Raw genomic sequence first — 57,671 nt, forward strand, 5'->3', positions numbered from 1 at the left:
CCGGCGGGCAGGTCGATGACGGCGGTGACCGGGGTGGGGGTGTCGAACGTCTGCATGCGGTGCTCCTGGGCTCGTCGTCGCTGTTTCCGATAGACTAAAAGCTACGTTGCATTCACGGAGTCGGCAACATATTTATTGCGCCGACAGCTCATCAATGCAGCTAGATACAGGGATTTCATTGCAACGACTCGGAGAGCAACGCAACGTCGGGGCGGACGCTCATTGCAATGGACTGCTGGTGAACGCTATGCCCCCGACGCACCGACCACCGGCGGCGCCCCGCCGTACCCCCACGGGTCATCCGCCCGCGCTCCGGCCGCCGTTGCCCGCGTTGTCCGCGAACTCCCCCGGATTTGTCCTTGATCCGTAACGGACGCATCCCGCAGCCGCTGTTCCTCGTCTTGCCAGGTGGCCACGGGGTGACCGGGGAATCGACGAGCAACTGCACGGAAGCGGGGCGGACATGGCACGGCACGGCGGGCGGGGCTGGAACGGCAAGGTACTCGGGGCGGCGCTCGGGGTGACGATGCTTGCCGCCGGTGCCTCCGTGTGGACCGCACAGGCCGGCGCCGTAGGCGGCACGTCGCCCAAGACGGGCACGTCGGCCGCTCAGGGCAGTGCCGTGAAAGCGGTCGACGTGACCATCGCGCACGCCTCGGACAAGGGGGCGCGTGGCGTCAACATCACCATCGACGACGGACCCGACCCCGTATGGACTCCCCAAGTCCTCGACGTGCTGCGGGAGTACGGGGTCAAGGCCACGTTCTGCATGGTGGGGACGCAGGCACAGGCCCACCCGGATCTGGTGAAGCGGGTGGTCGCCGCCGGGCACCGGCTGTGCGACCACTCGGTGTCCCACGACACCACCATGGACAAGAAGTCCGAGGCCTACCAGTCGCAGCAGATCCTCGATGCCGAACGCATGATCACCCAGGCGTCCGGAGGCGTACGGCCGATGTACTACCGCGCCCCCGGCGGCGCCTTCACGCCCTTCAGTCGCAAGCTCGCGGCATCCCGGGGCATGCGCCCGCTGGGTTGGAACGTGGACTCCAAGGACTTCGAACGACCGGGTACGGCAGCCATCGTCGCGACGGTCGAACAAGAGCTGCCGGGCGGCCCGACCGTCCTCTTCCACGACGCGGGCGGCGACCGTTCCCAGACCGTCGCGGCCCTGCGTGAGATCCTGCCCCGACTCAAGGAGCAGGGCTACTCGTTCGGCTTCCCCGTGCGCTGAGTCGGTGGTCGCGGGCGGTCCATGGGGCTCAGGGTCAGGGCTGCGCACCCGCCCCCGGCTCGACGTCGGCGACCCCCTGCCCCTACTTCAGGAAGTCCGGTTCCCAGGGCAGGACCCGGAAGTCGCCCGTGCCGTTCTTCACCTTCTCGAACGGCGCCGTACTGACGCACTTGGGCAGGTCCTTGGTCTCGATCGGGTTGCCCACCGACGCCCAGCTATAGCCGAGACGGTCGTGCCTGCCCATGTCGTGCACGGTGAAGCCGACCCGGTTGCCCTTCGCTCCCGGCAGGTCGGTGCGGGTGATGACCCCGCTGGCGACCGCGACCTTCCCGCCGGTCAACAGGCAGTCGATCCTCCCCTCGGCCCAGGCGCCCTGGCCGTCGAGGTAGTGGCTGAAGCGGAACGTTCCCGTGGCCTTCGCCGGGTCCATCCGGTGCTTGGCGGCGAGATGCGCGTCGAAGGTGAAGGTGATGTCGTCCCCGAGCGGCCGGTAGAGCTTGGCGGACCCCGTCAGGGCTGCGGCCTCCTTCGGTGTGTGCGGGGACTTGGTCCCCGCGGAGCGGTCCAGGGCCGTGGCGGAGGCGGTGCACGCGACGGTGATCAGGACGGCGGCGCCTGCGGCGACACGGATGCGGGTGGAGGCTGACACACTGCGACTCATCGCTGGTCCTTCCTCGTGGTGGGCGCCCGTTCTCCGCGGGCGCCCACCCAGAGTCCCGTGGACTGACGATGTCTCACATCGCCCCCCGAGTTGACGTGTTGCTCCGCCGCCCGGGGCACACGTGTGATCGCCGTGAGCCCGCAGAGGTACGCCCGCCTGCGTCCCAGGTCTTATGCGGAGGGGCAGGTGGAGGGGACGCTTTCCCGCGGCCCGACGGTGCCCGTGGAGTCCGTCATCCCTCCGCGGTGAGTTCCGTTTCCCAGCGCAGAAGGTCGCCCGGCTGGCACTCCAGTACCTCGCAGAGGGAGGCGAGCGTCGCGAAACGTACGGCCTTGGCGCGGCCGTTCTTGAGAACCGCCAGGTTGGCGGGTGTGATCCCCACGCGCTCCGCGAGTTCCCCCACGGACATCTTCCGCTTGGCCAGCATCACGTCGATGTCGACGGCGATCGGCATCAGATCACCTCGGCCAACTCGGCCTGCATCTGGGCTGCTTCGGCGTCACGCGCGACGGCCTGGGTGAGCAGCATCCGCAGCACGTACACGATGAGCGCGACTCCCAGGATGGCCACGCCGATCCCGGCCATGATGACGGTGACGCCCGGGTCCTCCCGTTGGCCCGGCGCGTTGACGGCGGTGACCGCGAACCACACGAGGGCGGCCGCCGCGATCGCGCCGATCACACCGTCCACGTACCGGAAGGCGGCGTGGGAGAACACGGTTCCGCGTCGCACCATCGAGACCAGCCGGCCCACGCAGACCACGGCGACCTGCACCGACACCATGCCGAGGACCGTGATCACACGCAGCGAGGTCAGAGGGAGGGATCCGTCCTCGGGATCCTTTCCGCTGACCAAGGCCCACACCATCAGCGCCTGTACGAACAGGGTGCCGGTGAACACCCCCACGAGCACCGCACGCAGTGCGTTGACAGCCAACTTGCCCATGACTCACCTCTCCATCGATTCGCGATGGAAACCTATCGAATATCGATAGGCGAAGCAAGAGGGGTGCGCCTCTCGGTCGGTAGTCGCAGTCGCGGCCGCTGAGGCTCGGCGTGGCGGCTGAGGGTCGGGCGTGGCGGCTGAGGCGCCCCGGCCGCAGGGTCGCAGTAGTTCCCGCAGCCTCAGTCGGCTTCCCGCTCTGCGGTGAGGCGCCGGAGCAGGTCGAGCAGGGTGGCGCGGTCGGCCTCCGGCAGGGGGGAGAAGCAGTCGGCGAGCACCCCGTCGGCCACCTTGTGTCCGGCCGCCAGCACCTGTTCGCCGGTGGGTGTGAGGTGGTGTTCGATGCGCCGTCCGTGTCCTGGTCGGCGTTCCACGAGGCTCTGGGCGGTGAGGCGGCCGGCGAGCGTGCCGAAGGCCTGCTCGGTCTGGAAGGTCGCCGCGGCCAGCTCGCGTGCGGACGCTCCGGGGGAGCGGCCGATCGCACGCAGCGCGTCCCACTGGGCCAGTGTCGTGCCGACCGTCTGGAGGGCGCTGTCGAGGGCCCTGTGCTGTCGGTACTGGGCCTGTTTGACCGCTCTGCCGAGTTCTTGCAGCTCGCCGTGCATGAGTCGAGTCTACGTCATAACCAAGCTAGCTTATATAAGCATCTTTAGTTAGGGTGATGGCATGTCCACAGACGCAGCGGCCGCAGCAGCCGCACATGCCGACCTGCCCCTCACCCTGTCCGAGGCCGGAAAGGGGAGGCCGGTCCTCGTCCTGCACGGTGGCGGAGGCCCGGCCACCGTCGCCGGCCTGGCCCAGCACCTCTCCCGCACCGCCCACACGATCACGCCCGTGCACCCCGGCTGGGAGGGCACCCACCGCCCGGCATCGCTCACCGGCATCGACGACCTCGCCGACACCTACCTGCACCTCCTGCGTGAACGCCGACTGAGCGACGTACTCGTCATCGGCTCCTCCCTCGGGGGCTGGACGGCCGCGGAGATGGCTCGGCGCGACACCGGGGGAACCATCACCGGTCTCGTCCTGATCGACGCCGTGGGCGTGCACGTCGAGACGGAACCGATCACCGACTTCTTCGCCCTGGACGCCCGCGGAGTCGCGGAACACTCCTGGCACGATCCCGACCGCTTCTACCTGGACCCGGCCGACATCCCCGCGGACGAACTCGTGCGCAGGCAGGCCAACATGGCCACCATGCGCATCCTCGCCGGCGACCCGTACATGCACAGCCCCACGCTGCTGTCGGAGCTCGGACGGATCAAGGTGCCCGCCCTGCTGCTCTGGGGGGAGAGCGACCGCATCGTCACTCCTGCCTACGGCGCCGCGTACGCCGAGGCGTTCGGAGACGGCCGACTCGAGGTCATCCCCGGGGCCGGCCACCTCCCGCAGATCGAACAGCCGGAGGCCACCTTCGCCCTGATCGAGGAGCACCTGCACCGGACGAGCAGTCGTCACCAGCGTCGGCGTTGAGGGATGTCGGACCTGGCCAAGGCGACCGGCGATCCCGCTTGTACGTCAGCCCTGGCGCCGGGGGTTCAGCGGCAGCCCGCGTCAGTCATCCCTGAGCCGAGCCGCCGGGACAGCAACCACCGGACCCTCGGCCGCCCAGCATGTGTCGTCGTGTCACTGCTCATCGAGGGGTTTTTTCCGGGCGAGGAACTCCTCGAACACCGCCTTCTGCTTCGGGTCCATGGAGCACCGCGCCTCCACGAGCGACCGCAATGCGGCCCCCACGCGACGATGGAACAGGGTGAACGGTCCGAACTCCTCCGGGTGGGCCGGCTTCGGCCCTTCCGCTTCCGCCCGGCTCTGCGGCCTGGCGGCACGCGCCGGGTAGGCGGCAGGGGCACAGTGTTCCCAGAGCGCGAGGGTGGCCGCGGGCACCAGCACGGCGTGCTCCGACTGGTCACGCCCCTCTCGCCTGAACGTGACATCGACGGGCTCGCCGACCGCCTCGGCCAGCCCGAGCACCCCTTCCATCTCATCGTCGACGGGACCACCGACCACCACGTCCATCTGAATCCCCATGCCGCCCGAGGCTACTTGCCGCCTCTGACGGGGGAGTTCGAACGCCATGCCCGGAAAAACCGTTGGACCGGCCGACGGGGGCCCGTCATATGGTTCGGGGCGCGGAGACGCATCAGGTCGGCGGGGGAATGGTGGATGGCGGAACTGTACGAGATCTGGCAGCAGGCGGAGGTGTCGCGCCGGCTCGACGTGCTGTCGGGGTTCATCGCCATGTGCGTTGCGGCTGACGACGGCTCGAAACGCCGTCTCGCCCGTCTGGTCGCCGAGGCGGACGCGGCCCTTTCCGCCTCGCCTCCGGATGTCGTGACCGCCGGGGAGTGTCTGGACGAGCTTGTCCAGTGGGCCGACACGGAGTGGGCCGATCACCCCTACCGTCCTGTGGAGGCCCGTCCTGACGAGGCCGATCGGCAGACGCGTGACTACGCCAAGGACTTGCGGCACACCGCGCTCCCGATCGTCGTCCGGGACGAGATGGGCCGCATCGAACTCAGTCTTGAAGTGGGGTTCCTGTCGTTGTGCCAGCAACCGGGGCTCGACTGCATGACCCGCCAGGACATCTTCTACGTCGCCGGCCGCGCGGCGATGGCACTCGATCTCGGCTACCTGGACGTGGCGGAGCAGGAAATCCAGCGCATGGAACAGGTGGGTTCAGTGGACCCACAGGAGAGCCGCTGACGCTGACCCAGACCCGCTGAGGTGCAGGTGTCAGTCCGTCCCACCCGACGACCCCCGCCCCATCCGTACGAACAGGCAGAACGGGTGTCCCGCCGGGTCCCGCAGGACTCTTACGTCGTCCTGCGGCTGGTAGTCCGCCATGACCGCCCCCAGGGCGAGCGCGCGATCGACGGCCGATGACAGGTCGTTCACCTCGATGTCCAGGTGCATCATCATCTGCTGTCCGGACTCGGGGGTGGGCCACCGCGGGGGTTGGAAGCGCGGTTCCGTCTGGAAGGACAGCGCGGCCGTGCCGTCGGGCGATGTGATCTCGACCCAGTCCGGTTCCTCCTTACGTGTCCGCCATCCGAGCAGGCCGCGGTAGAACCGCGCGAGCTCACCGGCGTCCGGTGCGTCGAGGGTGGTCGCGGCCAGGGTGAAACGCGGTTGAGGGTCCATGCGGTAGTGCTGCCCCGTGTCGCCGCTGTCAGCCCGGGAAAACAGGTTCCGGCGTTCTCGCCGCACTGACGATGGCTGTTCCAATTGAACGTTTCAATTCCCCGAATCGGCGGATCACTCACGGGGGATTGCGTGGGCGCAATGCAAGGGTGTGGTCGAAGTGTTGGCTCTGACCTGCATGTTCACGTGCCATCCGCGTCTCCTCTCCCTCAATACATGTGAGAAGTCTTGACGTTGGCGATGTCCGAGCTTAGCGTCTGCGCCTGCGTCGTAAAACGATTCAATCCGCGCTGTCCCGAAGAAGGGGGCCCGCACGTTGCCCGTCCCGCATGTCTTCGCCGCTCTGTCCCGCCGTCAGGTACTCATCACCGCCACGGCGGCCGCCACCGCACTCGGCCACCCCGCCGCGGCACACGCGGCCGAACCGACCCCCCGTCCGGCGAGCGACCCCAACGCCCCCGCACCCGTTCCCGCCTTCGCTCCCGCCGCCACCCCACCCCTTGCCGAGTTCGACCTCCGCGACGTCCGCCTGCTGGAGAGCCCCTTCCTCGACAACATGCGCCGCACCTGCGCATATCTCCTCTTCGTGGACCTCGACAGGCTCCTGCACACCTTCCGGCTGAACGTCGGTCTGCCCTCCAGCGCTCAGCCCTGCGGCGGCTGGGAGGCGCCGAACATCCAACTGCGCGGCCACACCACGGGACATCTGCTCAGCGCCCTGGCCCAGGCCCACGCAAACACCGGTGATCCGGCCTACGCCGACAAGGGCCGTGCCCTCGTCTCCGCCCTCGCGGAGTGCCAACGGGCGGCTCCCGCAGCCGGGTTCACGCCCGGGTACCTGTCCGCCTTCCCGGAGTCGGTCTTCGCTCAACTGGAGGCGGGCGGCAAGCCCTGGGCGCCGTACTACACGCTGCACAAGATCATGGCGGGCCTACTGGACCAGTACCGGCTCAGCTCCAACCGTGAAGCCCTGGACGTGCTGCGGGAGATGGCCGCCTGGACCGAGGCCCGTACCGCGCCGCTGACCTACGAGCGGATGCAGAACCTGCTCAAGGTGGAGTTCGGCGGCATGAACGACGTGCTGATGCGACTCCACCTGGAGACGGGTGACCCGGTCCACCTGCGCACCGCGCGCCGGTTCGACCACGAGGAGCTGTACGGCCCGCTCGCCGCCGGCCGTGACGAGCTCGCCGGGCGGCACGCCAACACCGAGATCGCCAAGATCGTCGGGACGGTGCCGTCGTACGAGGCGACGGGGGAGAGCCGCTACCTCGACATCGCGGACACGTTCTGGACGACCGTCGTACGGCACCACTCCTACGCCATCGGCGGCAACTCCAACCAGGAGCTCTTCGGGCCGCCTGACGAGATCGTCAGCAGGCTCTCGGAGGTTACCTGCGAGAACTGCAACAGCTACAACATGCTCAAGCTGGGCCGCCACCTCTTCCTGCACCGCCCCGAACGGGCCGCGTACATGGACCACTACGAGTGGACGCTCCACAACCAGATGCTGGGGGAGCAGGACCCCGACTCGGCGCACGGGTTCGTCACCTACTACACCGGCCTGTGGGCGGGTTCCCGGCGTGAGCCCAAGGGGGGACTCGGCTCGGCGCCGGGCAGCTACAGCGGCGACTACGACAACTTCTCCTGCGACCACGGAAGCGGTCTGGAGACCCATACCAAGTTCGCCGACTCCGTCTACTTCCGTTCCCGTGACCGGCGCCATCCGGCCCTCTGGGTCAATCTCCTCATCCCGTCCGAAGTCCGTTGGCGGGAACAGGGGGTGACGATACGTCAGGAGACGCGTCATCCTGCCGAGGCGCACACCCGGCTCACCGTCACCGAAGGCCGTGGGCGCTTCGCACTGCACATCAGGATCCCGGGATGGGTCGCGGACACCGCGCGCGACGCCGTACTGAAGGTCAACGGCCGCACCCTCGACACCCGCCTCAAGCCGGGCACATACGCGAAGATCGACCGGTCCTGGCGCCCCGGCGACACCGTGGACCTCAGCCTGCCCCGCCGCCCGGTGTGGACCCCGGCCCCCGACAACCCGCAGATGACAACGCTGTCCTACGGCCCCCTCGTGCTCGCGGGCGAGTACGGCGACACCGACCTCGCCACGGTCCCGACGATCCTGCCGAGGTCCCTGCGACCGGTCCCCGGCACCACCACCCGCTTCACCGCGCTCGCGGACGGATCCCCGGTCTCCCTGCGGCCCTTCCACGAGATCCAGCACCAGCGTTACAACGTCTACTGGGCGGTGACCCCTCGTCGTGGTCGCGAACAAGACGTCGCGCACTACCCGTTGAACGGTTCAGCGGCCGACGCCACCGGCACCTTCGCCGACGCCACCCTGGCCGGCGGCGCGGTCTGGGACGACGACGGCACGGGCCCTGCCGTGCTGCTCAATGGCAGCGGTGGCCATCTGGCGCTTCCGCCCGGGCTGTTGAGCGGGCTGGACGAGGTGACGATCAGTGTGCGCGTACGCGTCGACGCCCTCGCCTCCTCGGCCCGCGTCTTCGACTTCGGCTATCACAAGGACACCTACCTCTTCCTCGCCGCCACCACCGGAGCCGGCCGTGCCCGCGCCGCGCTGAAGATCGCCGGCATGGAACGGGAGGACTTCATCGACGCCGGCGGACCTCTGCCGGTGGGCCGGTGGACCCATGTGGCGCTCACCCTCGCCGGGGGCGTCGGCGTGCTCCACGTCGACGGTGTCGAGGCAGGCCGCAACCCGGCCATGGTGGCGAGCCCGCTGCTGCTCGGCGTGACCACCCGTTCCTACCTCGGCCGGTCCCAGAACAGCACCCATCCCTACCTCAAGGGCGCCGTACGCGATCTGCGCGTCCACAACCGGGCCCTCACGGCGGCCGAGGTCGCCGACCTCGCCGCGGGCTGAGCCCCGCCTCCGTACCGCTCACTCTTCGCAACAGCCCTTATTCACATGGCACTTCGCAGGAGCTTCCGCATGCCCGACTCCACGCCCGACACCCCTCTGTCCAGACGCGGCTTCGTCGCCGCCGCCGGCGTAGGCACCGCCCTCGCCACCGGACTCCCCGGCCTCGGCCTCGCCGTTCCCGCCGCCTCCGCCGCGCCCGGCACCCCGGCACCCGGCAGCGCGCCCGCCGCCTTCACCGCCGGCCGTTTCACCGACCCGCCCAAGGACAGCCGCCCCACCGTCTACTGGTACTGGAACGGCCCCGTCACCCCCGAACTCGTCGACCGGCAGATGGCCGACCTGCGCGACAAGGGCATGTACGAGGTCATCCTGTTCTCCTTCGACAACGACGCCATGCGGCCGGTCTTCTTCAGCGAGGAATGGTTCGACATCGTCGGGCATGTGCTGAGCACGGCCGAGCGCACCGGTATGCGGGTGTGGCTCTTCAACGACGACCACTTCCCCAGCGGCCGGGCCGGCGAGTACGTCGTCAAGGGCGGCACGGTCGGCTCCCGCACCTACCAGCCGCGCCCCGACCTGCGGCTGAAGGCGCTCTGGCGTTCCACCACCGTGGTGCAGGGGCCCGCCCGCGTCGACCTGCGACGCAGCACCGGACTCGGCGTGGAGGCCGGCCACCTTGTCGCCGACGCCGCCGTGCTGGCCGGAGCGAGCGTGCTGCGCGGCGGCGAGGACTGGACCGACCTGACCGTCACCGCGAGCGCCAAGGCCGACCACACCGCGGCCGGGCTGGTGGTGCGCGCCTCCGCCGACGGTCTCGACGGTTACGCCGTCACCTTCGACCAGACCGGCGTGGTCACCGTGCTCCGCCTGACGCGCGACGCCGACCCCGTGCAACTGCTGCGCAGCACCCGCACCGACGGCTTCAACAAGACGAAGTACCACACCCTCACGGTCGCCGTGAGCGGTGCCACCCTCACGGTCACACTCGACGGACGGGCCAAGGGCACCGTCACCGACGACCGTTTCGCCTCCGGCGGCGTCGGGGTGCGCGCGGTCGGCGACGAACGCGGACTGTTCGACACGCTCGCCGTCACCGCGCCCGACGGCACGACCCTGTACACCACCGCTTTCGACGACGCCGCCGACGCGGGAGACTTCCCCGACCGGCCCACGCTCCCCGTGCAGGCCGCCGCCGCTGCCGCCCGCCCCGAGGGCTCCACGGACGCGACCGACGTCACGGACCTCACGGGTCAGTTGACCGGGGCACACAACTGGCAGGTCCCCGAGGGGCGTTGGCAGATCGACCTGTTCGGCGGCACACCCCTCGTCGACGACACCCAGGGATACAGCCGCAGTTACGTCGACCTCCTCGACGACGAGCCGGTCGACCTCTTCCTCGACATCGTGCCGGGGGAGTACCACCGCCGCTTCAAGAGGTACTTCGGCACCGTCGTGCCCGGCTTCTGGGACGACGAGCCGTTCTTCGCGTCCGCCGAGGCCCACTTCAAGCGGCTGCCCTGGTCGCCCACGCTCGACGCGGCCCTGCGCGCGGTGGACGTCGAGCCGGGTGTGGCCTACGCCGGCGCCTTCGACGACCTCGGCCGTACCGGCCGTATAGCCCGCGGCCTGTACTGGCAGGCCGTCTCCAACCGGTTCGCGCGGTACTTCCGCTCCCAGGCCCGTTGGTGCGAGGAGCGCGGAGTCGCCCTCATCACCAACCCGCTCTACGACGAGACGGCACCCTCCAAGCGCGTCCCCACCACCGGCGACCTGCACAAGGTCAACCAGTGGGCCCAGGTGCCCGGCGGGGACATCATCACCGCCGAGTACGTGGCCGGACAGCAGACCATGCTGCCCCGCAACCCGGTCTCGGTCGCCCACCAGATGGGCCGGGAACGGGCGTTGATGGAGATGTTCGGCAACATGGGCTGGCAGGTCACGCCCGGTTTCGTGCACGCGACCGTCGGCGCCCAGGCCGCCCGCGGCGTCAACCTGACCGTCCTGCACGCCCTGTGGACCGACGAGGCCGTCGTCTACTTCCCGCCGCCCTTCGGCCCGCGCGCCCCCTGGTGGTGGTCGATGCGGTCCCTCGCCGAGTGGATCGGCCGGGTCATGGAGGCCGCCCGCGGCACCTCCGCCGCCCGCACCGCACTGCTCCAGCCGCAACGCGCCGCCGAGCAGTGGTCCGGCACCACCCGGCAGGGCGAGGTCGACGGCGCCCTCAGCGACGCCGCCTACGCGCTGGAGCGCGCCCAGGTCGACTTCGACCTCCTCCACGAAGGCGCCCTGACCGGCGACCCCGACCTGCTGGCCCACGCCCGGGTGCGCGCCGGGCGGCTCGACGTGGGAGAGGCCCGCTACGACCTCGTCGTCCTGCCGGTGACACCGACCCTGGACACCGCAGCCGTCCGCGCCCTCGCCGCCTTCGCCCGCGCCGGCGGCACGGTCGTCGCCGTCGGCACCCTGCCCGCCGACGAGGCCGACGGCAACGACCGCTCCCTCAGCCGCGCCCTCGCCGACCTGTTCGGCGACACCGTCCCCGGAACTCGCCCGGTCGGCCGCGGCCGCGCGGTGCGCGTCGCCGACGTCACCGCCCTGGGCGCCGCCGCACACGAGGCCGGAGCCGCGGCCGCCGTCCTCGAACCGGCGAGCGAGTCCGTCCGCGTCCTGCGCGTGACCCGGGGCGCCGACACCGCGTTCGTGCTCAACAACGAGAGCGGCACGGCCGTGACGACCACCGCGGTCCTTCCCGCCACCGGAGTCCCCGAACTGTGGGACCCCGCCACCGGCGGGACCGGGGCCGCGCCGGTGTACCGCGAGAGCAGGCGCGGCCTGCACGTACCGCTCACCCTCGCACCGTACGAGACCCGGATCGTCCTCGTGCGCGCCCACGGCCCGGTCCGGCCGCACCTCACCGACGCCCCGGTCGACGTCCTGGCCGTCGAACGGGACGGGCGGGTCCTGCGCGCGACCGCCGAGGTGACGGAGCCCGGCCGGTACCCGCTCACCGGCACCGACGCCGGCCGCACCTACCGCGGCACGCTCCGGGTCGACGACCCGCTCACGCCGGTCCCCGTCACCGGCGACTGGACGCTCACCCTGGAACGTGACGGGGACACCCCCGTCACGGGACCGCTCGGAAGCTGGACCACCCGCGCCCCGCTGTACTCCGGCACCGGCACCTACACCAAGGACCTCGACGTGGACCGGGACGTCCTCGACGGGCGGCGGGTCCTGCTCGACCTCGGAGACGTGCGGGACGTGGCCGGAGTGACCGTCAACGGCACGGACCTGGACCCCCTGTTGTGGGCGCCGTTCGTCACCGACGTCACCGGGCTGCTCGTGCCCGGCCGCAACCGGATCGCCGTACGCGTCTCCAACACCCTCTCCAACGAACGCAACAAGCCCCTGCCGTCCGGCCTGCTCGGCCCGGTCACCCTGCGCTTCAAGCGGCGCGCGACCGTCGAGCTGGACCGCGTGTGACGACCCCCTCCTCCCGAAGGACCACGATGCCCCGATCCGGACCCCGCACCGCACGGCCACGCCTAGCCGCCGTGCTGCCCGCGGCCCTGACCGCACTGCTCACCGCCGTGTCCGTCACCGTCCCGGCCGCCGCCGCGACCACCGGCACGCCGATCCCGGTGCACCTGCGCACCCAGCACCTCGACGAGGCCCTCGGCATCGACGACACCACCCCCGTGCTGAGCTGGCAGACCACCGCACGCACCATGAACACCCTCCAGAGCGCCTACCGCGTCCAGGCCGCCACCAGCCTCGAGCGCCTGCGCTCCGGCAAGCCCGACCTGTGGGACTCCGGCAAGGTCGCGACCGCCGTACCGGAGACGACGTACGCGGGCCGCGCGCTCGGCTCCCGCACCCGCGTCCACTGGCGCGTGCAGCTCTGGTCCGGCGGCCACCGCGACTCCGGCTGGAGCGCCCCTGCCGTCTTCGAGACCGGCCTCACCAAGCCCGCCGACTGGCAGGCCCGGTGGATCACGCACCCCGAATGGCGGCTCAGCGAACGGCAGATCGAGCCGGTGACGGTCAAACTGCCCCGCACCACGGCCCGTTACCTGCGCCTCGACGTCACCCGCCTCGGACTGCCCCTCAAGGAGAGCGTCGACGCCGACACCTGGCGGCTCCAGCTCGGCGAGATCGACGTACGCGACTCCGCGACCTCGGCGACCGGCCTGGCCAAGGGCGCCGCGGTCACCGCCTCCGAGACCTACACCGTCCGCAAGACCTACGAACCCGCCCTCGCCGTCGACGGCCTGAACAACAGCGCCCTGCAGACGTCCGCCGGCTACTCCAGCGCGGCCCACACCTCCGCCGACGTCTCGGCCGCCCCCCTCACCCTCACCCTCGACCTCAAGTCGGCCAAGACCTTCGACGAAGTGGCGCTCTACCCGCGCGCCGACGTCCTCACCGAGGACGGCCAGGTCCCGAACTTCCCCACGGACTACGCCCTCTCGACGGCCGACGCGGCCACCGGACCGTACGCGACCCTCGCGCAAGTGACCGGCGGACGGGCGCCGAAGCCCTATCTGCCGGCCGGACTCCCGCTGCTCGCCGACGACTTCACCCTCCCGCGCGGCATCCGCAGCGCCCGCCTCCACATCGCCGGACTCGGCATCTACGACGCCACCCTCAACGGCGAACCCGTCGGCGACGCGGTGCTGGAGCCCGCCAACACCGACTACCGCGACCGCGTCCAGTACGCCACCTACGACGTCACCGACCGCCTGCGCACCGGCGCCAACACCCTCGGCGTGGCCCTCGGCAACGGCATGTCCAACGTCGTCAGCACCGCCGACCGCTACCGCAAGCTGTACGGCAACATCAGCGACCCCAAGCTCATCGCCCAACTCGAGATCACCCTGGCCGACGGCACCCGCCGTGTCGTGACCAGCGGCGACGACTGGCGCACCACGCTCGGTCCCACCACCTCCAGCAACTGGTACGGCGGCGAGGACTACGACGCCCGGCGCGAGATCCCGCACTGGGACGAGCCGAAGGGCGACCACAGCACCTGGGAGCACGCCGTGACGGTGTCCGCCCCCGGCACCGCCGACGCGCCCGCCGCGCTCAGCGCCCGCGAGACCGAACCGATCAGGGTGGTGGAGACCCTCAACGGCAAGGAGGTCGACGGGGCCGACGGCAGCCGGGTCTTCGACCTCGGCCGCAACATCGCCGGCTGGCCCGAGCTCACCGTCAGCGCTCCCGCCGGGACGCAGATCCGCGCCTACCCGGCCGAGAGCCTCAAGGACGGGCACGCCTTCCAGTCCATCAGCAACGTCGGCGCACCCCTGTGGGACAGCTACACCACCCGCGACAGCCGCACCGCCACCTGGCATCCGACGTTCAGCTACCACGGCTTCCGCTATCTGGAGATCAAGGGGCTGCCCGAGGGCGCGCAGGTGTCGGTGCGCGGCAAGGTCCTGCGCACCGAGAACGCCTCCGCCGGGGACTTCACCAGCTCCGACCCGCTGGTCAACGGCATCCACGGCATCATCCGGCGGGCCATGGAGGGCAACATGATGAGTGTCCTCACCGACTGCCCGAGCCGGGAGAAGCTGGGCTGGCTGGAACAGGACCAGCTCGTCTTCCCCGCACTCGCCGCGAACTTCGACATGCAGGCGCAGATGCGGAAGATCGTGCGGGACATGGCGGACGCCCAGACCACCGAGGGCCTGATCCCCAGCACGGTCCCCGAGTACACGAACCTGCCGGGCGCCTACCGCAACGACGCCAACTGGGGCGGCGCCTTCGTCCTCGTGCCCTGGCAGCTCTACACCACCTACGGCGACCAGGACACCCTGCGCACCTACTACCCGCGGATGCGCCAGTACGCGGCCTTCCTGAGGACCCAGGTCTCCGCGGGCATCCTCGACTACGGCCTCGGGGACTGGTTCACCCCGGACCGCACCTTCCCCCGCGCGGTCGCCGGCACCTACGGCTACTGGCGCGTGGTCGACGCCCTGTCCCGGATCGCCGGCGTGCTGGGTGACGACCGGGCCGCCGCGGACTACCGCGCCGAGGCCGACACGTCATCGCGGGCCCTCGCGGCGAAGTACTACGACGCCTCGGCCGGCACGTTCGCCGGCGGCGGCCAGGGGGCGGAGGCCCTCGCGCTGGACATGGGCGCCTACCCGGCGGGGGAGCGGGACCGGCTGCTGGCCCACTTCGTGGCCTCGGTCGAGGCCGCCGACCACCACCTGCTGCTCGGTGAGATCTCCCTGCCGGCCGCGTTCCGGGTGCTGTCCGCCGCCGACCGCGACGACATCGTGTACCGCATCGCCACCAGCACCACCAGCCCCAGCTACGGTTACCAGGTGCTCGCCGGCAACACCACCCTCGGCGAGTCCTGGGACGGTGGACCCGGCCAGTCGCAGAACCACTTCATGCTCGGCGCGATCGACTCCTGGTTCACCGGCCGGCTCGCCGGCATCGGGCAGACGGCCGACTCCGTGGGCTACCGGGAACTGCTCATCGACCCCGCGGTCGAGGGCGACCTGACCTCGGCCTCCGGTTCCTACCGCACGCCCTACGGCCTGGCCCGTACCGGCTGGACCCGTGCCGCGGACGCCTTCCGGCTCACGGTCGACGTCCCCGCGGGCAGCACGGCCGAGGTCCACGTCCCGGCGGCCGACGGCCACGCCGACGCCCCGGCGGGAGCGGAGCCGACGCGCACCACGGCCACGGAGGTCGTCTACCGGGTCGGCTCCGGCCGGTGGACGTTCGCTTCGACGCTGCCCTCGGCGGCGTCCTGACGCTCTCCCGAGGGGTGGGACGGCCGGCCCGGGGTAGCCGCCTCTGTACGAAGACCTGGTCGCACAGGAGTTGTCGTCGACCTCTCGGGAGGACAGTCATGCCTGGCATGTTGGAGAAGATCAAGCAGTTCAGCCGGAGTCCGCAGGGTCGGCGTGCCGCAGAGCAGGTGCGCCGTGCCTCGGCCGACCCGCGACGCCGGGCGCAGGCGCGCCAACTGCTCGGCAAGCTCCGGGGCCGGAGCCGCTGAGCCGGGCAGAGGCGACGCCTCCACGTCCCCACATCCCCGAGCGGTCCGCGCGAGTGCTGCGCGGGCCGCTCGGAGGCGCTGGTCGGGGGCGGTGGTCGGAGGCGACAGTGGGGACATGGGACGCCGGCCCGCATCCGTACGCACCGCCGCTGCCGAAGAAGGGTGAGCAGCGCGCTCACCACGGGCCGGGGAAGGAGGCGCGCCGATGACCGACCTCCGTGATCGGCTGAGCAGGGCCGTGTTCCGGCGCGTGGCGGGCCCGAACGGTCCGGCCAACCGTGCCCGTATCCACGACACTCCGGGCCCCCGGTGGTTCGGTCCCGAGCGGCCCATCCGCGCCGTCCACGGTGACGCGTCGATGTTCATCGGCGGCCTGAGCGCCCTCCTCCTGCAGTCCCTGCATCCGCTCGCCATGGCCGCCGTCTCCGCGCACTCCGGGTTCCGCGGCGACCCCTGGGGACGGTTGCAGCGCACCAGCACCTTCCTGGCCGTCACGACGTACGGCACCGCGTCCGACGCCGAGGAGGCCGTCGCGCGGGTGCGCGGCATCCACGAGCGGGTCCGCGGGACGACGGCCGACGGACTCGCCTACCACGCCGCGGACCCGCACCTGCTGGGCTGGGTGCACGCGGCCGAGACCGACAGCTTCCTGCGCGCCCACGAACGCTACGGCGCCCGGTCGCTGGACGCCGCGGGGTACGACGCCTACGTGGCCGACACCGCGCGGGTCGCGGAGGAGCTCGGGGTGATCGACCCGCCGCGCGACCGCGAGGCCCTGGCCGAAACCCTGGCGACGTATCTGCCCGAACTGCGAGCCACTCCGGAAGCCCGGGCCGCCGCCCGGTTCCTGCTGCTGCACCCGCCCGTCCCGCTCGCCGCACGGCCGTTCTACGGCGTCCTGGCGGCGAACGCGGTCGCCCTGCTGCCGCCCTGGGCTCGGAGGGTGCTGCACCTGCCCCGGCTCCCGGTGCTGGAGGGGCTCGCGATACAGCCCTCGGGCCTCCTGCTGACCCACACGATCCGCTGGGTCATGACACCGGGCGCGCGCACGCGGGTGGAGTGAGTCTTACGGGCGGTCGTGTGCGCTGATCGTCGAACCTCCCGGGACACCGGCCTTGGGAAAAGGGTTTCCCGGAGGTGAGGCCGCGCAGGACCACCTCAGGACGACTCGCGCACCACCAGCCGGCAGGGGACGGTGTGCCGGCCGGGTTCGGGCCGGGCGCCGATCGCGTCGAGGAGCCGGAGGGCGGCCTGGCGGCCGATCTCGGAGAGGTCGGTGTCGATCGTGGTGAGCGGCGGCCGGCAGGCCAGGGCCATGATGTCCCAGTTGTCGTACCCCACGATCGCCACCCTGCCCGGCACGTCCACGCCCCTCTCGCGCAGGGTGTCGGCGACGCCCCGGGCGATCTGGTCGTTGCCGCAGAAGAAGGCGTCCGTGTCCGGGGCGATGCGCAGGACCGCCTCGGCCGCGCGGCGCCCCCACGCCTCGCTCCACTCGCCGAAGTGGACGCGTCCGGTGGCGAGTTCGAGCGAGGAGCGCTCCAGCAGCTCGACGGTGTGCCGGGCGCGGTCCTGGGCGGCCGCGTGGTGTGCCGGGCCGGTGATGTGCGCGATCCGGGTGCGTCCGGTCGCCAGCAGGTGCTCGACGGCGAGCCGGGCTCCGCTGCGGTCGTCCGAGACCACGGAGATGTCGTCCGGGTCCGTGGACGGTGACAGCGCGTAGACCGTCGGGATCGGCTCGATGCCCTTGAGGGGCGGCCTCGGGTCGGTGCGGCGGCCGGTCACGATGATGCCGTCCACCCGCCGGTCCATGAGGTTGCGCAGATGGTGCTGCTCGCGGATGGCGTCGCCGCGGGTGTCGCACAGCAGCACCGAGATCTTCCCGGCACCGAGCGCGTCCTCGGCGCCGAGGAGGACGGGGGTGCTGAACCGGCCGATGCCGTCGGTGGTCATCAGCCCGACGGTCCAGCTCCGGCCCGTGTGCAGGCTCTGCGCGTGCTGGTTCGGGCGGAAGTCGAGCTCCTCCACGGCGGCCAGGACCCGTTGCCGTGTCTCGGGCCGCATCCTGCCGTTGCCGTTGAGTGCCTTCGAGGCCGTTCCGACGCTGACGCCGGCCAGCCTGGCCACATCGGCGAGTTTTGCCCGTCCGGTGGCGGGAGAACCCGGAACAGCGGTCACGCGCAATCCTTTTCCTGGTGGGTGTGAGCCCTCGACATCCTGGCACCGATCCCCGGCGCTGGCCAGCCCCGCCAGCGGGAAACAAATACTGCGGCGTACCTCTTGACTCGTGCGCACCGGCTCTCTACTTTTCCGGCAGAAAAACGTTTTCCCAAAGCGGATCCGAAAGGCGGGCCACCCCCGCCGGACGCCGCGGCCACCGTGGGCCGGAAGTGCACCGTATCCCCGGCCCGCTCCCCATCCAACCGTTCGGAGAGCCATGCCCCACCCCCGTTCCGCCGTGCCCTCCTCCGCGTCCGCGCCCCCGGCCCTGCCCGAGCAGCCGGTCGTCCCGGCGGGGCCGGTCCGCCCGGGCCCGGCCGCCAAGGCCGCGCTCGCCCCCGCCGCCGTCGAGGTGCACGGCGGTTTCTGGAGCACCCGGCGCCGGGTGAACGGACGGACCTCCATCCCCCAGGGTCCCGCACTGCTGGAGTCCGCGGGAAACCTGAACAACCTGCGGGTGGCGGCCGGTCGCACCGAGGGGGAGTTCCAGGGCGCCTACCCGTTCGTGGACTCCGACGTCTACAAGTGGCTGGAGGCCGCCTCCTGGGAGCTGGCCGGGCGAGCTGACGAGCAGGACGGCACGCTCGCGGCCGACGTCGAGCGCATCGTCTCCCTCGTCGCCGGCGCCCAGCAGCCCGACGGATACCTCAACACCTGGTTCCAGCTCCTCAAGGGCGGCGAGCGCTACAAGGACCTGCGCTGGGGCCACGAGCTGTACTGCGCGGGACACCTCATCCAGGCCGCCGTCGCCCACCACCGGGCCACCGGACGCCGTGAACTCCTCGATGTGGCGGTGCGGTTCGCCGACCACATCGACTCGGTCTTCGGCCCGCCCGGGAGCGGAAAGCCGATCGACGGCGTCGACGGCCACCCAGAGGTCGAGACGGCCCTGGTCGAGCTGTACCGGGAGACGGGGGAGCGCCGGTACCTGGAGCTCGCCGGCTACTTCGTCGACCGCTTCGGCCACGGTCTGCTCGGCGGCGAGGCGTACTGCCAGGACCGCGTCCCGCTGCGCGAGGCGACCGACGTCGAGGGGCACGCCGTACGCCAGTTGTACCTGCTGGCGGCCGCGACCGACCTGGCGACCGAGAACGGGGACACGGAACTGCGCGCCGTCACGGAGCGGCTGTGGGCCGCGATGACCGCCGCCAAGACCCACCTCACGGGCGGCCTGGGCGCCCATCACGACGAGGAGGACTTCGGCGACCCGTACGAGCTGCCCAACGAGCGGGCCTACTGCGAGACCTGCGCCGCCATCGCCTCCGTTCAGTGGAGCTGGCGCATGGCCCTGCTCACCGGCGAGGCCCGCTACTCCGACCTGATCGAACGCACCCTGTTCAACGGCTTCCTGGCCGGGGTGTCGCTGGACGGCGAGCGATGGCTGTACGTCAACCCGCTCCAGGTCCGCGACGGCCACACCGACCCCGGCGGCGACCAGTCGGCCCGCCGCACCCGCTGGTTCCGCTGCGCCTGCTGCCCGCCCAACGTGATGCGGCTGCTGGCCTCCCTGGAGCACTACCTCGCCTCCAACGACGGCAGCGGCCTCCAGATCCACCAGTACGTCACCGGCCGCTACACCGGCGACCTCGACGGCACCCCGGTCGCCGTCGGCGCCGAGACCGACTACCCCTGGCAGGGCACGATCGCCCTCACCGTCGAGGAGTCCCCGGCCGACCGGCCCTGGACCCTCTCGCTGCGCATCCCGCAGTGGTGCGACTCGTACCGGGTCCGGTGCGGGGACACGGCCTACGACCGGACGGACGCCCCCGCCCCCGACGGCTGGCTGCGCATCGAACGGACCTGGGCACCGGGCGACCGGGTCGTCCTCGAACTCGCGCTGGCGCCCCGCCTCACCGCCGCCGACCCCCGGGTGGACGCCGTACGCGGCTGCGTCGCCATCGAACGCGGACCGCTCGTGTACTGCCTGGAAGGGGTCGACCACCCCGGCGGCGGCCTCGACGACATCGTCCTCGACCCGGCCCGCCCGCTCGCCGACGCGCACCGCCCCGACCTGCTGGGCGGCGTGATCACGGTGACGGCCGCCGGGTACCGCCGCCCCCGGCCCGAGCCCGGCTGGTGGCCCTACGCCCCCGCCGACGCCCAGCCCTCCGCGTCGGAGCCCGCGCCCGTCGCCCTCACCGCTGTGCCCTACTACGCGTGGGCCAACCGCCAGGACGGCAGCATGCGGGTCTGGCTGCCGATCCAGTGAGCCCATCCAGCGAGTTCACCCAGTGAGCCCACCCGTCGAGCCCAGCTCCGTCCTTGGGCCCCACACGCCCTACGCCCCCCTCGCCCCGCCCGTCCCTTCGAGCCGCCCCAAGACAACGAGGTCGCCGTGAGAAACACCCGTCGCACCCTGATAGCCGCCGTCGCCACCGCCGGTGCGCTCGTCTCCGTCGCCGCCTGCGGCGGTGGTTCCGACTCCTCCGCCTCCGGTTCCGGCAGCACCGGCGGGACGTACACCTTCTGGGACCCGTACCCGCAGTTCGACGCCTCCTCGCCGTGGGGACGACTGGTGAGCAAGTGCGGCACCGGTGCCGGCGTCGAGATCAAGCGCACGGCCATGGACACCACGGACCTGGGGAACAAGGCGCTGCTCGCCGCCCAGCAGGGCAACGCCCCCGACGTGATGCTCGTGGACAACCCGGTCGTCTCCACGCTCGTGGAGGCGGGCATCCTCAACAAGACCATCGATCTCGGACTGGACACCACGTCCGTCCAGAAGAACATCCTCGGCGCGGGCGAGATCGACGGCGCCTCGTACGGCGTTCCCATCGGCGCAAACACCCTCGCGCTCTACTACAACAAGCAGGTCCTCACCGCCGCGGGTGTCGACCCGGCCTCCGTCAAGGACTGGGACTCTCTCACGGCCGCGCTCAAGAAGGCCAAGGCGGCCGGCAAGAAGGGCATCACCTTCTCCGCGATCAACACCGAGGAGGGCAGCTTCCAGTTCCTGCCCTGGTTCTGGGGCGCGGGCGGCGACCTCACCCGGCTCGACTCGGCCGACGGCGTGGCCGCGCTGTCCCTGTGGAAGGGATGGGTGGACGAAGGACTGGCCCCCAAGGACGTCCTGCAGAACACCCAGACCACGAGCTGGCAGGAGTTCGCCACCGGCGACTACGCCTTCGGCGAGAACGGCACCTGGCAGCTCGGCAACGCCGACAAGGCCGGGTTCGAATACGGCGTCATCAGCGTCCCCGCGCGCGCCGGCGGGGCGGCGCCGGTGCCGACCGGCGGCGAGTTCGTCACCGTCCCGGTCCAGAAGGACAGCGGACGGTACGACGTCACCAAGAAGATCGTCACCTGTCTCACCAGCTCCGCCAACCTGCTGGCCACGGACACCACCCTGGCCTACGTCGCGCCCACCTCCGAGGTACAGGCCGAGCAGGTCAAGGCGAACCCCGAACTGAAGCCGTGGGTGGACGCGGTGGCCGCGGCACGCGGTCGCACCAGCGGCGGTCTGGGCACCAAGTACCCGGTGATCTCACAGCCGTTGTGGACCGCCGTGCAGAGCGCCCTGTCCGGCGGCCAGAGCCCGCAGGCCGCCCTCGACGCAGCGCAGAAGGCCGCGGACAAGGGCAGGAGCTGACCACTCGACGCCCTCGCGGCACCTTCCCGGGTCCTGCCCCCGGCCGCCGCACGGCACCCGCAACCGCCCGGACACCGCCGCCGGTCCCGGGCGGGCCACCCCCTCCAGGAGTCCGCCATGACCATCGCCCGCGTCGACCGCCGCGCCCCGCGGTCCCCGGCCAGGCCCCGGGACGCCGGTCCCACCGCCCCGGCCGACAACCCGGCACTGCGGCGACATCGGCGCACGAACCGGCTGACCGCGCTGGCGTTCCTCGCGCCGCTGGCCCTCTACCTCGCCGCGTTCTACGTCTATCCCCTGTACCGCAACCTCGACCTGAGCCTGCGTGACTACACGGTCCGGTCGTTCGTCGCGGGCGACGCGCCGTTCTCCGGGCTGGACAACTTCAGGACCGTTCTGGACGACCCCACGTTCGGCCCGGCGATACGCCACACCATGATCTTCACCTTCGTGTCGATCGCCTTCCAGTACGCCGCCGGGCTCGCCCTCGCGGTCTTCTTCAACCGGCACTTCCGGCTGGCCGCCACCCTCAGGGCACTGTTCCTGATCCCGTGGCTGCTGCCGCTGATCGTGTCGGCGTCGACCTGGTCGTGGATGCTCAACAGCGAGTCCGGCGTCCTCAACTACGCCCTGCACACGGTCGGCGTGGCCCCCGTCGACTGGCTCAACTCGCCGCACTGGGCCCTGACCTCGGTCATCATCGCCAACATCTGGATCGGCATCCCGTTCAACCTGGTCATCCTCTACAGCGGGTTGCAGAACATCCCCGGCGAGCTCTACGAGGCGGCCTCCCTGGACGGGGCGAACGCCTGGCAGCAGTTCCGGCGGATCACCTTCCCGCTGCTGCGTCCGGTCTCCGCGATCACCCTGCTGCTGGGTCTCGTCTACACCCTCAAGGTGTTCGACCTGATCTGGATCATGACCAAGGGCGGTCCCGGCGACGCCTCCTCCACCCTGGCGACCTGGTCCTACCAGCTCGGCTTCGGCTCCCTGCTCCCGAAGTTCGGTCCCGGGGCCGCCGTCGGCAACATCCTCATCCTCATCGCCCTCCTCTTCGGACTGCTCCACATCCGTGTCCAGAGGAGGCAGGAAGCATGAAGTCCCGTACGGGCAAGCGCCGTTACACCGTCATCGGTCTCCTGCTCACCGCCGTGATGCTGTTCCCGGTCTACTGGATGCTGAACGTGTCCCTGACCCCGCAGCAGGACATGCGCAAGAGCCCGCCCGACCTGCTGCCGCTGCATCCCACCTTCGAGGGCTACCGCGCCGTCCTGCACGACCAGATGCCCTACCTCGGCACCAGCCTGCTCATCGGGGTGGGCACGGTCGTGCTCACCCTCCTGCTCGCCGCCCCGGCCGGCTTCGCCCTGGCCAAGCTCCGCCCACCGGGCGGCGGTCTCCTCGGCCTCGCCCTGCTGGTCGCCCAGATGATCCCCGGCATCGTCATGGCGATGGGCTTCTACGGCATCTTCCTCGACCTCGGCCTGCTGAACTCCTGGTGGGGCCTGATCGTCGCCGACTCCACCATCGCGGTGCCGTTCGGCGTCATGATCTTCACGGCGTTCATGTCGGGCATCCCCGGCGAGCTCATCGCCGCCGCCCGCATCGACGGGGCCGGAACCTGGCGCACCTTCCGGTCCGTGGTGCTCCCGGTGAGCCGCAACGCCCTCGTCACGGTCTCCCTCTTCAGCTTCCTCTGGGCCTGGTCCGACTTCGTCTTCGCCAACACCCTCGACGGCGGCGGCGAACTGCGCCCGATCACCCTCGGCATCTACCACTACATCGGCAACAACAACCAGGAATGGAACGCGATCATGGCCACCGCCGTCGTCGCGTCCCTGCCGGCCGCGGTGCTGCTCGTCCTCGCGCAGCGCTACGTGGCCGCCGGTGTGACCGCGGGCGCGGTCAAGGACTGACCCCTCCCCGTGCCCGCCGCCCCCGGCCCACCGACCGGGCGGGGCCGGTCCCCGCCCTGCCCCGCGACCGTCGCCCCCGCTCCACCCGTCCGACGCGGTCCCCGCACCACCCAGCCCTCTGGCGCGCCGCGCCACCGGTATGTCCCCCTCCAGACCTCAGGAGAGCCGCTGATGTCGTACCTGAGCTCCCGTCACCGCCGCAGAATCCCGCTCGGCCGCTGCACCGCCGCCGTCATGGCCACCGCACTCGCCACCGGCGCCGCGGTCCTGACAGGCGGATCCGCCGAGGCCGTCCCCGCCTCGTCCACCACCCTCGTGGTCAATGCAGCACAGACCCTGCGACCCGTCACGCACGTCGCCACCGGCAGCCTCTACGGTCTGGCCGACAACAGCACACCTGCCGACAGCCTGGTCCAGGCGCTCAAGCCGAACACCTTCGTCCAGATGGCCCCCGGCGGCAGCCAGCTCCCCAACGGCGAACCCAAGCCCGCCGGCGACGCCCTCGTGGTGGCGGCGAAGGCGGCCCGCGCGGGCGCCAAGGTCGTCGTCCGGATGCCGGACTGGTACCCGAACTTCCCCTATCGCTGGGTGAGTTGGAGCGACTGGCTGTCCGCCGTCGACAAGCAGGTGACCGCCGTCAAGGCCTCCGGCGCCACCAACATCAGCGCCTACGAGCTGTGGAACGAACCCGACTGGACCTGGGACACCGCCAACGCCGGTGCCTTCAACGCCGGTTGGGCGCGCACGTTCAAACAGGTCCGCGCCAAGGACGCCACCACACCGATCCAGGGCCCGAGCCACTCGGCGTGGAACCAGTCCTGGATGAGCTCGTTCCTCACGGACGCGAAGGCCTCCGGCACGGTCCCGGACGTCATCGCCTGGCACGAGCTCCAGGGCAGCCAGGACATCGCCGCACACGTCTCCGCGTACCGCGCGCTGGAGTCGAGCCTCGGCATCAGCCCGCGGCCGATCGACATCGAGGAGTACGGCACGCCCGCCGAGATGGGCAACTCCGGTGCCCTCATCGGCTACGCGGCCAAGTTCGAGCGGACCGGTGTGCGGGACGCCGAGCTCGCCTTCTGGAACCACTACGGCACCCTCGGCGACACCCTGACCGACACCGGCGCCTCGCCCAACGGCTCGTACTGGACGTACAAGTGGTACGGCGACATGTCCGGCAGCATGCTGGTCACCACGCCGCCCGCCCAGACCGGGATCGACGGCCTCGCCTCGCGCAACGGCGCGGGCAACCAGATCAGCGTGATCGCCGGCGGCTGCACCGGCTCCTGCGCCGTGACGGTCAACGGCCTGAACTCCCTGTCAGCCTTCGGCAGTACGGTCCACGTCAGGCTGGAGTACAGCCCCGGCACCGGCCGCACCGCCGCGTCCCCCGGACCGATCACGATCTCCGACGCCGACTACCCCGTCAGCAACGGCTCCGTCACGGTGCCGGTTGCGATGAACGCCACCGACGGCTACCACCTGGTGATCACCCCCAGCGGTACCAACACCTCGCTGGCCGGGCGCTACCAGATCACCAACAGGAACAGCAGCCTCGCGCTGGGCACCCTCAACGCGGGTACGGCCCAGGGCACTGCAGTCGTCCAGGCCACGTCCACCACCGGCACCGACCAGAACTGGACGCTGGTCGCCGCCGGTTCGGGCCTCTACAAGATCGTCAACCAGAAGAGCGGGCTGCTGCTCGGCATCACCGACGCGGGTACCGCGGACGGCGGCACCGCCCTGATCTGGGGTGACAACGGCACCGCCGACCACCTGTGGCAGCTCGTCCCGGCCCGTGACGGCTACTACAAGATCGCCAACTACAACAGCGGCCGACTGCTCGGCGTGGACCAGATGAGCACGTCCTCCGGTGCGCGGGTCCTGCAGTGGTCCGACAACGGCACGGCCGACCACCTGTGGAGACTGACCGCCCGCTGACCCACCGCACCCCCGCCGACGGCCGTGGCCGTCGCCCGATGGGCCCCGCACGCGGTGCGGGGCCCACACGGTCGGCGATTCGCTGGCGACGTCGAAATGATTCGACCGTTCGGCCGGAATCGATGTTGTCCGGCGGGCGGTCGGCCGTTCGTCAGGTGTTGACATGTCCAGGTCGACCTTTAGCATCCGTACAGCCAACGATCCGAAAGTCGATCGAAATTTCGAACTTTCGGGACGGGGCAAACCCGGGACATCGGCCGACGGCCCCGTCCACGGCGCCCCCTGAAAGGAGTCCCTGGTGCCCCGATCCTCAGGCGGACGACTGCTCCGCGTCTTCGCGGCCACCGTGCTGGCGCTCACCGCGTCCTTGACGGTCTCCGCCCGTTCACCCGCTGTGGCCGCCCCGGGCAGCCCCGCACTCACCCCACCCCTGGGCTGGAACAGTTGGAACAGCTTCGGATGCGGGATCACCGAGGCGCAGGTCCGCCAGGCCGCCGACGCGATGGTGTCCTCCGGTATGCGGGACGCCGGCTACCGGTACGTCGTGGTGGACGATTGCTGGTTCGACCCGCAGCGCGACGCGGCGGGCAATCTGCGGGCCAACGCGACCAAGTTCCCCGGCGGGATGAAGGCACTGGGGGACTACATCCACGGCAAGGGCCTGAAGTTCGGCATCTACCAGGTACCCGGCGAGCGCACCTGCGCGCAGACCAGCGGCGCCTATCCGGGCTCGACGGGCAGCAGAGGCCACGAGACGCAGGACGCCGCCACCTTCGCCTCCTGGGGCGTCGACTACCTCAAGTACGACTGGTGTTCCTCCAGCGGTACCCGCGACGAGCAGGTCGCGCGATTCACGCTGATGCGGGACGCCCTGCGTGCCACCGGACGGCCGATCGTCTACAGCATCAACCCCAACAGCTTCCACGCCATCACCGGCGCCACGTACAACTGGGGCGAGGTCGCCGACCTGTGGCGCACGACCGAGGACCTGCTCGACATCTGGCAGAACGGCAACACCAACAGCTACCCGATGGGCGTCGGCAACGTCCTGGACATCACCGCGCCACTGGCGGCACAGTCCGGCCCGGGGCACTGGAACGACCCCGACATGCTGGTCGTGGGCCGCCCCGGCCTGTCACTGACGGAGTCCCGCTCGCACTTCGCCCTGTGGGCGCTGCTCGCCGCGCCGCTCATGGCCGGCAACGACATCCGCACCATGTCCGCCGACGTGAGCGCGATCCTGCGCAACCCGCGTCTGCTGGCGGTGAACCAGGACCCACTGGGCGCGGGCGGCCGCAGGGTCCGCGACGACGGCAACACCGAGGTGTTCGCCAAGCCTCTGTCCGACGGCTCGGTCGCGGTAGGCCTGTTCAACCGGGGAAGCGGCACAGCGAACATCACCACCACGGCCGCCCAAACAGGCCTGTCCGGTGGGCCGTTCACACTGACGGACCTGTTCAGCGGCGCTACGTCCAGTACATCGGGGCAGATCTCGGCCGGCGTCCCCGCACACGGCGTGGCCGTGTTCCGGGTGACCGGTGGCAGCCCCGTGCCCGCCACCACCTCCCGGCTGCGCGGCAACGCCTCCGGCCGCTGCGTGGACGTGGACAACGCCTCCACCGCTGCCGGGGCCACGGTGCTGCTCTGGGACTGCCACACGGCGGCCAACCAACTATGGACCACGTGGGCCGGTGGCGAGGTCCGCGTCTTCGGCGACAAGTGCCTGGACGCCTACGACCAGGGCACCACCAACGGTACCCGCGTCATCACCTGGCCCTGCAACGGCCAGGACAACCAGAAGTGGACCGTCGCCTCCGACGGGACCGTTCGCAATGTCCACGCCGGACTGTGCCTCGATGCCAACGGGTCCGGTACCGCCAACGGCACCGCGCTGGTGCTGTGGGCCTGCAACGGCCAGGCCGGCCAGAGATGGACACGCCTGTGAGGGCGTAGGGGTGAGCCGACCGCACGCGGGAGGAGCGGTGCCCTGGCCACCGGGAGGATGACCAGGGCACCGGTCGTTCGGTACGCCGTGCTGGTCACCGCTCCCTGGGAGTCGACGACAGTCGCCGGGGGCCTGCCGTTCGGCCGGTGGACTCAGCCGTCGAGGGGCTCGTAGTCGAACCAGTCGAAGTGGACGGCGCCCGCGGTAACGTACATGCCGATGACCCGGCCGGTGAAGCCGCCCGCGACCTCGGTCGACAGGTAGCGGCCGTCGAGGCTCGCGAGCTCGGTGCACGTGCCGTCGGGCTGCTCGACGCCGAGGGAGACGACGTCGGGTCCGGTGCACGGGCCGTGCGGCGGGGGCGGGTCCGTGACGGTGACGACGAGGACCACCGGTCCGGCGGGCACGGAGTGCTCGGCCACGACCGTGCGCAGCGAGCCGACGCGCGCGACCACCCGCACCTGTGTGCCGGACACCTCGATCGCGTAGTGGTGCCGCTCGTCGAGCCGGACGGCGAGGCCCCCGTCCCCCTCCGAGGCATCGACGAGAACGCGCGCCCGGCACGACGGATGCTGCTGGCGCCGACCGGTGAACACCGCGTCGGGCTCGTCCAGGGAACCGCCCCGCGCACGCAGTGTCAGCCAGCCGGGCCGCTCCTTGGTGGTGCAGTGCTCGGCCGACCGGTCGCGCAACGAGATCCAGAGGGGCCGCAGTTCGGCCTGCTCGAAGTCGTCGCGGTACTCCTCGGCGGGGCCGGGGACGAGCGGCCAGGGCAGCTCGGGCAGGTCCAGGGCGACCTCGCCGACGACCGGCCAGCCGTCCACCCAGCTCACCGGTGCGAGGAAGGTCTCGCGCCCCAGTACGTGCCAGCCGGGGGTGCCGCCGCGCGGCCGCACGCCGAGCAGGACCATCCACCAGGAGCCGTCGGGCCCCTGGACCAGGTCCGCGTGCCCGGTGTTCTGCACCGGGTGGTCGGTGCCGCGGTGGGTGAGGACGGGATTGGCCGGACACGGCTCGAACGGCCCGTCGGGCGTACGACTGCGGGCGATCGACACACCGTGGCCGCGCTCGGTGCCGCCCTCGGCGATGAGCAGGTACCAGTACTCGCCGATGCGGTAAAGGTGCGGCGCCTCCGGGGCCTTCGCACCCGGCCCGCCCGACCAGACGCTGTGCGGAGTGCCGTACGTCTGCCCGGTGGCCGGGTCGATACGGACCTGCGCGACCCCGGCGACCGTGCACCAGCAGGTGCCGTCCTCGTCCCAGGCGAGGTCGGGGTCGATGCCGGGCACCCCCGGCGCCCGGACGGGATCCGACCACGGTCCGGCCGGGTCGGTGGCCGTGACGATCAGGTTTCCGCCGCCCTCGCTGCAGTTGGTGACGATCAGCCAGAACCGGCCGTCGTGGTGGCGCAGGGTGGGCGCGTAGATCCCGCCGGAGGACGGCATGTCGGCCGGGAGCCGCAACTGGCCAGGCCGGTCGAGGACGTTGCCGATCTGCGTCCAGTGCACCAGGTCGCGGCTGTGGAAGAGCGGTATGCCCGGGAAGTACTCGAAGCTGGAGCAGGCGAGGTAGTAGTCGTCGCCGACGCGGCAGACGCTGGGGTCCGGGTGGAAGCCGGGGATCACGGGGTTGGTCGCGTGTCCGTCCGGCTGGTGCAGAGGGGGCACCCGATGGGTCCTCTCGTCGAGTCGTGGGCGAGGCGCGGGGTGGTGCGGAGGCAGGTGACGGCCGGTGTCGAAGCGCTTCACCTGACAGGCGAAGGTAATAGAAGAGATTCATCTGAGACAAGAGCAGGGGGGTTTGGCAACTGAACCCATGGCGGGGCAAAGAGGACTGAAGGTCTGCTGTCGATGCGCTTCGACAGAAGTCGGGGTCGTCGAGGTGCGTGTCCTCGGAGTCGGCGCTCGCGGTGGCCGGCCTGACCTCGCCGTCCCATCCGTGTGTTTCCGCCCCATTGTGTTGAGCCAACGGCCGTCCTACTGTTCGACTTTGCCTGAGTCTGTTTGATGCTGAGTGGTCAGGCGAGAGGGAGGCCGCAGTGCGAGGCAATCGGACCGATGCAGAGACCGCGAGACCCGGTCGGCGCGGATGGTGGAGGGCGGTCCTCGCGACGGCCGCCACCGTCGCCCTGGCCGTGGGCCTGACCGCGCCCGCCGCGGCGCGGGAGACGGGCGGGACCGCGGGCGCCGCGCCGCCCGCCGCCGACGCGCAGGCGCACACGGTGAGTCTCGACGGCTACTCGTTCCTCGTCGACGGGAACCGCACCTACCTCTGGTCCGGCGAGTTCCACTACTTCCGGCTCCCGAGCCCGGACCTGTGGCGGGACATCTTCCAGAAGATGAAGGCCGCCGGCTTCAACTCCACCTCCCTGTACTTCGACTGGGGCTACCACTCGCCGAAGCCGGGCGTGTACGACTTCACCGGGGTCCGCGACGCCGACAAGGTGCTCGACATGGCCGAGGAGGCCGGGCTCTACGTCATCGCCCGCCCCGCCCCCTACATCAACGCGGAGGTCGACAGCGGTGGTCTGCCCGGCTGGCTGACCACCAAGGCCGAGAACAACCGCAGTGACGATCCGCGGTTCCTCAAGTACGCCGACGAATGGCTGACGCAGATCGACCGGATCATCGCCCGGCACCAACTCACCAACGGCACCGGGTCGGTCATCGCCTACCAGGTCGAGAACGAGTACTACAACGGCTCCGCAGCCGCCCGTTCCTACATGCAGCACCTGGAGGACAAGGCGCGCGCCGACGGCATCACCGTGCCGCTGACCGGCAACAACAACGGCACCTTCAACTCCGGTGCCGGCGCCCTCGACGTGGACGGCCCGGACTCCTACCCGCAGGGCTTCGACTGCTCGAACCCCTCGAAGTGGAACGGCGTCCCCGACATCAGCTACGACCACCCGGCGGGCAAGCCGCTGTACTCCCCGGAGTTCCAGGGCGGCGCCTTCGACCCGTGGGGCGGCCCGGGCTACGACAAGTGCGCCGAGCTGATCAACGACCGCTTCGCCAACGTCTTCTACAAGCAGAACATCGCGGTCGGCGCGACGGCACAGAGCTTCTACATGACGTACGGCGGCACCAACTGGGGCTGGCTGAGCATGCCCCAGAACTACACGTCGTACGACTACGGAGCCGCCATCCGGGAGACCCGCCAGCTCGACCCGAAGTACGACGAGGACAAGCTGATCGGGTACTTCACCCAGTCGGTGGCCCCGCTGACCAAGACCGACGCGATCAGGACCACGCCCCCGGACAACACCGCGGTCGTCGACACCGCGCGGATGAACCCCGACACCAAAACGCAGTTCCATGTGCTGAGGCACGGGAACTCCACGTCCACGGCCGTCGACAGCACACACATCTCGCTGGACTTCCACGCCCAGCCCGCCGGGGACACCACCTACACCTGGGACGACCCCGACTCCGCGCTCCAGTACGCCGGTTCCTGGTCCCACGTGCACGACACGAGCTACACCGGCGGCGACTACAAGCACACCGAATCCTTCTCCAACACGGCCGGTGACTCGCTCACCGTCCCCTTCGACGGCACCGCGGTCCGCTGGATCGGCTCGAAGACCGGCAACCACGGCAACGCCGACGTCTACCTCGACGGCACCAAGGTGGCGACCGTCGACGACTCCGGCAGCGAGAACCAGGCGGTGGTCTTCCAGAAGACCGGCCTGGCCCCCGGGGCGCACACGCTGAAGATCGTCGTCGCCGGCACCCACGGCTCGGGGTCCACCGACACCTTCGTGGCCGTCGACGCCATCGACGTGCCGACGGGTACGGCCGCCACGGAACCCACCTACCCGGTCGTGCCCCAGCAGCCGGGCACCGCGATCACGCTCGACGGACGCGACTCCCATGTGCTCGTCGCCGACTACCGCCTCGGGGAAGCGCAGTTGCAGTACTCCACCTCCGAGCTCATGACCGGCGCGACCATCGGTGACCGCGACCTGGCCGTGCTCTACGGCGACCAGGGCAGCGACGGCGAGACCGTCCTGCGCTACTCCTCCAGGCCCACCGTGACCACCAGCGGCGGTACCGCCACGACCACCTGGGACCCGGCCACGGGTGACCTGCGGCTCAACTACACCCACAAGGGCCTCGTGCGGATCAGCGTCAGCGGCGGCGGACAGCGCCCGCTGCTGCTGCTCGTGGGGGACAAGGCCACCGCGAAGACCTTCTGGCGCCAGGACACCGCGACCGGCCCGGTGCTGGTGCGCGGCACCCATCTGCTACGGACCGCGACCAGCCGGGACGGCGGCCGCACCGTGGCGCTGACCGGCGACAACGCCGACGACAGGAACATCGAGGTGTTCACCTCCGCCGACCACGTCACCTGGAACGGCAGGACGTTGAAGACCCGGACCACCGACACGGGAAGCCGCACCGGCACGATCCCGGTGGCCGCTCCGGTGCACCTGCCGGCCCTGACGAACTGGAAGCACGCCGAGGAGTCCCCCGAGGCGGCCGCCGGTTTCGACGACACCGCCTGGCAGGTGGCCGACCGGACCACCACCAACAGCGTCTCCGGCGTCACCAAGCTGCCGGTGCTCTACGCGGACGACTACGGGTTCCACACCGGCAACACCTGGTACCGCGGCCGCTTCCACGCCTCCGGCAAGGAGACCGGCATCCACCTGGTCTCGGACTCCGGCGGCGGCGCACAGGCCTTCTCCGCCTGGCTCAACGGCACCTTCCTGGGCAGCTCCACCACGGGCGGCGCCGACTTCACCTTCCCGGCCGGCTCGGTCAAGTCCCAGGGGGACAACGTCCTTTCGGTGCTCACCGTCAACATGGGGCACGAGGAGGACTACAACTCCACCAACGGCAACAAGACCGCGCGCGGCCTGACCAGCGCCTCCCTGGTCGGAGCCCCTCTGACCTCCGTCACCTGGCGCCTCCAGGGCGTGCGCGGTGGAGAGGACCTCCAGGACACCGTGCGCGGCCCGCTGTCCACTGGCGGCCTGTACGGCGAGCGGGCGGGCTGGTCCCTGCCCGGCTACCCGGACGCCAAGTGGAACCGGGTCTCCCTGCCCACGACCGACACCCGCCCCGGGGTCTCCTGGTACCGCACCGACGTCAGGCTGGACCTGCCGCACGGCCAGGACACCTCACTCGGCCTGACGTTCACCGACGACCCGGCACGCAAGTACCGGGCCACGCTCTTCGTGAACGGCTGGCAGGTCGGCAACTACGTCAACTACCTCGGCCCGCAGCACACGTTCCCCGTCCCCAACGGCATCCTCGACCCGAACGGCCGCAACAGCATCGCCATCGCCGTGTGGAACCTGGACGGCAGCACCGGCGGCCTCGGCAAGGTCTCGCTCACCGACTACGGCAGCTACGCCTCGTCCCTGCGCGTCACGCAGAACGACAGCCCCCGCTACGACGCCCGCAAGTACGCCATGCCCAGTCGTCCCGGAGCGCAGGTCGCCCTGGAGGTGCCGGACACGGCCCAGCCGGGGGAGGCCTTCACGGCCCGGACGACGGTACGGGTGCCGAAGGGCGAAGCGCCCGCGTCCCGGCTGACGGCCTCGCTGTCCGCCCCCGACGGCTGGACCGTGAGCGCCACCAGCCCGCAGTCCCTCACGCGCCTGGAGCCGGGCGGATCGGCCGCCTTCACCTGGAAGGTCCAGCCCCCGGCGGGAGACCTGCCGTCCGCCTCCGCCCTCACCACCACGGTCCACTACACACAGAAGGGACGGCAGGCCACCGGCACCGACGAGCGCATCGTCGGCGGGATACCACCGGCCCCGCCGGCCGGGAAGAGCGCGGTCAGCGACCTGCCGTTCCTGTCCTCCACCAACGGGTGGGGTCCCGTGGAACGCGACAGCAGCGTCGGTGAACAGGCGGCCGGGGACGGTCGTACGATCACCGTCGCGGGCGTGAGTCACGCCAAGGGCCTCGGCACCAACGCCCTCAGTGACGTCCAGCTCTACCTCGGCGGAAAATGCTCGCGGTTGACGGCGGAGGTCGGCGTCGACGACGAGACGGGCGGCGCGGGAACCGTGACGTTCTCCGTGGTCGCCGACGGCAGGACCCTCGTGACCACGCCGACGATGCGCGGGCGCCAGGCCGCCGTGCCCGTCGACGTCGACGTCAGCGGCGCCCAGGTGGTCGACCTCAAGGTCGGCGACGCCGGCGACGGCAACGGCAACGATCACGGCGACTGGGCGGTACCGACACTGACGTGCGGCTGACGGCCGTACCGGGAAGGTCTGGTCCCCGTTTTCCTCACGGCCCGTCCGGGCTCCAGCTCGGGCGGCGTCGTGGGGGTCCGGCGAGGATCAGTTGTTCGAGGCCGGCGTAGCGTTCGCGGGCGCGACGGGCGCTGCGGCGACCGCTCAGGACGGTGCACAGCCAGCCGCACGCGAAGCCCACCGGCACGGAGACCAGCGCGGTCGTGGTGAAGGGGAACCAGTTCAGGTCGGCCTCCGGCAGGGCCGAGGTGGGGGACCCGGAGACGAGCCGGGTGCCCGACATCAGGACCAGGACGGCGATCGAGCCGCCGATCAGCGTGCCGAGCAGGCCGGGCTTGCCGAAGCGCCGCCAGAACAGCGAGTAGACCAGCGCGGGCGCGATGGCGGAGGCGCCCATGCAGAAGGAGAGCGTGGCCAGGGCCTGGAGGCTGCGGTGCTGGGCGAGGGCGGCCAGCAGCACCACGGGGATGCCGACGATCAGCGCGCAGGCCCGAGCGAAGGTCATCTCCCGCAGCGCGGGCATGCCGCGGCCGCGGGAGGCGATCACGTCGTGCGCCAGGGAGTTGGCGCAGGCGAGCGTCATCCCGGCGACGGACGCCAGGAGGGTCAGGAAGATCGCCGTGGTGACGGTGCTGAACACCAGGCTCTCGGCGCGGGAGACGTCGGTCCCGAACACGGCGCGCGCGCCCAGCAGATAGGCGGTGCTGCCGTGCGGGTCGGCGGCCGTGATCCGCTCGCGGCCGACCAGTGCCGTGGCACCGAGGCCGATCACGGTGATCACCAGCATGAACAGGGCGACCGAGGACACCGCCCAGGACATCGTGCGCCGTACCTGGCGGGCGTTGCCCGCGGTGTACATCCGCATGGTGACGTGCGGGAGGCAGGCGCCGCCGAGCACGATGGCGACCTGTGTGCTGATCATGTCCAGTCCGGGGTGCGGCCCGTCCGAGAACTGCAGACCGTACTGGAGGAACGCCTGGCCGGCGCCGCTGCGCTGCGCGGCGGTGTCGACCATCGTCCCGGGGTGCCAGCCGAACGAGGCGAGGATGAGCACGGCGACCACCAGGCCGGAGCCGAGGAGCATCACCGTCTTGATGATCTGGATCAGCGCGGTGCCGCGCATCCCGCCCAGGGCGGCGTAGCTGATCATCAGGATGCCGGCGCCGACGATGCAGCCGGTCTGCATGGCACGGTCGGAGAAGCCGAGGATGAACGCCAGTAGCTGTCCCACGCCCGCCAGTTGCACGATCATCATCGGGATCAGCGACAGCAGGGTCACCGCGCACGCGGTGATGCGCACGGCCCGCCCGGGGACGCGCCGGCTCAACGCGTCGCCCATGGTGAACCTGCCGGTGTTGTGCAGGGGTTCGGCGAGCAGGAACATCAGCAGCAGCAGGGACAGCAGGGTGCTCAACGCCAGGACGACCCCGTCGTAGCCGCACAGCGCGATGACCCCGCCGATGGTGAGCACGGTCGCGGCGGAGATGTAGTCGCCGGCGACCGCCAGGCCGTTGCGCAGCGGGGAGAGCGTTCGGTAGCCGGTGTAGAACTCCTCCAGGTCGTCGCGGTCGGGGCCGGTCAGGACGCACAGCAGGAGGGTGAGGGTGACGACACTGCAGAAGGCGACCAGGGACCAGGACTGCGCGGAGCCGCCGAGGTCGGTCATGCCCGGGCCCGTCCGTCCCCGTCGGCCGGGCGGGCGTACTGGCTGACCCGGCGGGCCAGGGGGTCGACGAAACGCCGTGCCGCGTACTCGAACAGCAGGACGGCCAGCCAGGTGACCGGGATCTGTACGACGGCGAGCAGCAGGCCGGTCGGGAGTCCGCCGGGGGCCGGACGGGCCATGAAGGCGGGCGCCTTGACGGTGAGGGTGAGGAAGAAGGCGAAGTAGCCAAGGGCGACGAGGGTGGCCACCCGCCGCTGCCATCGACAGGCGCGGCGCAGCACGCGCAGGGCGCGGTGGTAGCTGGACCACGAACGCTGACGGGCCCCGCTGCCCGAGCGCTCTCCGGCCGTCGGAAGGGAAGACGGCCGGAGAGCAGTGGGGGAGGGGACCCGTCCGTTCTGCCGGTGCGGCAGGGATAATTCCGAGCGGTCGTAGGACATCCCAAAACTCCTAGCGCGGTGGGCCCGGCAGTCACGGACCGCAAGAAGGTGGGGGAGCGGAGGCGGTTCGGGTCACCGCACGCTATGCGGCTGTCCGGGCCGCGGATGTGTGTTCCGTTGAACTTTCTGCCGACGGCCCCGCGCACCGGGCGGGCGCGACGGATGCCCGTGGGGACGGTGTGACGAAAGGGACCACAGGTGCCCTCTGTGGTCCCTTGTTCGCGCTCTCGGTCGTCTGTACGTCGTACACCAGTCCCAGTCGCCGATGGTCGCTCCGATGGAAGCGGGCCGGTCGGTGGGACGAGGAACCGTACGCCGAATGCCGCAGTGATGTGCGGTGCATCGAGGGGGTGGTACTGCTGGCATATGCCCACCGACTATCGATCCGCCGGAATGTGCCCCGGTGCACGGTCAGGCGCCCCGTCTGCGGTCGACCGCAGCCTCGACGGCGATGGTCAGCGCTCCGCGCGCCGGGCGCGGACGCTCAGGGCGATGACGGAGACGAGGAACCAGAAGGCACCGAAGGCCGAGTACCCGGCAACAGTGGACAGGCTGCTCGTCGCCGAGGCGGAGGAGGCGGCGATGGTGGCACCGGCGAGGACGGACTGCGCGCCGCTCACGATCATCGGCCACTGGGCGCCGACCGTGCGCCGCCGCCGGATCGCCACGACGAGCTGAACCGCTCCGGACAGCAGGGCCCAGACGCCGAAGACGAGAAGGGCCGTCCTGACGGAGGAGAAGGCGGCCACGATCATTCCGGCGGTGGTCGCGAGGCCGAGAGCCACGTTCACGGCACTGACGTTGTCCGAGCCGGTGCCGGCCAGGCGGCGCTCGAGGAGCGTGGCGACCACGTCCCACAGGGGGTAGACGACGAGGAGCACGGCCGCGATCGGGGTGGGGCTGTCCGCCGACACGAGGGAGGCGGAGGTCGTGAGAACCAGTGCCACCCAGACCAGCGAGAAGGCGACGCGGATCAGGTGGAGGGATCGCAGCGCGGAAGGCGTCGGCGCGGTCGTGGTCGTAGCCGGCGAAGTGACGGTGGTCTGTGTCATCGGGAGTCCCGTTGCGATCGTGAGGAAGTGAGGCGGGCGCCTCGACGACGAGTCTCAGCGGCCTCGCACCCCGCCGCGTACTTCGAACGAAGTAGTTGTGCCGCCCACTTCGACGGAACGGGTTCGCGCTGCTCCGGCGCCCGAAGCCGGGCTCGCCGTGTACATCGTTCGAAGTACACGGTCGCGGTGAACGTGCACGAGAATCGGCTCATGGCCACAGCGCACGACAGTCAGGACGGGCCGGTGGCACCCCTGTGGGTCCGCCGCCCCGAGGTGCTGCACCGAGCCGCCTACGTTGTGGCCGCGCTGGTGTTCACCGGTCAGATCGTGGCCGTGGCGCTGCGCGGCTCGGACTGGCCGACGGCCCTCGGCGTACTGCTCGCCGGCAGCGGTGTCGCCCTTTCGTGGCGGCAGCCGTGGGCCGGACTGGTCGTGGTGAGCGCGGCGTCCTTCGCCGTCACAGCGGTCGGGCACGACCCGCTGTCGGTGTGGATGATGGCGGTCCTCGTGCTGTTCTCGGTCAGCCTCAGGGGAAAGCAGCCACTGGTCGCGACCGGCGTCGTGGCGGCGTTCTTCCTGGGCGCGTTCATGACGGTGGGAGGCTTCCGCGGCGGCGCGGTGGTCGGGGCCGCCGCCCTCTTCTCGGCCATGGCGGGAGGTGCGACCGGGGCCGCGCTCCGCATCCACCGGGACCACTGGTGGACCCTGGAGGAGCGGGCCGAGAGCGCCATCGCCACCCGTGAGATCGAAGCCACCCGGCGCGTCACTGAAGAACGGCTCCGTATCGCCCGGGACCTCCACGACGTCATCGGCCACCAGGTCGCGATGCTGAGCATGCACCTGGGGGCCGCCGAGATCGGACTGCCCGCGGACGCCGAGGCCTCCCGGCAGGCCCTCGTGTCCGCCAGGTCCAGCGCCCGCACCGTCGTCGTCGAGACGCAGCGCATCCTCGCCCTCCTGCGCCTCGGGGACGAGGCCAGTGACGACGAGGCGCTCCGGCCGACCCCGGCGCTGAGCGGACTGCGAGGACTGGTCGCCTCCTTCGAGAGTGTCGGCCTCGACGTCCGGGCCGCCATCGAACTCCCCGACGGTTTCGTCGAGCCCAGCGTCGGCGTCACCGTCTACCGGGTCGTCCAGGAAGCACTCACGAACGCCTACCGGCACGGCGAAGGGACCGCGACCGTGGAGGTGCGCGAACAGGACGGCAGGATCCACGTCACCGTGGAGAACCCCGTCGCCCGCTCCGCACATGGCTCCGGCCCCGGCAGCGGACTGGGGCTCGTGGGCATGCGCGAACGCGTCGAGTCCTCCAACGGGCGGCTCACCATCGACGGTCACGACGGGCGGTTCCGGGTCCACGCGGAGTTCAGCCTGCTGGGAGCCGTCGTCCGATGACGCGCATTCTGATCGTCGACGACCAGGACGACATCAGGGCCGGGATCCGGGCGATGCTCCGCCTCGACCCGGGGCTCGTGGTCGCGGGGGAGCTCTCCGACGGGCTCCAGGTGGTGCCCTTCCTCCGGGACCACCCCGTCGACCTCGTGCTGATGGACATCCGGATGCCCGGCATCGACGGCGTCGAGGCCACACGCCGGATCCGCGCGGAGCACTCGCCCCAGGAGACTCGGGTGATCGTGCTGACCACGTTCGACCAGGACGACATCGTGCTAGCCGCGCTGCGCGCGGGCGCCAACGGATTCCTGAGCAAGACCGTGAGCCCCGCTGAACTCGTCGCCGGGATCAACGAGGTCGTCGGCGGTGGCGGCGCGCTGTCGGCCGCCGCCACGGCAGCGCTCATCGGGCACATGACCGACAGTCCGCCGCCGGTGGTCGACCGGGAACTGCTGCGCCGCTTCGACGCGTTGACGCCCAGGGAGCGGGACGTGGTCCTCCTCGTCGCGAGCGGCCTCGGCAACGACGAGATCGCGGCCCAGATGTCCGTGTCGCCGTTCACCGTGAAGACGCACGCGGTACGGGCGATGACGAAGGTCGGTGCACGGGATCGAGCACAACTCGTGTCGTTCACCTTCCGCGCCGGGCTCTATCCCTGACGCCGGGCTTCGGGGGCGACTTCGGGGGCGACGAGGGCAGGATTCGAACCTGCGTCCACCCGGGAACAGAGCCGGGCGCTCCTCCGCAGAGCTTCCTCGTCGCCACCGCGATCATTGCCTGAGCCGCAGTGCGGGGCAACCGGTTTGTGCGCGAGCCGGTCCGGTCACGTCCACTCCTGAACGGCGGCACGCTTCTGCTTGCCGGAGAAGACCCCCGCCGACCGGAGCGCGCCGGCCATGAGCGGATCGGCTACGGCGACCCCGTGGACCAGCTCGGGCGTCCTGCGGAAGGCGACGGCCTCCATCAACGGGCGGGGAGCGGTCCAGGCAGCGGCGACCGGGTCCACCCGGTGCCGGGCGCAGACCGCCTCGACGAGCGAGCGCGGACACTCCTTCTCGCCCCGCAGCACTTCCCAGGGCAGGGGGAGCTCAGCCCAGACATAGGTGTCGGGATGCAGTCCGCCGCCGCTCATGCGGTGCCAGTACGCCACGTCGGCAGCCATCAACCGCGGGACCTTGCCGGGGCAGATCCGGTCCAGGATCTCGTCCTGCCCGAGCTCGGTCAGCAGCGCGAACCAGTGGGCACGGGCCGTGTTCCAGGCCTGCGCGGCCTGGTTCCACGTCGACGAGTCGTCACCGCGGCGCACGATCATCGTGTCGCGCTCCAGCGGATGCCGGTTCCAGGCGTCCTCCAGCAGATCCGCGACCTGGCGCAGGAATCCGTTCCACCGGACCAGCAGGCGAGTGAGGTCCTCGTCGGACACCTGGGCCAGCACGGCGCCCGTGGGGTGCACATGCGCGATGGCGTACCAGCCGGCCCGTTCGGGCGTGAGGCGCTGGAACAGGGCCTCGGCGACCTCGTCGTAGACCTGTCGCTGGCGGCCGTTGGTGAAGACGCTGCGCATGTGGCCGCGCGCCGTGACGTAGGCGATGAAGGCCGCCGTGTCCGGATCGGCGGCGAACAGCTCGTACGGCAGGGCGTGGGCGAGGGCGCCCTTGCCGGTCATGACCACCTCGCGGCGGTGCTGCTCGTGGATGACCCGGGCCAGTTTGGCCTCCATCCGGCGCAGCAGCCGGAAACGCTTGTTGTACTGGCGCTTCGACAGCTCCCCGAGGCCCGCCGCGGCACGCTCGCTCCGGTCGAGGCGATCCATGCCGAAGTCGTTCTGCCCGTACGAGCGGCCGATCTCCTCGCCCGCTCGCCGGATCACCTCCTCGATCCGCGCCGGGTCGTCCCCCGCACCGCCCGGGAGTTGCGGCACGTTCGTGAAGAGGCTTGCCGCCCGGGCGAGTTGACGTTGGGCGCCGACCGGGCGGGCGAACTCCTCCCGCATGGAGGTGTAGCCGTGCCAGAGATTGCGCAGCGAGTGCTCGGCGGCCTTCGCGAGCGCCACGTCGGTCGCCGCGTCGAGGTCCGTGCCCTGGGCGGCGTACATGTCCTGGATGAGCCGGGCCACGTCTTCCGGACGCTTGCGCAGGGTGAGCGAGGCGTGCAGTTCACGGAGGATCTGTTCGGATGCGGGCGACGGCATGCGGCACAGCGTGTCACCACGGCGGCGGGGGTCTCCACTGCTTATTCGCTCGGGGGCCGGCCGGGCCGACGCGGGGCGAGCCGCTGCGGACGGACGAACGGCGGCCGGGCGCCCGTAGGTTGTCCCGGCCGGTACGTGCCCCGCGTGTCGGCCGGACGCCTGCCCTGTGTCAGTGCCGTCCCCGGATGCTGTCGATGATGCGGGTCCAGTTGTCGCCTCCGTGTCCCTGCTCGATCGCGTGGCGGTAGTGGGCCTGCACGGCCAGGGGGAGCGCGAGGTCGAGGCCGAGTGATGCGCTGGTCTCGACGATGTGGTCGGACGTGGCACCCATCATGGTGACCGTGCTCAGAGCGCCGGGGTGTTCTCCGGCGTCCAGTGCGGCGCCAGGGTTCGCCTCCCCGGCCCTGAGGATGTCACCGACCGAGTCGGCGAAGGAGAGCAACTCCGGCAGTGCTTCCGCGGCCTTGAGACCGGCGGTGCCCAGCATCGCGGTGGCGTGCATCAGTGCCGACAACGTGCTGAGGAACACCGTGAGTTGAGCCTGGTACATCATCTGGGCGAGGCCCGGGTCGGCGCCCAGATACCGTGCTGTTCCGAGTGGTGCCAGCGCCGCCCGGTGCTGCTCCATCACCTCTTCACGGCCGCTGTAGAAGATGTGCGCGGCCTCCGTGCCGACCATCGGCGCGGGGACCATGACACCTCCGGTGAGGAAGCCTGCGCCGTGGTTCGCCGCCCAGGCCGCCGCCTCTCGGGTGCGGTCGGGGGTGTCGGAACTCAGGTTGACCAGTGTGCGGCCGGCGAGCGCCGCGGTGGTGCCGCCGAGGATGTCGTACATCGCCCGGTAGTCGGTGAGGCTGAGGAGCACGAGGTCACTCGCTTCGACCGCCTCGCCGGGTGTCGCGGCGAGCCTCGCTCCGTCGGCGACGACGCCGTCGGCCCGGCGGGCGGTGCGGTTCCACACGGTGACCGGGTGCCCGGCGGTGAGGAGGGTGCGGGTCATGGCCTGACCCATCGGACCGAGCCCGATCACGGTGATCGTGTTGTTCTGCCTGGTGGAGTCGTTCAGTTGTTCGTTCACCTCTCCATGGTCGGAGAGCATCGCTAGGGTCGGAAGTACCCACTAATTTCTGCGGTACTTACCTTTCAGTAAGGGGCTCAGTGATGGCCAAGGCACCGAGAAGCGGTCGCTACATCTGCGGCATCGACGCGGGGCTCGACGTGGTCAGCGGAAAGTGGAAGGGACTGATCCTCTGGGAACTCGACGCCCACGGAATGCGCCGTTTCGCCGAACTCCGGCGTGGCTTACCGGGCGTGAGCGAGAAGATGCTGACACAGCACCTCCGGGAGATGGAGGAGGACGGCCTCGTACACCGCAAGGTCTACGCCGAGGTGCCGCCGCGCGTGGAGTACTCCCTCACAGAACACGGCCATACGCTCAACCGGGCGCTGGAACCCTTGGGAGCGTGGGGAGTTGAGCGGATACGCCGGGAGGGGGCCGAGAAGGTCGAGGTGGCGGAGACCGTACCGAACCGGCAGCCGGGCTGAGCCATCGCCTTCCTCGTCCGGCTCGCCCACCACGCTTCGGGGCACGGCAGTACCGAGACCCGCGGCACCTCACATGCGGGCTTTCAGCACGTCGACCTCGCACCCCGGCGCGAACGGGTCGAAGCCGTGCTCCACCAGCCAGCGGACCACCAGCAGACTGCGCAAGGACCACCACGCGCGGATCACGTCCAGGTCTACGGCGGTGCCGTAGCCGGAGATGACGTCGTCCAGGTGGTCCTCGTGCCCGAGAGTGAAGGTGGCGAGGTCGTACAGGGCGTCGCCCTGGCCCGCCTCGGACCAGTCGATGATGCCCGTGACCTCGTCGCCGTCGACGAAGACGTGCGCGATCTGCAGGTCGCCGTGGGTGAACGCCGGAGTCCACGGCCGGAACGCGGCCTCGGCCACCTGGCGATTGCGGGTGACCAGGTCCGCGGGCAGGACGTCGTGCGTCACGAGCCACTCGCACTCGTCATCGAGGTCAGCCACCAGTGAGGCCACGCTCCGGCCGGCCCTGCCGGGGCGGGGCGGCAGCGGGGCGTCGTGCAGCATCCGCATGGCGGCGCCCGCCGCGGCCCATGCGCAGGGCGATCCGGTCGCCGGTCCGCCGAGGCGTCCGACCGTGGTGCCGGGGAGCGCGGCGAGCGCGAGCGCGGGCGGCTCGCGCCACAGGACCCGTGGGGTGGGGACCGGCGCGAGGGCCATCGCCTCGACCTCGGCGTCGAGGCGCGACTGATCGCCGTCCACCTTCAGAAACACATCGCCGACGCGCAGTGTCGCCCGCTCGGAATGAGCGACGACGACCTCGACCTCGTCCATGGGCGACCAGTATCCCGGGGATGCCTCCCGGCGTCGCCGGGTTTCTCACGTGCGATGACGAGGCCGGCCGAGACCCGCCGCCGAGGTCTGGCTACGGGAGGCGCGGGGCGTGGCCGCTCACTGCTCGCCGTGGACTGTCGCCGCCCGGGACCGCTCGGGTCGGCGCAGTCCCGCGACGAGGAGCGCGACCAGGGTGCGCGGGTTGTAGTCGGGGTCGTTCTCCGCGCCCACGCAGAGGTTGCCCACGCCGCGCATCAGCTCGAGCCCTCCGATGCCGGAGCGGATCTCGCCTGCGGCCACAGCGGCGTCGAGAAGCTGAGTGCATACCGGTACGAGGTGCTCGATGAAGTGGGCGTGCAGGGTCTCGAAGCCGGCGTTGTCGTGCTGCAGGGCGGCGGCGAGTCCGTGTTTGGTCACCAGGAAGTCGACGAAGAGGTCGATCCACCGCTCCAGCGCCTCGTACGCGGTGGGGCAGCTCGCCAGCAGGGCGGGGCCGGCCTCGACGCAGGTCTCCACCTGGTGGCGGAAGACCGCGACGATCAGGTCCGCCCGGGTGGGGAAGTGACGGTAGATCGTGCCGATGCCCACGCCGGCCCGGGCGGCGATGTCGCGTACCGGCGCGTCGACGCCCGAGGTGACGAAGACTGCGGCAGCCGCGTCCAGCAGGATCTGCTTGTTGCGCCGGACGTCCTTGCGCTGGGACGCGGCGGCTTTCTCCGTGCCCTGGCGGCTGTCGCTCACTGCGGGGCTCCTCTCGGCGGATCGCGCAGGGATCCGGTTGCGCATGGTTCTTGGAACGAGGTTCCGTTTCGGCCATGATGACAGACCGGGCGAGCGGACCGACCACCGCCACTGCTGCGATCCAGCAAGGGCACGGCCCGATCGGGGTCACCGTCCCCCTGCTCAGCCGGGGGCGCTACTGCCCTGGGGCCGCCAGCCGCCAGCCGCCAGCCGCCAGACGCCGAGCGACCGACGGGTCGGCCGCATCCCGTCCCGTCGACGCACGCGGGCGTCTGGCGGAGGGCACGACCACGCGCGGGCACGGATCTCCCCGCGCGTGGTCGGCAGCCGCCCCCCCAGGCCACGGAGGAGGGGGCGACTTGGGGCAGCCTTACGACCTCACCGTGCTCAGTCGCCGACGGGCGTGCCGAACCAGCGGGAGAGGTGGTGGTCGAGATCCTGCTGATCGTCGCCGATCCAGGCGACGTGGCCGTCGGGGCGGAGCAGGAGGCACGGCACGTCGAGTGGCGCGGTGGGATCGGCGATGAGGTCGACCCGGTCCGACCAGCCTCCGACGGTCAGTCGTTCGGTGCGGTCGAGCAGCAGTCCCCGGCCGTGGTGCAACAGGTCGTAGAGGCGACCCTGCTTCACGTCGATGTCGCGCAGACGGCGGCCGAGCAGCTCGGGCCCTTCGCCGAAGTCGTAGCGGACGCCGATCGCGGTGATCTTCTCGATGAGAAGACGGTTCACCTCGTCGAAGTCCATCAGCTCGGTGAGGAGCCTGCGCACGGCCCGCGGCCCCGGCTCGGTGGACAGCAGTTCCATCTGGGTGCGGGTGTTGTCCAGGACGTCGGCGGCGACCGGATGACGTTCGGCCTGGTAGGTGTCGAGCAGTGTGTCCGGCGCCCGGCCCCGGACCTGAGCGGCCAGTTTCCAGCCGAGGTTGAAGGCGTCCTGAAGACCCAGGTTGAGGCCCTGTCCGCCGATGGGCGGATGGATGTGCGCCGCGTCGCCGGCCAGCAGCACGCGCCCCACCCGATAACGCTCCGCCAGCCGGGTGGCGTCGCCGAAGCGGGACAGCCAGCGCGGGGAGTGCACACCGAAATCGGTTCCGGCGACGGCGCGCAGCCGGTCCCTGAAGTCGTCGAGGGTCGGTCGTGTCGCGCGATCGGTCACTCCCGCCGCCGGAACCACCACGCTGTAGACCCCTTCGCCGAAGGGCCGCAGCCAGAACCGGTGATGGACCTCGCGGACCTCGGCCATCTTGGCGGCGATCTCCTGCGGCGGCACCCCCACCTCCATCTCGCCCATCAGCGTGTCGTTCCGTGCTGGCTCGCCGGGGAAAGCGACCCCGAGCAGCTTGCGCACCGTACTGCGCGCGCCGTCACAGCCGACGAGGTAACGCGAGCGCACCCTCTCGCCGTCGCCCAGGTTGACGGTCACCCCCTGCTCGTCCTGCTCGAATCCGGTGACCGCCCGCCCGCGAAGCACCTGCGCACCGACTTGGGTCGCGTGCTTCTCCAACAGGTCGACGAGGACCGGCTGCGGGATGCCCAGCAGATAGGCGTGCGCCGAATCCAGGCCCTGGGGCGCGGGTTTGTTGATGGCGGCGAAGAAGCCACCGGCCGGACGCTGCCTGCCGTGCGGCAGGATGCGGTCCAACAGCCCGCGCATCGCCATCAGTTCGAGACTGCGCATGTGCAGACCGACGATGCGGACGAAGGACGCGGGCTCGGTGTCCTTCTCCAGGACGAGTACCCGTACATCGTGCAGCCGGAGTTCGGCGGCCAGCATCGCGCCGGTCGGCCCGCACCCGGCAATGATCACGTCGAAGTCGAACCCGGCGGGCTCGCGATCGGTGCCGGCTCCGGCTTCCGACCGCGCGAGTCCGGAGACGCCGCCAGGGGCTCCCGACGGCGGGAGTCCGGGGACGCCTCCCGCGGTGAAGTCGCGGTCGACCGGTTCGTCCGATGACGTGTCGGCGGTGAACTGCGGAGAGTCCATGGGTGTTGCCCTTCAGGAGTGCCTTGTTGTCGAGGCGCTCCCGGCGACACCTGCGTCAGTCGCCGGCCGTGACGGACAGGGGGAGCACCCACATCGCTACAGCGTTCATGGGTCTCACCTCCTCGGGTGGTGTCACGGACAACGGCAAGCTACAAGCCCGATCTTCGCCCGTCCAGTCCTTTTCTCAGCCGCGGGCCGTTCAGGCCCCGGCAGGATCCAAGCGGACGCAGCACCGGCCCGGGGTGGGCGCGAGCTCGGCCGTGTACGCGCGCTCGTCCAGGCCGTGCAGGACACCGCGCAGCAAGTGCAGGTTCATGCCGCACACCGTCTCGGTGTACTCCCGCGCCAGGGCGTGGAAGGGGCAGTTGCCCAGCACGATGGCGCCCGTCTCCTCGTGCCGCGGCTCGAACCCGTGCCGTTCGAGCAGCTCGAAGAGGCTCACGCTCCCTGCCTCGTCGAGTCGCGCGCCGAGTTCCTCGGCCCTGCGGTGCAGTACCTCCTGCACCGGTGCGCCGGTCGCCGCGGATTCCTCCACGGCCTGGGCCAGCAGCCGCCCGGCGAGCTCGTAACGCCGATCCGGCAGGCTGACCGCGATCTGCTTCCGCGAGCGCCGGTACAGCTTCGCCGGCCTGCCCGCTCCCGGCCCCGTCCGCCCGCTGCGCCGCTCATAGACCACGTCGAGGAGGGACTCGTCGGCGAGGCGGTCGAGGTGGAACGCCGCGGTCTGCCGTGCCAGGCCCAGTGCGGCGGCCGCGTCGTCGCGGCTGACGGGCCCGGGCTGGCGCACCACATGGTCGTACAGCCGTCTGCGGGTCGGCTCGTCCAAGGCGGCGATGGCCGAGACATCGGGGTCGCGTACTTCCTTCGGGTCGTCCACGAACACCAGTGTAAAACCCACGACCATTGACTAAAGAAAGGATGGGGTCTTCTATAAGTGATGAGAGTTGTCGTTAGAAGGAGAGGTCGTCATGTCCTCCGCAACCGCAAGCACCCCGTCCGCCGCCGCCACCCGGCGCGGACAGTTCGCTGATCCCGGCTACCAGGCCTTCGTGATCCTGCGTACGGCCTTCACCGTGGCGCCGATCCTGTTCGGGCTGGACAAGTTCGCCAACCTGCTCGTCGACTGGCCCGCCTACCTCGCGCCGTGGATCAACGACCTCGTTCCCGGCAGCGCCCAGGCGGCCATGTACGCCGTGGGCGTGATCGAAATCGTCGCCGGCATCGCCGTGGCCCTCGCGCCCCGTTTCGGAGCCTGGCTGGTGGCCGCCTGGCTGGCCGGCATCATCGTCAACCTGCTGACCATCCCCGACTACTACGACATCGCCCTGCGCGACTTCGGCCTCCTGCTCGCCGCCGTCGCCCTGGCCCGCCTGGCCGCGCGCTATCAGGGCGGGAAGGAGCGCTGACGGCTGGAACGGGCCGGTGTCTCCGGCGGTGGGTGGTGGCCGAACCCGCTGTCGGAGACATGGGCTTGAGGGGGATACGGCGTTCTGCGGGCAGGGCGCCCGGAGTCCGGGGGCCCCTGTGGAGCCGCCTTCGCGTGATCGTCGCGGCTGGTCACAGGGAGACCCACACGTGCGAATGGCGCAGCCTCGGATACGGGTGGTGGCGGGCCCGCCGGCACCGGCCAGGAGAAAGGGCCTTGCAGCGCCACGGGGGAACAGCACTGCAAGGCCCTGACCCCCGTCTGCCCGGCATCAATCGGACCATGCCCGCGTGGGCCCCACCTTTTCGAGCCTTGTGCCTGCATGGCCACGTCGAGACCAGCGAGGATGAACGCGAACAGGGCACGCCCGTCGCCCTCGTCCCTTCGCAGAGCACCGCTGAAGGCCGTAGCCGGTGTGACTGCGTGGGCCCGGTGTGGCTGAGCGCGCCCGGACCCCGGTGATGAGTTTTCGCGGCCCCACCCGTCATACCTACGACAGCACACGACGAGGTGGACGGATGACGTGATGAGTGCGGACACGCGACCGGGGGCCCTGGACGATCGCAGGCTGGACGAGATGGACGAGTCGGCGTTCTCGGGACTGGCGGAACGGCACCGGCGGGAGCTGCACGTGCACTGCTACCGCATGCTCGGGTCGTTCGAGGACGCCGAGGACACCGTGCAGGAGACGTTCCTCCGTGCCTGGCGGCGGCGGGAGACCTTCGAGGGGCGGTCGACGTTCCGGGCGTGGCTGTACCGCATCGCCACCAACGCCTGCCTGGACCTGCTCGCCAAGAGCCGACCGGAGCCCGCGACCGGCGGCGAGGTGCTGTGGTTGCAGCCCTACCCGGACCGGCTTCTCGACGAGTTGCCCGCGGGCGACGCGGACGAGCCGGAGGCCGTCGCCGTCGCGCGGGAGACGATCGAGCTGGCGTATCTGGTCGCGCTCCAGCACCTCGCTCCGCGCCCACGCGCCGTGCTGATCCTGCGGGACGTGCTCGGCTGTCCGGCGAAGGACGTTGCCGAGCTCCTCGGGGACTCGGTCAACTCCGTGAACAGCGCCCTGCAACGGGCCCGCGCCGGCATGCGGGAGCACCTGCCCGCCGAGCGGCAGGACTGGACCGGCGGCGACCAGGACGCGGGGACCCGCGAACTGCTGCGCCGCTACACCGACGCCAGCGTCGCCACGGACATCGACGCGCTTGCCGCACTGTTGCGGGACGACGTCCGCTGCTCCATGCCGCCCACACCGGGCCTGTACGTCGGCCGCGACGCGGTGGTGAACGACTGGCGTGAGAGCGGCTTCGAGGGCATGCGCGGCCTGCGTGCCGTCCGCACCGCTGTGAACCGGCAGCCTGCGGTCGCCTTCTACCTCTGGCAGGAGGGTGCGGGCGCGTATCTGCCGCTGACGATCGACGTCCTGCGTGTCACCGGGGGAGCGATCACCGAGATCGTCACCTTCCACGACGACCAGTTCCCGCGGCTCGGGCTGCCCGAGCGGCTGCCGGCCGACAGTACGGCGTAGCCCCGCTCCGAGCGCCCGCGCCACCCAGCCCCTGTGCCCCACCCAACCGAACCGTCGAGGAGAGACATGACCAGCGTGCACGAAAGAGGGGCCGTCGTAGCCCCCGAACCGGGCCGGATCAACAGCACCCACCGCCTTCGCGGCCTGGTCGGCCCCGGTCTCATTGCCGCACTCGTGGCAGTGCCGGCCACCACCCTCGCCGCGGCGCTGGCCCGGGCGGTCGGCGTCGACTTCGAGGTCCCCGATGGTGGCGAGGCGATCCCCTTGTCCGGCTTCGGCGTGGTGACCGGGTTCTTCTCGGTCGTGGGCATTGCCATCGCCGTCGTCCTGCTGCGCTGGAGCGCCCGCCCTGTCGCGCACTTCGTGTGGACGACAGTGACGCTGACCGTGATCTCGCTGGTCCCGCCCGTCCTGTGCGGGGCGGACGCCGCCACCGCCGTCACGCTCATCGGGCTGCACCTCCTGCCTGCGACGGTGATGATCTCCACCCTGGCGCGGTGCCTCCGCAACCGGACCGCTTGACGGCCCCGCACGGGCATGTTGGTCTGCGCCCGCCACTGTCAGTGGTGTCGCCTACGGTTCTCGATATGGTCATGCGCTCCATACGGGGGCGCATCCGGGCGGGGGTGCGGGTCACGCATGCAGGAGATCGCGATGTACCAGGCGGGAGACGTGCGCGAGGCGTGGGGCCGGATCACCGCGTGGCTGGAGCGGAACGATCCTGATGTTCTGGCCGAGCTTGGTGGCCCCGGGAGTGGGGCCGCCATCAGAGACGCCGAAGTGCGCATGGGGGTGGAGCTGCCCGAGGAGATGCGTCAGTGGCTGCTCACGAACGACATCGATGCCGGCAAGCAACCCGATGACCGATCCCGCCTGGTGGCCTTCGGATGCGGGATACCTCTCCCCGGCGGGCATCTCCTTCTCGGACTGACGGACATCCAGCGCGTCTACCTCAGCCGGAAGGGAGTGGAGGAGTCGCAGCCGTCCGCTGACACCGACCATCCGTTCTGGCGTCGTGAGTGGGTGCCGGTCGCCGCCGAACGCGACGGTCTGTACGGCACGTTCCTGGACACGGTCAACGGAACCATTGGAACGTGGTCCGACGGGCACGATCCCGAGGAGGGCGTGTACGCCTCGCTGTACGCGTTCTTCCAGAAGGCGGCGGACCAACTGGAAGGGGTCTCCTCGGGAGACTGGAGTGGCCCTGGTGCGCCCGACCGGTCCCGACGGCTCGATCCCCGTCCCGAGGACGAGCCGATACGTCTGTGGGCACGGGCCAACGGCTATCAGGTGAATGATCGTGGGCGTGTTCCGGCATCCATCCGCGAGGCTTTCGAGAGGTCGCGACGGTGACCACCGGGTCCGGTTGCACCGGCCGATGGTCACGTCTCGGGGAGATGGGCGACGATCACGCGTGCCGGGAGGAACGGTCGCGGGACGACTGATCCACGGGGCGGGCGGCTGCGGCGGCCATGAGGGCCATCATGAGCGCGACCACGCCGACGATGATGTTGTTGACGATGGTCCTGGTGGTGCTGACGTCACCTGCCACGACCCAAGGTGCGACGATCGTCCACACGCTGAGCGCGCACGCGGCCCAGGCCATGCTGTGGGACCGCTCGTAGGCCCGCCCGAAACCACCGCTCATGATCACGGCGTACGCGATGCCGACGATCAGGTTGTTGACGGCCAGGGTGGAGAAACCGTTGAATCCCGCGATCCACGGGGAGGCCGCCAGGTAGAGGCCCGTGATCAGAGCCATTGACTCGACAGCCTGTGCCCTCGGAGTCGTCGCGGCGCGCTCGGCCATCTCGTGCCGGTTCCGCATGTCGATGATGTCCGGGTGCGTTGCCATGTCAGGCCGGGGTTGTGTCGTCATTGTGATTTTCTCCTATTTACCTCTTATGCGTGGTCTATGCAGGTGAGTAACCCTCCGGGTACGTAGAGTCGTCGCTGGGGCGCCTGAATTAGAAGATTTTGAGGAGACGGTGGCCCCACGTGATCGCAGGACGCCGCTCGGAGGGGAGCCGGCCGGAGGCGTGACTGGCATCGGCTGCCGTTGGTCGGACTGGGCGCGAAGGCGCGCGGCCGGGTGAACCGTCGTCGAGGCGGGTCCCGGTCACGCGAAGTTCGTGACCGGGACCCCGAGTTCAGCTACTCCAAGCGCTGTCGACCGGCGCTAGTTGCGGTACCGGAACACGATCCGGCCGCGTGTCAGGTCGTAGGGCGGGAGCTCCACCAGCACCCGGTCCTCCAGCATGATCTTGATGTAGTGCTTGCGGATCTTCCCGCTGATGTGCGCGAGGACTTGGTGGCCGTTCTCGAGCTCCACGGTGAACATGGCGCTGCGCAGGCACTCGACGACCCTGCCCTCGACCTCGATGACGTTCTTGTTCTTGGTCATCGCACCAGCTCCAGGTTGCTGCCCACCGGCCGGGCGCCGATGCCCTCGAACAGTGCCGAGCCCGCCCGGTTGGACTCCTGAACCTCGGCATAGGCCTCGGTGAAGCCGTTGAGATGCAGTGTTCCCAGCGCGTGGGCCAGCAGCGACCGCGCGATGCCGCGGCGCCGCTCGTCCGCCCGGACCGCGATCAGGCCGAGGCGCGGCCGGATCACCGTCACGACCCGGATCAGCCCCAGGTAGCGGTCCGGGGCAGCCGCCACCGCGTACTTCGACGGATCGACGATGGTGTCGCCGTCCTGGCGGGGGATCACCTCCGCGGGCATCGACTGCCACCCCACGGTCGCCTCGACTTCGTCACGGATGGCCCGGTCCACCTCCCGCAGCAGACGCTCGTCCGCCTGGCCGGCGGGGATGATCGTCACGCCCGGAGGCGGCAGAGTGCCGTCGAGCCCGGTCACCTGTGGATCGGTCGGTACGACGTACTCCCACTCGCGGCGCCGGACCGTGAAACCCGCCCGCTGCCACGCGGCTGTCAGTGCTACGTCGGCTTCGTCGACCACCGTGTACAACGGAGCCGGAAGTTCAGCCGGCATCGTTTCGGCGAGACGGTCGAAGACGGCGTCGTGCCACGCGTCGATGCCGACGAACAAGCGTCCGTCGGGCCGGTGTTGAGCATGCCCGCGACCGACCACCAGGTCGTCGTCCAGCGCATGCCATTGCCTGTCCGCGACACGCGTGATCATGACCGCGTCCTCGCCCAGGCCGGATGTGAAAGGCGTTGTGCTCATCGGAGTCTCCCTCCAGGAGTGCCTCGATCTCAGGCGCTCCTGGCGACACCGAACGTCAGCCGCCGGACCGTGACGGGTTGAGGGAGCACCCACGGGTAACTGTGTTCACGGGGCTCACCTCCATACGACGACTTCACGGTCCGCGGGGAAAGTAGCAGCGGGGCGACGCCGGGCTCAAACCCTTTTTGTTCGGTGCTCAGTGACGCACTCGGGCTTCGGTTCGGGCATCGGCGCCCGTCCATGGCGCGGTGGCGGCGGCGGCCATGGAGACGGTGGCGAGGAGGCAGAAGAGCGGGCCGTATCCGCCGAGCGGCACGGTCAGGGCGGCGCCGGCGAACGGCGCGAGGGCTGCCGCCGTGGTGGCCGGTGCCGCGAGGAGCCCGGAGAGGCGTCCGTAGTGCGTGGCGCCCCAGCGGTCGGTGATGGCGGTGGCCTGGAGCAGGGTGAGGTTGCCGCGGACCATGCCGGCCACGACCGACACGGCGATGAGCAGGGCGTAGGGGCCGGGTACCGCGGCGAAGGCGGCGGTGGTGACGCCTCCGAGGGTGATGAGGATCGTCGTGCGGGCCGTCGTGGTGGTACGGCGTGCGAGGGCTGCGTACAGCGTGCGGCCGAGGGTCTGTCCGGCGCCGCCGATGCCGAGGGCCCAGGCGGCCTGGCCGGTGGTGTACCCGCGTTCGAGGAGGAGCGGGACCAGGGCTACGACGACGGCGTACATCGCGAAGCCCGACAGGGTGAAGGCGGCGGCGAGCAGCAGGAACGGACGGCTGCGCTCGACTTTGGCCGAACCTGCGGCGGCCCGTGCGGGGCCGGTCGGAGAATCGGGCCAGGGTGCGCGCAGTGCCAGGGCGTGCGCGGGAACGGTGACGGCGGCGAGGACGGCAGCGAGCACCAGGTAGGTGTGACGCCAGGACAGGTGGTCGACGAGAGCCGCGGTCAGGGGGGGGCGAAGACGGTGGAGGCGAGGCCTCCGGCGAGGGTGACGACGGTCAGGGCCCGCACGTGGTCGGGGGCCCACCAACGGGTCAGGGCGGCGAAGGCGGGCTGGTAGAAGGTGCTTGCCATCGCCAGCCCTGCCAGCGCCCAACCGGCCATGAAGACAGGCACGTTCGGGGCCACGGCCACGATCAGCAGACTGGTCACGCCGAGCATCGAGCCGACGGTCATGACGGTACGCGGGCCGTGCCGGTCGAGGATGCGCCCGACGCGGATCCCGGCGACGGCTGAGACCACGAGGCCGAGGGAGAAGGCCGCCGTGGTCGCCCCGGTGGGCCAGCCGGTCGCGGCGGTGATCTGCGGGTTGAGGACGGGGAAGGCGTAGTAGACGATGCCCCAGCTCACGATCTGCGTGACGCAGAGGGCGGGCAGGGCGGCACGGGGCCGCGACCGGTCCCCTGTTCCGGTCGCGACCCCGTTCGCCGGGGTGCTCAGCTCGGTCACGAGCCGCAGCAGCCGCCCGCCGGGGTCTGTTCGGCATCCGCTCCGACCACGGCGGCCCCTTCGGTCAGGGCAGTCGTCCCGACCACGGCGGGGGCGCCGAGCTGGACGAGTTGGGGTGCCGAGGCGCAGCAGCCGCCGCCGTTCTGGTCCGCCTCGGGCGAGTCGAACAGACCGGCGCCGCCGCATACGCCCGTTTCGGGGAGCGTGAGTTCCACCTTGTCGGCGGCCTCGATGTCACCGGCGAGGGCGGCGGCGACGGAGCGGACCTGCTCGTAACCGGTCATCGCGAGGAACGTGGGGGCACGGCCGTAGGACTTCATGCCGACCAGGTACACGCCCTGCTCCGGGTGGGCCAGCTCGCGGTGGCCGTGCGGGTAGACGGTGCCGCAGGAGTGCTGGTTGGGGTCGATCAGCGGAGCCAGCTCGACCGGCGCCTCAAGACGTTCGTCGAGACGCAGGCGCAGTTCGGAGAGGAAGGACAGGTCGGGGCGGAAGCCGGTCAGCACGATCACCTCGTCGACCGCGTCGAGGCGGCGGCCGTCCTCGCCGACCAGGACCAGGCGGCCCTCGTCGTCCCGCTCGACGGCCTCGGTGCGGAAGCCGGTGACCGCGTCCGCGTGACCGGCGTCGACGGCGGCCTTCGCCGCCAGGCCGAGTGCGCCGCGGGCGGGGAGCTGGTCGGCTTCACCGCCGCCGAAGGTCGAGCCGGAGATGCCGCGCCGCAGGACCCACACCCCCTTGGTACCGGCGCCGTCGGCGGACTTGGCGAGGTCGGCGAGATAGGCGAGCGCGGTGAAGGCGGAGGCGCCGGAGCCGATGACGGCGGTGCGCTTGCCCGCGTACCGGGCGCGGACGGCCGGCTCCTTGAGGTCCGGGACGCGGTAGGTGATCCGGTCGGCGGCCGCCCGCTCGCCGAGGGCCGGGAGCCCGCTGCCGCCGGCCGGGCCGGGGGCGGCCCAGGTCCCGGACGCGTCGATGACGGCGCGAGCGAGGACGCGCTCTTCGCGGCCGTCGGCGTGGGTGATGTGCACGACGAACGGCTGCTGTTCGCGGTCGGCGTCCACGATGCGGTCCCGGCCGGCCCGGGAGACGCCCGTGACGGTGGCGCCGGTGCGGACGCGGTCGCCGAGGACGTCTGCGAGTGGCTGGAGGTAGAGGTCGGCCCAGTCGCCGCCGGAGGGGTAGGTGGCCGGGTCGGGCCGCGTCCAGCCGGTGGGGGCCAGGAGCTTCTCGGCGGCCGGGTCGACCAGCTCGCCCCAGGTGGAGAACAGGCGGACGTGCGCCCACTCGCGCACCGCGGCTCCGGCCGTCCGGCCGGCTTCCAGGACCAGGGGCTCGATGCCCTGGTCGACGAGGTGGGCGGCGGAGGCCAGGCCGACGGGTCCGGCCCCGATCACGACGACGGGCAGCTCGGTGGTGGTGGGCGCGGTCACGGCGACTCCTTGCGTGTTTCGACGTTCGTCGATGGCTTGCGACCCAGCCTTACACCTGTATCGATAAGCGTCAACATAGACGTTCGTCGAAATCGCAACGGATGGCGATGGCTGGTGTCTGGGTGGCCCGGCGGGGTCACTCCCGCACGTAACGTCCCTCGCCCAGTTGGTTCGACATGTGTCAACATAGACGCATGTCGAATGCGAAGGTGCTGCCGTTGCTGGAGCCCGCCGACGGCCAGGGCGTCACGCCGTGCTGCCCGCCGCTGACGGAGCGCCCGATGACGGCTGAAGAGGCGGAGACCGCGGCGCGGATGTTCAAGGCGCTGGGCGACCCGGTGCGCTTGCGGCTGTTCTCCGCCGTGGCCTCGCACGAGGGCGGTGAGGCCTGCGTGTGCGACATCTCCGATGTCGGCGTCTCCCAGCCCACCGTCTCCCACCACCTGAAGAAGCTCAAGGAGGCCGGGCTGCTCACGTCCGAGCGGCGCGGTACCTGGGTCTACTACCGCGTCGAGCCGTCCGTGCTCGCCGCCATGGGCAAGCTGCTGGCGATGCCGGCGGCCGCCTGATCAGGGGCAGGGGAAGCGGCGAGCGGGACGGCCCCGTTCACCGGCCCGCCGTCACATGAGCTGTGCGATCGCGTGGGCGGCGTCCCGTGCCGGGCGGCCGACGCCGATGAGCGTGGCCGACGCCGGGCCCGTCCAGTCGCCGTAGCCGAGCAGGTGGAGTCGCGGCTCGCCGAGCGCGCGGGTGCCCTCGATCGGGATGTGGCCGCGCGGGCCCCGCAGGTTCAACGGCGCGAGGTGGGACAGGGCGGGCCGGAAGCCGGTGCACCAGATGACCGCGTCCGCGCGGGCCTCGCTGCCGTCGTCCCACTGGACGCCGTCGCCGGTGAGTCGGGCGAACATCGGCATCGCGGAGAGCAGTCCGGCGTCGCGGGCGTCACGGACGGGCGGTACGGCGACGATGTCGCCCAGCGAGGCCACCCCGCCCGTGTCGGCGCGGCCGGAGTCGAGCGCGCGGCGGCGGGCGGTGGCCACATCGAACAGGGCGCGGCCGTCGATGTCGTCCGGCAGGAAGCGCGGCGGGCGCAGGGTCACCCATGTGACCTCGACCCGGCCGTCCAGGGCGAGGTCGGCGGCGATCTGGGCGCCGGAGTTGCCGCCGCCGACCACGATGACGCGCTGTCCGGCGAAGCCTGCCGGAGAGCGGTAGCCCGCCGTGTGCAGTTGCCGCCCGGTGAACACGGACCGGCCTGGGACGGCGGGGAGGAAGGGCCGCGACCAGATGCCGGTGGCACTGATGACCGCGCGGGCCCGCCACGTGCCGGAATCGGCTTCGACCAGCAGACGCTCGCCGTCACGGCGTACTGCGTCCACGCGGGCGCCGTGCCAAACCGGCAGGTCGTAGCGCTTCTCGTAGTCGGTGAGGTAGTCCACCACGTGTCCGGCGCCGGGGCCGGCCTCGCCCGCCTGGGCGGGCATGAGCCGACCGGGCAGCGAGGAGTGCTCGGCCGGGGAGAACAGGTGCAGCGAGTCCCACATGTGCTGCCAGGACCCACCCGGAGCCGTGTCGGCGTCCAGGATCACGAAGTCGAGGCCCCGGCGGCGCAGGTGGTATCCGGCGGCGAGTCCTGCCTGGCCGCCGCCGACCACGACCACGTCCGCACTGTGCCGGGCCGTCATGTGCTGCCCACGCCGGCGGGCTGCGGGCTCCGTACGGCACAGGTCTGCTGAACCGCTGCGCAAGCACTCCGGATACGACGTGCGGCCGGTGGAACGACAACCACCGTTCTGTACGTCGGCATCAGCTCTCCGGTGCAACTGCTGTCAGGTGGTGATCGGCGCTGAACCTCCGGCGCCAGGCGAGTGCGACGTAGACCAGACCGATCAGCACCGGGACCTCGATGAGCGGGCCGACGACGCCTGACAGGGCCTGGCCGGAGGTGACGCCGAAGGTGGCGATGGCGACCGCGATGGCGAGTTCGAAGTTGTGCCCGCGGCGGTGAAGGCGAGGGTGGCGGTGCGGTCGTAGGCGAGGCCGAGTGCCTTGCCGAGCAGGAAGGTGCCGAAGAACATGACGGCGAAGTAGACCAGCAGGGGCAGGGCGATGCGGGCGACGTCCAGCGGCTGGGAGGTGATGGTCCGGCCCTGCAGGGCGAAGAGGACGACGATCGTGAACAGCAGCCCGTACAGCGCCCAGGGGCCGATCCGCGGCAGGAACCTCTGCTCGTAGTCGGCGCGGCCGAGCCGCTGTTCACCGATGCGGCGGGTGAGGAAGCCGGCCAGCAGCGGGATGCCGAGGAAGATGACGACGTTCAGCGCGATGTGCCAGACGGACACGTCCAGGCCCTGGCCGTCGCCGAGGTTCAACCAGCGGGGCAGCAGGTCGAGGTAGAACCAGCCGAGCAGGCCGAACGCGAGTACCTGGAACACCGAGTTCAGGGCTACGAGGACGGCGGCGGCCTCGCGGTCGCCGCAGGCCAGGTCGTTCCAGATGATGACCATGGCGATGCAGCGGGCCAGGCCGACGACGATCAGGCCGGTGCGGTACTCGGGCAGGTCCGGCAGGAAGATCCACGCGAGGGCGAACATCACGGCCGGGCCGACGATCCAGTTGACGACCAGCGAGGAGACCATCAACCTTCTGTCGCCGGTGACGCGGTCGAGCCGGTCGTAACGGACCTTGGCCAGCACCGGGTACATCATCACCAGCAGGCCGAGCGCGATCGGCAGGGAGATTCCGCCGACCTCGATCTTCGCGAGCGCGTCGTTCATGCCCGGGACGAGCCGGCCCAGGCCCAGTCCGACGGCCATGGCGAGCAGGATCCAGACCGCGAGAAAGCGGTCGAGGGTGGAGAGCTTCCTGACGATCGAGTCGTCCCCTGCCGGGTCGGCGCTCCGGGTGCGGGCGGTGGTGGGCTCGACGGAGGTCACGGCCAGGCCCTCTTGTTCTCGGCGGCGGTGCGGGCGTCGGTGGCGAGTTCGGCGAACTGCTGCGACAGGCCGAGCAGGACCTCCGGCTTGAGCCTGTAATAGGTGAATCGGCCGCACCGCTCGGTCTCCACGAGCCCGGCCTCGCGCAGCACCTTCATGTGGTTGGA

At 70.8% G+C, this 57,671-nt stretch carries 45 protein-coding genes, 1 tRNA gene and 4 pseudogenes (1 of these 50 running past the window's edge); 24 read left to right on the forward strand and 26 right to left on the reverse strand.

What is annotated here, in order from left to right:
- Positions 1 to 463 precede the first annotated feature (463 nt).
- On the forward strand, positions 464 to 1,234 hold the full coding sequence (locus tag ACZ66S_RS35195; protein ID WP_469905626.1) for a polysaccharide deacetylase family protein: 771 nt from the start codon (positions 464 to 466) through the stop codon (positions 1,232 to 1,234).
- 82 nt (positions 1,235 to 1,316) lie between these two features.
- On the opposite strand, the gene ACZ66S_RS35200 is transcribed toward ACZ66S_RS35195, so the two are convergent.
- From ACZ66S_RS35200 to ACZ66S_RS35215, 4 genes are all read right to left on the reverse strand, one after another.
- The gene (locus ACZ66S_RS35200) at positions 1,317 to 1,895 is read right to left on the reverse strand and encodes a hypothetical protein (protein ID WP_469905627.1); all 579 of its coding nucleotides are present in this window, start codon (positions 1,893 to 1,895) and stop codon (positions 1,317 to 1,319) included.
- A gap of 232 nt (positions 1,896 to 2,127) precedes the next feature.
- Positions 2,128 to 2,349 (reverse strand): helix-turn-helix domain-containing protein, encoded by a 222-nt coding sequence (locus ACZ66S_RS35205; protein WP_469905628.1) that lies wholly within the window; start codon positions 2,347 to 2,349, stop codon positions 2,128 to 2,130.
- Positions 2,349 to 2,840, reverse strand: a complete 492-nt coding sequence (locus ACZ66S_RS35210) for a DUF2975 domain-containing protein (RefSeq protein WP_469905629.1) — start codon at positions 2,838 to 2,840, stop codon at positions 2,349 to 2,351. The genes ACZ66S_RS35205 and ACZ66S_RS35210 overlap by 1 nt, the downstream gene beginning before the upstream one ends.
- A gap of 179 nt (positions 2,841 to 3,019) precedes the next feature.
- Entirely contained in the window at positions 3,020 to 3,442 is a 423-nt protein-coding gene (locus ACZ66S_RS35215; RefSeq protein WP_469905630.1) for a MarR family winged helix-turn-helix transcriptional regulator, read from the reverse strand.
- A gap of 61 nt (positions 3,443 to 3,503) precedes the next feature.
- Between ACZ66S_RS35215 and ACZ66S_RS35220 the strand changes: the two genes are divergently transcribed.
- The gene (locus tag ACZ66S_RS35220; RefSeq protein WP_469905631.1) at positions 3,504 to 4,310 is read left to right on the forward strand and encodes an alpha/beta fold hydrolase; all 807 of its coding nucleotides are present in this window, start codon (positions 3,504 to 3,506) and stop codon (positions 4,308 to 4,310) included.
- Between the two features lie 153 nt (positions 4,311 to 4,463).
- Here ACZ66S_RS35220 and ACZ66S_RS35225 read toward each other — a convergent pair whose 3' ends face one another.
- The gene (locus tag ACZ66S_RS35225) at positions 4,464 to 4,868 is read right to left on the reverse strand and encodes a hypothetical protein (RefSeq protein WP_469905632.1); all 405 of its coding nucleotides are present in this window, start codon (positions 4,866 to 4,868) and stop codon (positions 4,464 to 4,466) included.
- A 135-nt stretch (positions 4,869 to 5,003) separates the two neighbouring features.
- Here ACZ66S_RS35225 and ACZ66S_RS35230 point away from each other — a divergent pair, with 135 nt between their 5' ends.
- Positions 5,004 to 5,543 carry a hypothetical protein gene (locus tag ACZ66S_RS35230; protein WP_469905633.1) on the forward strand — a complete coding sequence of 180 codons (540 nt, stop codon included), beginning with the start codon at positions 5,004 to 5,006 and terminating at the stop codon, positions 5,541 to 5,543.
- 30 nt (positions 5,544 to 5,573) lie between these two features.
- Here ACZ66S_RS35230 and ACZ66S_RS35235 read toward each other — a convergent pair whose 3' ends face one another.
- Positions 5,574 to 5,981 (reverse strand): VOC family protein, encoded by a 408-nt coding sequence (locus ACZ66S_RS35235; RefSeq protein ID WP_469905634.1) that lies wholly within the window; start codon positions 5,979 to 5,981, stop codon positions 5,574 to 5,576.
- Between the two features lie 316 nt (positions 5,982 to 6,297).
- Between ACZ66S_RS35235 and ACZ66S_RS35240 the strand changes: the two genes are divergently transcribed.
- From ACZ66S_RS35240 to ACZ66S_RS35260, 5 genes are all read left to right on the forward strand, one after another.
- Positions 6,298 to 8,883, forward strand: coding sequence for a glycoside hydrolase family 127 protein (locus ACZ66S_RS35240; RefSeq protein WP_469905635.1), 2,586 nt, complete (start codon positions 6,298 to 6,300; stop codon positions 8,881 to 8,883).
- A 69-nt stretch (positions 8,884 to 8,952) separates the two neighbouring features.
- Positions 8,953 to 12,366, forward strand: a complete 3,414-nt coding sequence (locus ACZ66S_RS35245; RefSeq protein ID WP_469905636.1) for a glycosyl hydrolase — start codon at positions 8,953 to 8,955, stop codon at positions 12,364 to 12,366.
- Positions 12,367 to 12,392: 26 nt separating this feature from the next.
- A complete protein-coding gene (locus ACZ66S_RS35250; protein WP_469905637.1) occupies positions 12,393 to 15,653 on the forward strand; it encodes a family 78 glycoside hydrolase catalytic domain in 3,261 nt (1,086 codons plus the stop codon).
- 98 nt (positions 15,654 to 15,751) lie between these two features.
- Positions 15,752 to 15,901, forward strand: a complete 150-nt coding sequence (locus ACZ66S_RS35255) for a hypothetical protein (protein ID WP_167348048.1) — start codon at positions 15,752 to 15,754, stop codon at positions 15,899 to 15,901.
- Positions 15,902 to 16,106: 205 nt separating this feature from the next.
- Positions 16,107 to 16,964, forward strand: a complete 858-nt coding sequence (locus ACZ66S_RS35260) for an oxygenase MpaB family protein (protein WP_469905638.1) — start codon at positions 16,107 to 16,109, stop codon at positions 16,962 to 16,964.
- A gap of 95 nt (positions 16,965 to 17,059) precedes the next feature.
- On the opposite strand, the gene ACZ66S_RS35265 is transcribed toward ACZ66S_RS35260, so the two are convergent.
- Positions 17,060 to 18,079 carry a LacI family DNA-binding transcriptional regulator gene (locus ACZ66S_RS35265; protein WP_469905639.1) on the reverse strand — a complete coding sequence of 340 codons (1,020 nt, stop codon included), beginning with the start codon at positions 18,077 to 18,079 and terminating at the stop codon, positions 17,060 to 17,062.
- A gap of 259 nt (positions 18,080 to 18,338) precedes the next feature.
- On the opposite strand from ACZ66S_RS35265, the gene ACZ66S_RS35270 reads away from it, so the two are divergent.
- From ACZ66S_RS35270 to ACZ66S_RS35295, 6 genes are all read left to right on the forward strand, one after another.
- Entirely contained in the window at positions 18,339 to 20,330 is a 1,992-nt protein-coding gene (locus tag ACZ66S_RS35270; RefSeq protein ID WP_469905640.1) for a glycoside hydrolase family 127 protein, read from the forward strand.
- Positions 20,331 to 20,456: 126 nt separating this feature from the next.
- A complete protein-coding gene (locus tag ACZ66S_RS35275; RefSeq protein ID WP_469905641.1) occupies positions 20,457 to 21,710 on the forward strand; it encodes a sugar ABC transporter substrate-binding protein in 1,254 nt (417 codons plus the stop codon).
- A 117-nt stretch (positions 21,711 to 21,827) separates the two neighbouring features.
- Positions 21,828 to 22,808: a carbohydrate ABC transporter permease gene (locus ACZ66S_RS35280; RefSeq protein WP_469905642.1), complete on the forward strand. Its 981-nt coding sequence runs from the start codon at positions 21,828 to 21,830 to the stop codon at positions 22,806 to 22,808.
- Positions 22,805 to 23,626 (forward strand): carbohydrate ABC transporter permease, encoded by an 822-nt coding sequence (locus ACZ66S_RS35285; RefSeq protein ID WP_469905643.1) that lies wholly within the window; start codon positions 22,805 to 22,807, stop codon positions 23,624 to 23,626. Before ACZ66S_RS35280 ends, ACZ66S_RS35285 begins: the two co-directional genes overlap by 4 nt.
- 171 nt (positions 23,627 to 23,797) lie before the next feature.
- Positions 23,798 to 25,567, forward strand: a complete 1,770-nt coding sequence (locus ACZ66S_RS35290) for an RICIN domain-containing protein (RefSeq protein WP_469905644.1) — start codon at positions 23,798 to 23,800, stop codon at positions 25,565 to 25,567.
- Positions 25,568 to 25,865: 298 nt separating this feature from the next.
- Positions 25,866 to 27,512 (forward strand): glycoside hydrolase family 27 protein, encoded by a 1,647-nt coding sequence (locus tag ACZ66S_RS35295; protein ID WP_469905645.1) that lies wholly within the window; start codon positions 25,866 to 25,868, stop codon positions 27,510 to 27,512.
- A 152-nt stretch (positions 27,513 to 27,664) separates the two neighbouring features.
- Here the strand turns inward: ACZ66S_RS35295 and ACZ66S_RS35300 are convergent, their stop codons facing one another.
- Positions 27,665 to 29,179 carry a glycoside hydrolase family 43 protein gene (locus ACZ66S_RS35300; protein WP_469905646.1) on the reverse strand — a complete coding sequence of 505 codons (1,515 nt, stop codon included), beginning with the start codon at positions 29,177 to 29,179 and terminating at the stop codon, positions 27,665 to 27,667.
- Positions 29,180 to 29,550: 371 nt separating this feature from the next.
- Between ACZ66S_RS35300 and ACZ66S_RS35305 the strand changes: the two genes are divergently transcribed.
- Entirely contained in the window at positions 29,551 to 33,726 is a 4,176-nt protein-coding gene (locus ACZ66S_RS35305) for a beta-galactosidase (RefSeq protein WP_469905647.1), read from the forward strand.
- Positions 33,727 to 33,760: 34 nt separating this feature from the next.
- Here ACZ66S_RS35305 and ACZ66S_RS35310 read toward each other — a convergent pair whose 3' ends face one another.
- From ACZ66S_RS35310 to ACZ66S_RS35320, 3 genes are all read right to left on the reverse strand, one after another.
- On the reverse strand, positions 33,761 to 35,392 hold the full coding sequence (locus ACZ66S_RS35310; protein ID WP_469905648.1) for a sodium/solute symporter: 1,632 nt from the start codon (positions 35,390 to 35,392) through the stop codon (positions 33,761 to 33,763).
- Positions 35,389 to 35,832: a DUF485 domain-containing protein gene (locus ACZ66S_RS35315; RefSeq protein WP_469905649.1), complete on the reverse strand. Its 444-nt coding sequence runs from the start codon at positions 35,830 to 35,832 to the stop codon at positions 35,389 to 35,391. Before ACZ66S_RS35315 ends, ACZ66S_RS35310 begins: the two co-directional genes overlap by 4 nt.
- Before the next feature lie 455 nt (positions 35,833 to 36,287).
- Entirely contained in the window at positions 36,288 to 36,884 is a 597-nt protein-coding gene (locus ACZ66S_RS35320; RefSeq protein WP_469905650.1) for a DUF308 domain-containing protein, read from the reverse strand.
- A 210-nt stretch (positions 36,885 to 37,094) separates the two neighbouring features.
- Between ACZ66S_RS35320 and ACZ66S_RS35325 the strand changes: the two genes are divergently transcribed.
- Positions 37,095 to 38,279, forward strand: a complete 1,185-nt coding sequence (locus tag ACZ66S_RS35325; RefSeq protein ID WP_469905651.1) for a sensor histidine kinase — start codon at positions 37,095 to 37,097, stop codon at positions 38,277 to 38,279.
- On the forward strand, positions 38,276 to 38,935 hold the full coding sequence (locus ACZ66S_RS35330; RefSeq protein ID WP_469905652.1) for a response regulator transcription factor: 660 nt from the start codon (positions 38,276 to 38,278) through the stop codon (positions 38,933 to 38,935). The genes ACZ66S_RS35325 and ACZ66S_RS35330 overlap by 4 nt, the downstream gene beginning before the upstream one ends.
- Before the next feature lie 28 nt (positions 38,936 to 38,963).
- On the opposite strand, the gene ACZ66S_RS35335 is transcribed toward ACZ66S_RS35330, so the two are convergent.
- The 3 genes from ACZ66S_RS35335 to ACZ66S_RS35345 all read right to left on the reverse strand — a co-directional run bounded on the left by ACZ66S_RS35335 (position 38,964) and on the right by ACZ66S_RS35345 (position 41,545).
- Positions 38,964 to 39,036: transfer RNA gene (locus ACZ66S_RS35335), tRNA-OTHER, on the reverse strand.
- A 63-nt stretch (positions 39,037 to 39,099) separates the two neighbouring features.
- Positions 39,100 to 40,467 (reverse strand): hypothetical protein, encoded by a 1,368-nt coding sequence (locus ACZ66S_RS35340; protein WP_469905653.1) that lies wholly within the window; start codon positions 40,465 to 40,467, stop codon positions 39,100 to 39,102.
- A gap of 169 nt (positions 40,468 to 40,636) precedes the next feature.
- The gene (locus ACZ66S_RS35345) at positions 40,637 to 41,545 is read right to left on the reverse strand and encodes an NAD(P)-dependent oxidoreductase (protein ID WP_469905654.1); all 909 of its coding nucleotides are present in this window, start codon (positions 41,543 to 41,545) and stop codon (positions 40,637 to 40,639) included.
- A gap of 83 nt (positions 41,546 to 41,628) precedes the next feature.
- On the opposite strand from ACZ66S_RS35345, the gene ACZ66S_RS35350 reads away from it, so the two are divergent.
- Entirely contained in the window at positions 41,629 to 42,012 is a 384-nt protein-coding gene (locus ACZ66S_RS35350) for a winged helix-turn-helix transcriptional regulator (RefSeq protein ID WP_469905655.1), read from the forward strand.
- A 69-nt stretch (positions 42,013 to 42,081) separates the two neighbouring features.
- Here the strand turns inward: ACZ66S_RS35350 and ACZ66S_RS35355 are convergent, their stop codons facing one another.
- The 4 genes from ACZ66S_RS35355 to ACZ66S_RS35370 form a co-directional block, all read right to left on the reverse strand.
- On the reverse strand, positions 42,082 to 42,828 hold the full coding sequence (locus ACZ66S_RS35355; RefSeq protein ID WP_469905656.1) for a phosphotransferase family protein: 747 nt from the start codon (positions 42,826 to 42,828) through the stop codon (positions 42,082 to 42,084).
- A 117-nt stretch (positions 42,829 to 42,945) separates the two neighbouring features.
- Complete coding sequence (locus ACZ66S_RS35360) at positions 42,946 to 43,569, reverse strand: TetR/AcrR family transcriptional regulator (protein WP_469905657.1); 624 nt, start codon at positions 43,567 to 43,569, stop codon at positions 42,946 to 42,948.
- A 387-nt stretch (positions 43,570 to 43,956) separates the two neighbouring features.
- Positions 43,957 to 45,552: a rifampin monooxygenase gene (gene rox / locus ACZ66S_RS35365; RefSeq protein ID WP_469905658.1), complete on the reverse strand. Its 1,596-nt coding sequence runs from the start codon at positions 45,550 to 45,552 to the stop codon at positions 43,957 to 43,959.
- Positions 45,553 to 45,751: 199 nt separating this feature from the next.
- A complete protein-coding gene (locus tag ACZ66S_RS35370; RefSeq protein WP_469905798.1) occupies positions 45,752 to 46,435 on the reverse strand; it encodes a helix-turn-helix transcriptional regulator in 684 nt (227 codons plus the stop codon).
- An 85-nt stretch (positions 46,436 to 46,520) separates the two neighbouring features.
- Here ACZ66S_RS35370 and ACZ66S_RS35375 point away from each other — a divergent pair, with 85 nt between their 5' ends.
- The 5 genes and pseudogenes from ACZ66S_RS35375 to ACZ66S_RS35395 all read left to right on the forward strand — a co-directional run.
- A complete protein-coding gene (locus ACZ66S_RS35375) occupies positions 46,521 to 46,958 on the forward strand; it encodes a DoxX family membrane protein (RefSeq protein ID WP_469905659.1) in 438 nt (145 codons plus the stop codon).
- 546 nt (positions 46,959 to 47,504) lie between these two features.
- Positions 47,505 to 48,503, forward strand: a complete 999-nt coding sequence (locus tag ACZ66S_RS35380) for an RNA polymerase subunit sigma-70 (RefSeq protein WP_469905660.1) — start codon at positions 47,505 to 47,507, stop codon at positions 48,501 to 48,503.
- 66 nt (positions 48,504 to 48,569) lie between these two features.
- Positions 48,570 to 49,025 (forward strand): DUF6069 family protein, encoded by a 456-nt coding sequence (locus ACZ66S_RS35385; RefSeq protein WP_469905661.1) that lies wholly within the window; start codon positions 48,570 to 48,572, stop codon positions 49,023 to 49,025.
- A 132-nt stretch (positions 49,026 to 49,157) separates the two neighbouring features.
- Positions 49,158 to 49,646, forward strand: a pseudogene (locus ACZ66S_RS35390) (SMI1/KNR4 family protein); the annotation flags it as partial.
- 99 nt (positions 49,647 to 49,745) lie between these two features.
- Positions 49,746 to 49,856: pseudogene (locus ACZ66S_RS35395) on the forward strand (Lsr2 family DNA-binding protein); the annotation flags it as partial.
- 55 nt (positions 49,857 to 49,911) lie between these two features.
- Here the strand turns inward: ACZ66S_RS35395 and ACZ66S_RS35400 are convergent.
- The 5 genes and pseudogenes from ACZ66S_RS35400 to ACZ66S_RS35420 form a co-directional block, all read right to left on the reverse strand.
- Entirely contained in the window at positions 49,912 to 50,382 is a 471-nt protein-coding gene (locus ACZ66S_RS35400) for an SPW repeat protein (RefSeq protein WP_469905662.1), read from the reverse strand.
- 300 nt (positions 50,383 to 50,682) lie between these two features.
- Positions 50,683 to 50,907, reverse strand: a complete 225-nt coding sequence (gene infA / locus ACZ66S_RS35405; RefSeq protein WP_356599948.1) for a translation initiation factor IF-1 — start codon at positions 50,905 to 50,907, stop codon at positions 50,683 to 50,685.
- Positions 50,904 to 51,695: a GNAT family N-acetyltransferase gene (locus ACZ66S_RS35410; protein WP_469905663.1), complete on the reverse strand. Its 792-nt coding sequence runs from the start codon at positions 51,693 to 51,695 to the stop codon at positions 50,904 to 50,906. The genes infA and ACZ66S_RS35410 overlap by 4 nt, the downstream gene beginning before the upstream one ends.
- Positions 51,696 to 51,891: 196 nt before the next feature.
- Positions 51,892 to 53,135 (reverse strand): annotated as a pseudogene (locus ACZ66S_RS35415) (MFS transporter).
- Positions 53,132 to 54,568 (reverse strand): NAD(P)-binding domain-containing protein, encoded by a 1,437-nt coding sequence (locus tag ACZ66S_RS35420; protein WP_469905664.1) that lies wholly within the window; start codon positions 54,566 to 54,568, stop codon positions 53,132 to 53,134. Before ACZ66S_RS35420 ends, ACZ66S_RS35415 begins: the two are co-directional and overlap by 4 nt.
- Positions 54,569 to 54,762: 194 nt before the next feature.
- On the opposite strand from ACZ66S_RS35420, the gene ACZ66S_RS35425 reads away from it, so the two are divergent.
- Positions 54,763 to 55,137, forward strand: coding sequence for an ArsR/SmtB family transcription factor (locus ACZ66S_RS35425; RefSeq protein WP_469905665.1), 375 nt, complete (start codon positions 54,763 to 54,765; stop codon positions 55,135 to 55,137).
- A 51-nt stretch (positions 55,138 to 55,188) separates the two neighbouring features.
- Here the strand turns inward: ACZ66S_RS35425 and ACZ66S_RS35430 are convergent, their stop codons facing one another.
- The 3 genes and pseudogenes from ACZ66S_RS35430 to ACZ66S_RS35440 form a co-directional block, all read right to left on the reverse strand.
- A complete protein-coding gene (locus ACZ66S_RS35430) occupies positions 55,189 to 56,253 on the reverse strand; it encodes an ArsO family NAD(P)H-dependent flavin-containing monooxygenase (RefSeq protein ID WP_469905666.1) in 1,065 nt (354 codons plus the stop codon).
- Positions 56,254 to 56,374: 121 nt separating this feature from the next.
- A pseudogene (gene arsB, locus ACZ66S_RS35435) lies at positions 56,375 to 57,504 on the reverse strand (ACR3 family arsenite efflux transporter).
- Positions 57,501 to 57,671 carry the 3' portion of an ArsR/SmtB family transcription factor gene (locus ACZ66S_RS35440; protein WP_469905667.1) on the reverse strand. 138 nt of this gene lie beyond the right edge of the window, so the window shows 171 of its 309 coding nt (coding positions 139-309); its start codon lies off the right edge, out of view — the gene reads right to left on this strand; its stop codon occupies positions 57,501 to 57,503. The pseudogene arsB and the gene ACZ66S_RS35440 overlap by 4 nt, the downstream one beginning before the upstream one ends.

The sequence above is a fragment of the Streptomyces sp. NPDC107471 genome (assembly GCF_055582845.1).

Coding starts and splice junctions, on each gene's coding strand:
- ACZ66S_RS35230 (WP_469905633.1), top strand. CDS start 5,004: ATGGCGGAACTGTACGAGATCTGGCAGCAGGCGGAGGTGTCGCGCCGG.
- ACZ66S_RS35430 (WP_469905666.1), bottom strand. CDS start 56,253: ATGACGGCCCGGCACAGTGCGGACGTGGTCGTGGTCGGCGGCGGCCAG.
- rox (WP_469905658.1), bottom strand. CDS start 45,552: ATGGACTCTCCGCAGTTCACCGCCGACACGTCATCGGACGAACCGGTC.
- ACZ66S_RS35210 (WP_469905629.1), bottom strand. CDS start 2,840: ATGGGCAAGTTGGCTGTCAACGCACTGCGTGCGGTGCTCGTGGGGGTG.
- ACZ66S_RS35340 (WP_469905653.1), bottom strand. CDS start 40,467: ATGCCGTCGCCCGCATCCGAACAGATCCTCCGTGAACTGCACGCCTCG.
- ACZ66S_RS35215 (WP_469905630.1), bottom strand. CDS start 3,442: ATGCACGGCGAGCTGCAAGAACTCGGCAGAGCGGTCAAACAGGCCCAG.
- ACZ66S_RS35350 (WP_469905655.1), top strand. CDS start 41,629: ATGGCCAAGGCACCGAGAAGCGGTCGCTACATCTGCGGCATCGACGCG.
- ACZ66S_RS35380 (WP_469905660.1), top strand. CDS start 47,505: ATGAGTGCGGACACGCGACCGGGGGCCCTGGACGATCGCAGGCTGGAC.
- ACZ66S_RS35315 (WP_469905649.1), bottom strand. CDS start 35,832: ATGTCCTACGACCGCTCGGAATTATCCCTGCCGCACCGGCAGAACGGA.
- ACZ66S_RS35385 (WP_469905661.1), top strand. CDS start 48,570: ATGACCAGCGTGCACGAAAGAGGGGCCGTCGTAGCCCCCGAACCGGGC.
- ACZ66S_RS35425 (WP_469905665.1), top strand. CDS start 54,763: ATGTCGAATGCGAAGGTGCTGCCGTTGCTGGAGCCCGCCGACGGCCAG.
- ACZ66S_RS35290 (WP_469905644.1), top strand. CDS start 23,798: ATGTCGTACCTGAGCTCCCGTCACCGCCGCAGAATCCCGCTCGGCCGC.
- ACZ66S_RS35270 (WP_469905640.1), top strand. CDS start 18,339: ATGCCCCACCCCCGTTCCGCCGTGCCCTCCTCCGCGTCCGCGCCCCCG.
- infA (WP_356599948.1), bottom strand. CDS start 50,907: ATGACCAAGAACAAGAACGTCATCGAGGTCGAGGGCAGGGTCGTCGAG.
- ACZ66S_RS35200 (WP_469905627.1), bottom strand. CDS start 1,895: ATGAGTCGCAGTGTGTCAGCCTCCACCCGCATCCGTGTCGCCGCAGGC.
- ACZ66S_RS35225 (WP_469905632.1), bottom strand. CDS start 4,868: ATGGGGATTCAGATGGACGTGGTGGTCGGTGGTCCCGTCGACGATGAG.
- ACZ66S_RS35400 (WP_469905662.1), bottom strand. CDS start 50,382: ATGACGACACAACCCCGGCCTGACATGGCAACGCACCCGGACATCATC.
- ACZ66S_RS35220 (WP_469905631.1), top strand. CDS start 3,504: ATGTCCACAGACGCAGCGGCCGCAGCAGCCGCACATGCCGACCTGCCC.
- ACZ66S_RS35330 (WP_469905652.1), top strand. CDS start 38,276: ATGACGCGCATTCTGATCGTCGACGACCAGGACGACATCAGGGCCGGG.
- ACZ66S_RS35235 (WP_469905634.1), bottom strand. CDS start 5,981: ATGGACCCTCAACCGCGTTTCACCCTGGCCGCGACCACCCTCGACGCA.
- ACZ66S_RS35375 (WP_469905659.1), top strand. CDS start 46,521: ATGTCCTCCGCAACCGCAAGCACCCCGTCCGCCGCCGCCACCCGGCGC.
- ACZ66S_RS35320 (WP_469905650.1), bottom strand. CDS start 36,884: ATGACACAGACCACCGTCACTTCGCCGGCTACGACCACGACCGCGCCG.
- ACZ66S_RS35260 (WP_469905638.1), top strand. CDS start 16,107: ATGACCGACCTCCGTGATCGGCTGAGCAGGGCCGTGTTCCGGCGCGTG.
- ACZ66S_RS35195 (WP_469905626.1), top strand. CDS start 464: ATGGCACGGCACGGCGGGCGGGGCTGGAACGGCAAGGTACTCGGGGCG.
- ACZ66S_RS35280 (WP_469905642.1), top strand. CDS start 21,828: ATGACCATCGCCCGCGTCGACCGCCGCGCCCCGCGGTCCCCGGCCAGG.
- ACZ66S_RS35245 (WP_469905636.1), top strand. CDS start 8,953: ATGCCCGACTCCACGCCCGACACCCCTCTGTCCAGACGCGGCTTCGTC.
- ACZ66S_RS35285 (WP_469905643.1), top strand. CDS start 22,805: ATGAAGTCCCGTACGGGCAAGCGCCGTTACACCGTCATCGGTCTCCTG.
- ACZ66S_RS35310 (WP_469905648.1), bottom strand. CDS start 35,392: ATGACCGACCTCGGCGGCTCCGCGCAGTCCTGGTCCCTGGTCGCCTTC.
- ACZ66S_RS35255 (WP_167348048.1), top strand. CDS start 15,752: ATGCCTGGCATGTTGGAGAAGATCAAGCAGTTCAGCCGGAGTCCGCAG.
- ACZ66S_RS35205 (WP_469905628.1), bottom strand. CDS start 2,349: ATGCCGATCGCCGTCGACATCGACGTGATGCTGGCCAAGCGGAAGATG.
- ACZ66S_RS35355 (WP_469905656.1), bottom strand. CDS start 42,828: ATGGACGAGGTCGAGGTCGTCGTCGCTCATTCCGAGCGGGCGACACTG.
- ACZ66S_RS35410 (WP_469905663.1), bottom strand. CDS start 51,695: ATGAGCACAACGCCTTTCACATCCGGCCTGGGCGAGGACGCGGTCATG.
- ACZ66S_RS35325 (WP_469905651.1), top strand. CDS start 37,095: ATGGCCACAGCGCACGACAGTCAGGACGGGCCGGTGGCACCCCTGTGG.
- ACZ66S_RS35250 (WP_469905637.1), top strand. CDS start 12,393: ATGCCCCGATCCGGACCCCGCACCGCACGGCCACGCCTAGCCGCCGTG.